The organism is Terasakiella sp. (assembly GCF_048267425.1).
Taxonomy (GTDB): domain Bacteria; phylum Pseudomonadota; class Alphaproteobacteria; order Rhodospirillales; family Terasakiellaceae; genus Terasakiella.
In genome coordinates this window covers 344,671-402,341 of the sequence record NZ_JBLWXN010000002.1, presented here as the reverse complement: position 1 = coordinate 402,341, position 57,671 = coordinate 344,671, and the positions used below count along the sequence as shown (strand labels likewise).

Sequence of the window (57,671 nt, the reverse complement as noted above, 5' to 3'; positions counted from 1 at the left end):
TCAGAATAATCCGACAGACCTTCAGGTTGATGTCAAAGATGCGATTGTGACCATCAACGGCTACGTTGATACCGGTGCACAAAAGTATGTTTTGGAAATGATCGTTCGCAGAAATTCAGATGTTCGAAACTTCAACAACCAAATCCGTATTCGCGGTGTGAAAGAAAAAACAGACTATACGTGGGATTAAGGCGCATCTTCGATTTACGTATCGACCAGTTCTTCCGCTTTTCGTAAATCAACAGAAACCAGCTGAGAAACACCGCGTTCTGTCATGGTGACACCAAATAGACGGTGCATGCGCGCCATTGTCATGCGGTGATGGGTGATAATTAGAAAACGGGTTTGTCCGCTTTTGGACATTTCTTCCAACATTGTGCAGAAACGGTCAACGTTGGCATCATCCAGCGGGGCGTCAACTTCGTCCAGTACACAAATTGGTGCCGGGTTAGTCAAAAAGACCCCAAACAGCAAAGCCAAAGCTGTCAAGGCTTGTTCCCCGCCAGATAACAGAGACAGGATTTGCATGCGTTTGCCAGGTGGAGAGGCCAAAATTTCCAGCCCGGCTTGAAGGGGGTCGTCATCTTCAATCAGTTCCAGATGTGCCTGACCGCCGCCAAATAATCGGATAAAGAGTTCCTGAAAATGGCGGTTTACTTCGTTAAAAGAGGTCAGGAGACGGTCACGCCCTTCGCGATTTAACTCCGCAATGCCTTGGCGTAGCTTGTCGATCGCCTTAAGAAGATCATCGCGTTCGCTGGTCATCGTGCTGACCTGTTCGTTCAGTTCGTTCAGTTCAGTTTCTGCGCGCAGGTTTACCGGCCCCATTGTATCGCGTTCACGATGTAGGCGGTCCACACGTTTTTCGGCGGCATCCAGATCCGGCAGTTCGGACCCTTCCTCAATCTCGGCAATACTTTCCAGTTCTTCGGCCTTGCAATCCAGACGGTCACGAATGCGTTCGGCCAAGGCCATGCACAGTTGTTTGCCTTGTTCGACATGGCTTTCAAAACGTACGCGTTCTTCGCGGCATTTGGCCAGTTCGGCTTCGGCCATACGGGCATGTCCGTCCACTTCACGCAAATGGGTTTCAGCTTCGACCAGTTTGTCGGCGCAGAGTTTTCTTTTTTCGTTTGAACGCTCAATACCGTCCAAAAGCGCATGGCGTTTTTCTTCAATCTCTTGTGGACGTTCGGCAAGGATTTCCAGTTCTTCGACCAATCCTTCGCGGCGCATTTTCAGTTCGTCCATGTGATGGAGGGCGCGTTCGGATCGTTTTTTCCACGTTTCGATCTCTTCGCCAATTTCACTGAGGCGACGGGCACGGTTTTGTGCATCTTGATTTATGCGTTCATAAGCACTTTGATGATCGAGTAATAAATTGCGTTTATCGGCCAATTCTTCGCGCAATAGGGCAAGCTGTTCGCGTCCTTCGTTATCGGCGGGAAGTTCGCCTAAGGCGTCTTGCGCTTCGATCAGACTTGCTTGGATATCTTCGCCTTCTTCGCGGCTGCGTTCCAGTGTTTCGATCAGGTTTTCCAGTTTGGCTTCGAAACTGGCGAGTTTGTTATTCAGATTTGAAAACTCGTTTTGGGCTTCGTTCAATCGGCTGTTGGTTTGTCGCAGTTGTTCACGGAAGATCTTTTCCTGTTCGCTACAGTTGGCTTCGGCTTCTTTGGCGATATCAAGACGTTCCTGCGCTTCGTCGCTTTTTTGTCGGGCTTCTTCCCACGCAATGCGAATTTCGGCCAATCTGTTTTTCTGTTTTAAACGTTGTGCCGCCGCACTGGGGGCACCGGGCAAGGTGACAAATCCATCCCAACGCCACATGCCACCGACTTTAGAGACAAGACGTTGGCCTTGTTGTAGTTCAGATTGAAGGCGGGTGGCATCATTGGGGGTTTCAACAATGCCGACTTGAATAAAGCGACGTTGCAACGCGCTTGGACCTTGTGCGACATCAGATAGTGGGATGACATTTTCAGGTAACGAAAGGGCCGTATTCAAGGGGGGCAAGCCTTGCCAGTGTAAGCTGGCATCCGGGTCACAAGGTGCGGATAGATCGTCACCAAGGGCGGATCCCAAGGCGGCTTCAAATCCCGGTTGCACACTGATGTCGTCCAAAACAGGTTTGCCGGCTTCGCGTTCTTTGGGATCCAGCAATTCAGCCAGTGCATCTTCTTCGGCCTCGAGTTTGGCAACGGCGCTTTCGCAGGTTCGCAACGCTTCCAAGGCGGCTTGGACATGTTGTTGCGCGGTGCTGCGTTTGTCTTCGGCTTGTTCGATGGCCTCTTCCTGTTCGAGACGACGCTCGCTTAATTCTTCCAGTTTTGCTTCGGCATGGGCGAGATCATCGGGTGAAATTCGGGTGGCTTCCAATTCGGTTTTTTGGTGCAGGATATCGTCCTGACGAGCCTTGTTTTTTTGAAGTTGTACCTCGATCTCACCCAGGCGGCGTTGCAGGCCCGTGCGTTTTGCTTCGGCTTGGGCGACATCCTGTGTCAGTTGATTGAGGCGTTCTTCGCGCTGGCTGACCTCTTCTTTAATAATTTCCAGTCGTTCCAAGGCTTCTTCGCGCAGCATGTCATCATCTTCACCCTGAAGCTGGATGGTTTCGCGTTCATTTTCCAAACGGCGGTGCGCAGCTTCGGCATCTTTGGAAAAATCACTTTCGCGTTCCAAATCCTGCGCGCTTTGTTGAATACGGCGCGTCAGTTCAGCTTTTGCTTCTTCAAGGCGTTTTTCTTCACCATCTAATTGTTCACGCGCGATGGATAAACGGTGCAGTTCAGCCGCCGCTGCGGCTTCGGCTTCGCGCAAGGCAGGCAGATGGAGTGAGGCTTCCGCCTGTACTTTGGAGGCTTCGCCAGCACGCGAGCTAAGTTCATTAACCCGTTTTTCAGCTTCTTTGTAGGCACTGCGTGCTTTGTCCAAGTCGTCCAGTGCATTGCCCCAGCGCATATAGAACAAAAGCGCTTCGGCCTTTCGGATGCGATCAGAAATGGTGCGATAACGACTGGCTTGGCGGGCTTGTTTCTCAAGGTTTTTTTGTTGGGTTTCCAACGTGATGAGGACATCATCAAGGCGTGATAAGTTGTTTTCGGCGCCGCGCAGGCGAAGTTCGGCTTCGTGGCGGCGTGAATGCAGGCCTGTAATCCCGGCGGCTTCTTCTAGAATGGTGCGTCGGGCTTGGGGTTTTGCACTGATAATAGCGCCGATTTTACCTTGTGAAACCATTGCGGTGGAACGTGCCCCGGTGGCAGCATCGGCAAACAGTAATTGGACGTCGCGGGCCCGGACATCCTGCCCGTTGACCTTATAAAGGGATCCTTTTTGGCGTTCGATGCGGCGTGTGACTTGCAGTTCAACATCATCGTTAAACAGGGCTGGTGCGGTTCGATCGGAATTGTCCAGCAAGATACCGACTTCGGCAACGTTACGTGCGGGGCGTTTGTCGCTACCGGCAAAGATAACGTCATCCATTTCGCCGCCGCGCATTTGTTTTGCACTGGTTTCGCCCATGACCCAGCGCAGGGCTTCGACCAGATTGGATTTGCCACAGCCGTTCGGCCCGACCACGCCGGTCAAGCCGGTATTGATCAGGAGTTCGGAATGATCGACAAAAGATTTAAACCCGGTTAAGCGGAGTTTCTTGAACTGGATCAAAGTGTGGAATTACCCGTAAAAGCCCATTACAAAAAAGAAAGACGCACCGGATATTAGTGGCGCGTCTTTCCAAAGGCAATTTTAAACTGAACGGAAGATTAGTCCAGCTTACTTTCGATAATCTCTTTAAAGCGGTCATATTCACCGCTGCCGACTACTTTTTCGCCATTAATCAAAAAGCTGGGGGTGGAGTTGAACCCATGTGTATCCATGGCTTCTTTGCGAACAGCAATGATCTTATCCAGCAGTTTCTCATCGGCAAGGCACGAATCGATTTTTTCCTGGGAAAGGCCAGCCAGTTTTGCCAGTTTAAACAGGGCTTCTATCGGGTTTTTGGATGATACCCAGTTGGCTTGTTGTTGCATCAAAAGGCTGTTGAAGCCATCAAAACGGCTGGGTTCAACGCAACGTGACAGCATCGCAGCGGTGGCACCGATCTGTTCAAACGGGAAGTCACGGAAAATGACTTTTACTTTTCCTGTATCGACAAAATCTTTTTTGATTTGCGGTAAAATATCATTGTGGAAGTCAGCACAGTGCGGACAGGTATAGGACGCGTATTCAATAAGGGTGACCGGTGCGTCAGCATTGCCGACGACATGTTCTTTATATTCAGTTTCTGCATTGGCATTAAAACCTGCGAACAGAACAACCGCAGCAACGGCAATAAAACGGGCAATTTTTTTCACGAGGGAGACTCCGCACATAAACAATTTATCTAGCTTATGGAGAAGCTAGAGCCCGATTGTGGCAAAAAAAGGATGATTTTGTAACTCAACGATTTCTGGCTTCGATGACTTTGCCTAATTCTTCAAAGGCTTGGCGCATTTCGGGGTCTTTGATAGAATGAATTAATTCTGCCATGCGTGGGGAAAGCTGGGCGACAGGTTGCACCCGTTGGGCAAGAACTTTGCGACTGACCTGACTGCCGGTGGTTTCATTTTCATCAAACGGGCGTTTGGAAATGCGAACCTCACTGACGGCACGAAATCCGAAATGACCGTTAATACGAAAAATAATTTGTGGGCTGTGATGCTGCACAATGGTGTTAAAACCGGCGCGCACCTTTAAAAATAAAGTGGCGTTCGCGCGTTCTTTCGGCGGGAAGGTAATCCGTTCAGGGCGTGTGTTTTGGGCAAGTGCCTGTCCGACGATTTTGTCCCAACTGCGCAAAATATCGGCACCGACCAGTCCCATCTGGTTTAATCCCGGTTCGATTACGCCAAAGGTCAGGTCGTCCACCTCTTTCATATAACCGTTTCGAACGGGGCGAATACGGGTTTTTGAGGCATCTTTGTAGTCATCGGGGAGAAGATGCGGATTGGCGCGGGCAAAGGCTCTTTCTGCATCTGATCTGGCCAGTTCACGGCCCATATCATCTTTGGCATTCAACATTTCTTCGCGGTACGGTGTGCCGGGTTTACCGTTTAACCAATCTTCAAAGACTTTTTGGAATTGTTTGAGGGACCGTTTGCGTTTGGCGTCCTGTTTTTTGTAAACATCGTCGGCTTTGTAGGCCTCTTCTGCTTTCTTTAACAACTGAACAGCCATATTCTCACTGCCGGGTTTGGCAAGCGTCCGTTCCAGATGTTTGGCGGTTTTTTCGCCTTTATCCGCATTTAACCAAGCGATAAAACGCTTGGGCAGGCTACGATTGCGCCGTCGTTCTTCACGAATAATAAAGTCGTCCAGCAGGGGATACATGAAAGGTCCTTGTCTTTTGATGGAACAGAGAATACTCCTATCTTTCAAAAATTCACAGTGGGATATTGCATGACAGACAGAGCAACGCAATTGCTGGATTGGTATGATCGCGAACGCCGTGATTTACCGTGGCGGATGGAGCCCGGTCAAAACGCCGATCCTTATAAAGTTTGGATGAGCGAAATTATGCTTCAGCAAACGACAGTGGCAAGTGTGAAATCCTACTATAAGGCCTTTCTGGAAAAATGGCCCACCGTGCAGGATTTGGCAGGGGCAGAATTGGATGAGGTGCTCCATCTTTGGCAGGGGCTTGGGTATTATGCGCGTGCGCGCAATCTGCATAAGTGTGCCGGTGTGGTAACACGACAATATAATGGTCGTTTCCCGGAAGATGAAAAACGATTGCTGGATTTACCCGGTATCGGCCCTTATACGGCAGCGGCCATTGCCTCAATCGCGTTTGGGAATAAGGCAACCCCGGTGGATGGGAATGTGGAACGTGTGGTTTCGCGGCTGTTCAAAGTTGAGGAAAAATTACCAAAAGCGAAAAAGAAACTTGCAGAACTGGCTCAAACCCTGACGCCGGACACACGTGCGGGCGATTTTGCCCAAGCAATGATGGATTTGGGCGCAACCATTTGCACCCCGAAAAAGGCGGCCTGCGGTTTGTGCCCGTGGATGAAAGCATGCGAAGCGCGATTGAATGCCGATCCCACTGACTATCCAAGGAAAGAAGCAAAAAAGCCAAAGCCGACGCGCACAGGTTATGTGTTTTGGCTGACGCGCAAGGATGGGGCTGTTTTAATTCGTCGTCGCGCGGAAAAAGGATTGTTGGGGGGCATGATGGAATTTCCGTCAAGTGATTGGCAGGAAAAGGCAGTGAGCCGACAAGATGCACAACGCAAAGCCCCTGCACCGGCTCTTTGGTCGGAACTGGAGGGAACTGTGCGACATACTTTTACGCATTTTCATCTTGAATTGAAGGTGTTGAAGGGGCGCATAAGCGGCAATCCACCGACAACAGGCCTGTGGGTTTTGCCTGAAAATTTGCAGGATTATGCCCTGCCGACATTAATGAAAAAAGTTGCAAAGAAAGTTTTTGATAGTCATTAAACTCTTGTAAGTTGTCTTTTCTTGAGATTATGATGCGAATTATATTCATGCCTAGAGGGGAATATGGTTCGTTTGTTCTGCTTTTTCTTGAGCATCCTTATCCTTGCAGGATGTCAAACCAGTCGATTGACCCATGTCCCTTCCGGATCATTAATTGCGCATGATCTTTCGGATTTCAGTGTGATTGAAGGGCAGGCAAACCGTTATAGTTCTATGCCGGGCCAAGTGTTGGATGTGACAAAATATCCGTTTTTCAGTGAAAATAGTTTTGGCAAAGATTGGTTGAATAAACCGAAACATCGCGCGATTGCGATCGGACATCCTGCCCAATGTGCAACTTATAACGGACGTTGGCGGCATGCCAAGGCCAGTACGGCGGTGAGACGTACATTGCAAGATTGTATGCAACGAATGGCGGAGTTAAGCCGTCATTTGGGGAAGAAATGTGAATGTCGGCTGGCGGCATTGGATGATCGGATTTTTGTGCCCCCCAAAGAACTACCTTTTAGAAAGCAATTACCGGCAATTGCCTTGGTAAAGGATACGAAAGGGCGCAAGGAAATTTTGGGATATGCTCTGACGACAGGGCGAACAGGGATGAAACAGCCTTTTGATTTTTATACGCAAAATAATCAAAAAGTATGTGAGGGACAGTATAATCTGGGCGGTATGGCTATGAAAGGGGATGCTTTCCTAAATTGTTTTGGGGGCAAGATAAAGGGACCCGCAGTTTTTAAAGTGGCGGGCTTTCGGGAAGGTCAGGCTTACGGAACGGCCTTGGTAAAGGCGGGTGATAACGAATTGGTTCTGGTCTATGGTTTACCCAGCGATGAATTTGAAACACGTCGGGCGGAGTTCTTGGAGGAATGATAAGGCGGGGTTTCTTTTTTATTCTTATAACGTTATGTGTTTTGCCCTCTTCCCCTGATGCGCAGACAACTTTTATGGATTTATGGTGTGAATATGGGGGAAAAGGTTGTGAGGAACAGGTGAAAAAGCCGGTTCAACAGCCTGAAACGCAAAAAGCCAAACCCGTTGTTGTAAAACCCTCACCAACTATTCCCTTGATCAAGAGAAATGCTGTTTTAGCTAAATCAGGAAATGTCAGTTTTGGGCGCTATTATGCTTTGGTTATCGGCAATAACGATTATCCCAATCTGGATAAATTAAAAACAGCTGTCACGGATGCCAAGGAAGTTGCCGCCCTTTTGCGCAAATCTTATGGGTTTTCCGTGACGCTTTTGCTGAATGGGACGCGCGATCAGATTATTGCCGCCTTGGATGAATATCGAAAAATCTTAAAAAAAGACGATAATCTTTTGATCTATTATGCCGGGCATGGCTGGATGGATAAAGAAAGTGAACGCGGCTATTGGCTGCCAGTTGATGCCAGTCGTCAGACACGCGCGCGCTGGGTATCCAATGCGGATGTCACCGATACGTTGAAAGCATTGAAAGCGCGCCATGTGATGATTGTCGCTGATAGCTGTTATGCGGGCACATTAACCCGATCAGCGGGTGAACTTGATCAAACGCGCGGTTTGAAACTGACAGAACAACCCAGCGCGTATCTGGAAACGCTTGCCGGGCGAAAATCGCGCACAGTTTTGGCGTCCGGGGCGCTGGAACCTGTCAGTGATCTGGGCGGGGGGCAACATTCGGTTTTCGCCTATGCCTTTTTAAAAAGCCTGCGCGACAATACCAAAATGTTGGATGGCACCCAGTTGTTTGGCGAAGTGCGGCGCCAAGTTTTATTGAATGCACGCCAAACGCCGCAATATTCCAATATTCGATTTGCCGGGCATGATGTGGGCGGTGATTTTATTTTTTTGCGCCGCGATCAGTAACAAGGCTGTGAGGTGGGCCTTGTATTGCGTGACCCCTCTTTCCATTTAAGTTACTGTTTGGAAAAACAGAAGAAATGGAATGTTGTGATGAGTGATAAAATAAAAAAAACCGATGAAGAATGGCGTGATCAACTCAATCCCGATGAATACGCGGTCTGTCGCCAGCATGGAACGGAACGCGCCTTTACCGGGCGATATTGGGATACAAAAACACCCGGTGTGTATCATTGTGCGGGCTGTGGGGAGGCGTTATTTGATTCTGATACCAAATATGATTCCGGCAGCGGTTGGCCAAGTTTTTATCAACCCCTTGATCCCGACAGTGTAGAAGAAAATCGCGATACGACTCACGGTATGATACGAACCGAAGTCCATTGTGCAAAATGTGACAGTCATTTGGGCCATGTGTTTGAAGATGGTCCACAACCGACCGGATTGCGTTATTGCATTAATTCGTTGTCCTTGAAGTTACACGAAAAGTAGATTTTATGCGTCATTCGCCTGCGATTTGGGCACTGGTCCTGCCGATTATTTTGTCCAATATCACGGTGCCCCTGATCGGTGCGATGGATACGGCTGTTATGGGGCACATGGAGACGGCGGCCTATCTTGGGGCCGTTGCGGTCGGCAGCTTAATCTTTGATTATATCTATTGGGGATTTGGGTTTCTCAGGCTGTCAACCACCGGATTGACCGCGCAAGCCTTGGGTCGTGAAGACGGGGAAGAAGTGCGTGCCTTGTCTGCCCGTGCCCTGATTCTGGCGTTGTTGGCGAGTGCCCTGTTATGGGGGGCGCAATCTTATATTTTTCAGGTGTCCGCTTATTTGATTGACGCCAGCGCAGAGGTGGAAGCCTTGGCCAAAACCTATTTCCATGTGCGGATCTGGTCAGCCCCGGCGGCCTTGATCAATTATATCCTGATCGGTTGGATGCTGGCCTGTAAGGATACAAAGTCTGTCCTGATACAACAGGTTGCCACGAATGTTGCCAATGTGGTGCTGGACCTGTGGTTTGTTATGGGATTGGGCTTTGGGGTGGAAGGGGTCGCTCTTGCAACCGTTTTGGCCCAATATTGCGGTCTGGGTATCGGGTTGATCTTGATGCGGCGTAATTTGGTGAAAATTGAAGGTGCATGGCGCGCTGAGGTTATCTTTGTCACCGAAAAGTTTACAAAATTAATTTCGATGAACAGCGACTTGTTCATTCGTACCGTGTGCCTGTTATCTGCCTTTGCCTGGTTGACGGCACAAGGCGCGAAAATGGGCGATGTGGTATTGGCCGCCAATGCGATTTTATTGCAATTTTTGATGTTTGCTTCGTATGGGCTAGACGGGTTTGCCCATGCGGTCGAAGTATTGTGTGGGCATGGGGTCGGTAAAAAAGACCGTCTCGCCTTTCAAGGGGCCGTTCGGGCGACGACCAAGGCAGCGTTTTTAACCGCGATTGGTCTGTCGGCATGTTATTTTCTGTTTGGGGATATGTTGATTAACCTGTTTAGCAATCTCCCGGCTGTGTTGGATACGGCAAAACAATATCTGATCTGGGCGGCGGTTTTGCCGGTGATTGCGGTCGGGGCGTTTCAAATGGATGGTATATATCTCGGCCTGACGCAAACGCGCATGTTGCGCAATATGATGGTGTTATCGTTGGGGGTATATATTCCCTTAAGTTTGATGTTGCAGTCGGTCTGGGGAAATCATGGTTTGTGGGCGGCGTTTACCTTTTTTATGGGAATGCGCGCTATAACATTGGGGATGACTTACACCCGTGTTGAACAAAAGGTCTTTGCATGATTTCTCGGCGTACATTTTTAATGGGCTGCTTACCAGCGGCGCTGACGGCGTGTTCTACATCTGAAATTGTACGGACAATCAGTACGGCTGCACGTGGTGGATCCCTAAGCGGGGCTGTGCGTTCCGTTGCAACGTCCAAGGCAACAGGTTGGGCAAGCAATCCAAAAACACTTGTGCGCGATATTGAACGTCTAGATAAATTTGCCCAACAGTTTTTGAAGGATGTGATCACCGTTTGGGGGCAGGACAATGCGACCACGCCATCCAAAAAAGTATTTGTAAAATATAGTGATAATTATAAGAGCCGGGGCGTTATTGATTTTGATAAATCACTGGTTCGGGTGGAAACATTGGAACCGGATCATTTGAAACGCGCCATTGTGACAACCCTTCTGTCACCGATTGACCCGCGTGAGGTTGACTTGTTTTCCGCCGATCCTGTCAAATTGGGGAAAGAACCGTTTTTGTATGGTCAGGTGATGGATCAGGATGGCAAATATGTCCGATGGGAATGGCGCGCAAACCGGTTTGCGGATTATTTGCTCAAGCATAAAAAACAGTCGCGAACTGTGGTGCTGGAAAACGGGGTCTCCAAGGTGGAAACCTTTGTTGAGTTCCCCCTGGTGCGTAATCACACCACTACCCGCCAAAACCGATATGCCGCTCTGGTGAATAAATATGCGGGTCATTATCGCCTTGAACGCTCATTGGTCTATGCGATTATTCAGACGGAAAGTAATTTTAATCCTTACGCGGTCAGTTGGGTACCTGCGTACGGTTTAATGCAGATTGTGCCGACAACGGCAGGGCGCGATGCCTATGAAGTGGTGCATGGGCGGGCGGGGACGCCAACACGTAGCTATTTATTTGATCCCGAAAATAATATTCGGATGGGGTGTGCCTATCTCTATATCCTGCAATCAAGATATCTTAAACAGATTAAGAATCCGACCACGCGGGAATATTGCGTGATTGCTGCTTATAACGGCGGGGCAGGCAATGTCTTGCGCAGTTTCCATAAAAACAGAAGCCAAGCCTTTGCTCTGATTAATAAATCTTCACCACGCGCAGTGTATCAACGTTTGCAAACCAAGATGCCCAAGGAAAGCCAACGCTATCTTGAAAAGGTCACTGCGGCAAAACGAAAATTCTGATATGCAGGATAAATCATGGGCTTAAAAAATTATTACAAATACACTTGACACCTGTATGGATAAAGATTATATATGGCGCTCAATATTTCGCACGGTTATGCGATTCTGTTATTTTCAGCTCCGGCTGACGTACTACGTTTCTCTATACATTGTGATTTCAATTGAACGTATCTCCACGCGTTGTGGGATGCGTATATTCTCATTCCAATTAAAGGACAATGTTATGGCTATTGGAAGTGTAAAGTGGTTTAACCCGACTAAAGGTTTTGGTTTTATTGAGCCGGAAGATGGCGGACAAGATGCGTTCGTTCATATTTCTGCTGTTGAACAAGCTGGTCTTTCCGGTTTGAACGAAGGCCAGAAAGTTGAGTATGAACTCGAAACAGGTCGCAACGGTAAGAAGTCGGTAACGAACCTCTCTATCGTATAACGCTGTGTTGAAACTGTCCTCCCAAACATTCGGTTTGGGGGGCAGTTCCACAAGCGAACGAAAGAGGAACGACCATGAAGAAACCCACTATGTCGAGGGCGGAAGAACTGGCGTTAAAAAGCCAATTAGACAGCGATAAATTTCTCGAAGAAAAACAAGATGCCGAGCGCCTCCGCACCGAGCGGATTGCAGATCTCAAGGCATTGAGACTTGAAAAAGAAGAAAAACAAAGAAACGCCACCCGAAAACTGGCTAGAGCGGTTCCAAAAAAATAATAATAAGGAATAATAAAATGAACCAAGGACAAGATTTTTTAATCAGGTATGGCATTCATAATTTTGTGAGTTACAACGAGCAGGGCAATAACCCCAGCTTTTTGATCCAAAAAACGGCCCATCATAAGATGGTGCAGCATGCACAAAAACTGATTCAAGGGATGTATGGCGAAACGACTGATATTCGTCTCGCCTAATTACAATCCCCGATAAAAAATGAAAAGCGTGGCTCGATTTGAGTCCACGCTTTTTTTGGTTTTAACCTAACGATTTGCTGGCCATTTCGAAGGTGTCCCCGGACAAGCCATCTGTGTCGATGATGCGTTGGAGCTGGGCTTTCATCAAGTCCTGACGTTTTTCATCAAAGCGACGCCATTTGCCAAGGGGCGCAACCATACGCGCAGCAATTTGTGGGTTGATTTTATCCAGTTCCAAGATGCGATCGGTGTGGAAGGCGTATCCGGATCCGTCTTCATTATGATAATGTAATGGGTTGGCATGGGCAAAAACGCCGATTAAGGAGCGGACCTTGTTGGGGTTTTTAATCGAGAAGGCCTCATGCGACATCAGGTTTTGCACGGTGTCTAGTGTGCCGGGCAGGCTGGACATGGCTTGAACGCTCAGCCATTTATCCACGACCAAGGCATCGTCTTTAAAGCGGGTGTAGAAATCTTCGAGGGCTTCAAGGCGGGCGTCAGCTTCTTTGTTAGAGAGAATGGATAAAGCGGCCATACGGTCCGTCATATTGTTGGCATTGTGATATTGTGCTGTAATCAACGCAAGACAGGCCGGGTCATCGCCTTCAGCAAGGTAGGAGAGGCAGGTGTTTTTCAAAGCGCGTTGCCCGCAGGAAGCCGCATCCGGGCTATAGGGTTTGTCACTGCGTAAATCCCGGAATATCCGCAGGAAGTCTTTTTGCAAGTCTTCTGCGATATAACGTCGCAAGGCCTCGCGGGCTTGATGAATGGCAACCACATCAATGGTTTCCATCTGTTCTGCCAAATAACCTTCTGTCGGTAATTGCAGGCACAGGGCAATAAAATCCAGATCCAGTTGATCGTTTAACAAGGTTTGGCGGAGGGCTTGGATGAAGTCATTATCTTTTTCAAAGGGTTGACCCTTTTGATAAGCTTTGACCATATCCAGCAACAGGTCTGTACCATAAGTCTGTGCGGCTTCCCATCGGGCGAAATCATCACTGTCGTTTGCCATCAAAAACGCCAATTCCGCACGGCTGTACGCGGCTTTTAATTTAATCGGTGCACTGAAGTCCCGATTGAGCGAGATAACCGGTTCGCTTTCGATATTTTCAAAACTAAAGGTTTCCCGCGCTTTGGAGAACGAGAGAACATCACTTAAAATCTCCATACCTTCAAGATCAAGCAGGCCAACGGAAATTGGCATATGCATCGGCGGTTTGTCATTTTGACCCGGTGTCGGGGCAAGATGTTGGGCCAATGTCAGGTCAAATCTTTGGGCTTCATGGTCATAGGACCAATGGGCGGTGACTTCGGGTGTTCCGGCCTGAGAATACCAAAGTTTAAATTGTGTCAGGTCAATATCGGAGGCATCCATCATGGCCGCAGCAAAATCGTCACAGGTGACGGCTTGTCCATCGTGGCGTTCAAAATAAAGGTCGATACCTTTGCGGAAATTGTCTTCCCCCAAAAGCGTATGCATCATGCGGATGACTTCGGACCCTTTGTTATAGACGGTTGCGGTGTAAAAATTATCAATTGCCATATATTGTTCGGGTCGCACCGGATGGGCCAACGGACCTGCATCTTCGGGGAATTGTGCGGCGCGCAGAACTTTGACATTTGAGATACGTTCACAGGGGCGCGAGCGCATGTCGGAGGAAAATTCCTGATCCCGGAAAACGGTCAATCCTTCTTTCAAGGATAGTTGGAACCAGTCGCGGCACGTTACCCGGTTGCCGGTCCAGTTGTGGAAGTATTCATGGGCAATGACACCTTCGATCCCGGCATAATCCGCATCGGTTGCCGTATCGGATTTCGCAAGGACATATTTGGTGTTAAAAACATTCAGCGATTTATTTTCCATTGCCCCCATATTGAAATCACTGACGGCAACGATGTTGTAAAGATCAAGGTCATATTCCAGACCAAAGCGGTCTTCATCCCATTTCATGGCGGCCTTGAGGCTTGCCATCGCCCAGTCGACCCGGTCTTCATTGCCATGTTCGACAAAGATATGCAGATCGACAGTTCGCCCGGTGCAGGTGACAAAAGTATCACTGGCTTGTGCAAGATCACCTGCCACAAGGGCAAACAGGTAGGATGGTTTAGGGAATGGGTCTTGCCAAACGGCAATGTGTTGATCGTTTTCAACATCGTTTTGTTCAATTAAATTCCCGTTGGATAACAGGACAGGACAGCTTGCCTTATCAGCAATGACAGTCACATTGTAGGTCGCCATCACATCCGGGCGGTCCTGAAAATAAGTAATTCGGCGGAAACCTTGTGCTTCACATTGGGTGCAATAAGTCCCGTTGGATTGGTAAAGACCGCTGAGTTGGGTGTTCCCCTTGGGGTCAATTTCGGTTTCGATGACCAGTTCAAAGCGTTCGGGCAGGTCGGGAATGGTCAGGCTTTTGTCATCGCGGCTATATTCATTTTCGCCAAGCTCCCGACCATCCAAAGAAATATGGAGAAGTTTTAAATCTTCACCATCCAGAACCAAGGGCGCATTGTCCGTATTATTGGCGTAGTAGGTTGTCGCGCAGACAACACGTGTGCTCTCACTTTCAAGATCGAAAACAAGTTCGACATTTTCTACCAGATAGGCCGGTTCACGGTAATCTTCCAGACGGATGGTTTGGGGTTGTTCAGTTTTCATGGGGGAAACTTTCTTATTATAGGGGGCCTATCGGGTAATATGGGCGCGGATTAATTCTTTACCATCTGTTGTCGCAAGTAAAACACTGCTGTCTTTTTCGCTGACCTGTTGGACCATTGCCTGTACGCTGTCTTCCAGTCGGCATTCGTTACGAAAGATGATATCCAAAGCTCGTGGCTGGAAGGGATGACGTACATTATGTGCAGAGGCGCTTAAGGCCCATTGGATCAGTTTGGTGTTGTTTACATGGTTATAAAGATCAATATCACCTAAACGGGGTTTGAACGGAGGTTGTGGAATACCCAGAAGGGGCTTCTCCACGGTGCGACGTTGAAATTCAATCGGACGTTCACCGGCTTCGGGCATGCGGGCAAGGACAAATTCCGGCCAGTCGGCAATGCTGCGTGTTTTCAGGTCAAACAGGGCAAAGGTTGATAGGGCGGTGGCGATCACCATGTTGTTTTCATCACGCAATCTGTAAAAACGATTGCCAAAACGTCCTTGTTGACCCGCATACCAAGTTTGTACGGCAATTGCGTCGCCCTTGCGGGGGTAGTGGCGCACATGGATAGACAAGCGGGCCAGAACCCATGCCAAGTTGGTTCCTTGCAAAGCCTCCATCCCCAAGTTTAATAAGGTGGAGTTCCGAAAGGCACTTTCTTGCAGGTATTCTGCGACATTACAGACGGAAAATAACCCGTTCGGGGTGATCTCGGAAACCCGGACGTGAAATATTTCTTGGCCCAATGTCGCCGGCGCCTTGGCTTTATCGACTTTTGCCCAATCAATCATATGGCTTTCCTTTTAGAAACATACCGTTTATGTAGGAGCCATATCTCTTTTAAGTCAAGGACCAAGCAATGATCACACGTGTTAAATGGGTTGAAGATCGCGTATTTATCGGTACAAGCGGCAGTGGCCACGGTGTTGTGATGGAAGCAAAAGGCCCCGGGCAAGGCAGCGTCGGCCCGAGTCCCATGGAAATGTTACTTTTGGGAATGGGGGGTTGCACGACATTTGATGTTGTTCATATTCTGGGCCGTATGCGCGAAGATGTGACCGATTGTGAAGTTGAAATCGACGGTGTGCGCGCCGATGAAGACCCGAAGGTCTATACAAAAATTCACGCCCATTTCAAAGTGTCGGGCCGCAATTTAAAAGAAAAGAAAGTGGCCCAGGCGATTGAAATGTCGGCGGAGAAATACTGTTCTGCCTCCATTATGCTGGGAGCAACGGCTGAGATTACGCACGATTTTGAACTGATTGACGTGGAATAAACCAGCGTCAGTTCAGGGTTTTTCGCCTTTTTGCCTCACATTGTGGATCGGCGGCGCATATGTTGGTTAATTCCAGTGCGATGCGTTGCCATTCACGGCGCTGCGTGATGTCTTCTGCTTCACGAATATAGTCAGAAACACGTGATAAAGCGTTCTCGAATCCTTGTGCGTTATATAATGCAGTGGCGATGAGGCACGCGTCATCATCATCGCCGATGTTTTCCATCCCAGTGCGATCGGCATTCATCACATATCATCCCTCTATATTTATGCCTTATGGTAGAAATATAGAATCATTCTATTTTGATAAGCCACCCCCATTTGGGTGAGGGTTTGTATTATTTGGTTAAATTGTGCCAGCCTTCTTCACTTAAGACTTGTACGCCGAGTTCTTCTGCTTTTTTCAACTTGGCTCCAGCACTTTCCCCGGCAACCACATAATCGGTTTTTTTCGAAACAGAACCGGATACTTTTGCCCCGAGGCTTTCTGCTTTGGCTTTGGCTTCGGATCGGGTCATGGTGACGAGTGTGCCGGTAAAGACAACGGTTTTGCCGGCAACCGGGCTACCGTCCGTTTTGGGGGCTGCGAAATCTTCGATCTGTAACTGGGCTTTCAGGTCTTCCATGACGTCACGGTTATGGGGTTCATGGACAAATTCAACGATATCCTGCGCCATTGAACTTCCGATTCCGTCAATATCAATCAGGTCGGAAAATTCACTGCTTTGTGGATCGCAGGCCTTGGTCATAGCCTGATACCAATTATCAAAACTCAGGTAGTTTTTGGCCAATGTACGCGCGGTTGCCTGACCCACCTGGCGAATACCCAAGGCATAAATAAAGCGATCCAGTCCAATTGTCCGGCGTTCGTCGATAGATTTTTTTAAATTGGAAACGGATTTCTCTTTCCAACCATCCCATTTGGCAATGGTGTCACTATGCTCGCCCAGACGGAAGATATCACCGGGGGTTTTGATTAATCCTTCTTGCCAGAATCGTTCAATGTTTTTGGCCCCCAGACCATCCATGTCAAAGGCGTTGCGCGAGACAAAATGTTTTAATCGTTCCACGGCTTGGGCTGGGCAAATCAATCCACCGGTGCAGCGCGTGGCAACCTCACCATCCTCGCGCATGGCATGACTGCCGCATTCCGGGCATTCGCTCGGAAATATAAATTCGGCAGTTCCTTCGGGGCGTTTTTCAAGGACAACTTCAACCACCTGCGGGATCACGTCCCCGGCGCGTTGGATAATGACACTATCACCGACACGGACGTCTTTGCGTTTGATCTCGTCTGCATTATGTAGGGTTGCGTTGGATACCACCACCCCGCCAACAGTAATGGGTTTTAGCCGTGCAACCGGGGTGAGAACCCCTGTGCGGCCAACTTGAATGTCGATGGCTTCCAACACGGTCTGGGCTTTTTTCGCCGGAAATTTATGCGCAATCGCCCATCGTGGGGACCGCGATACGAAACCGAGGCGTTGCTGCCAATCTAGTCGGTTGACCTTATAGACCACCCCGTCAATATCATAGGGCAGCTCGGCGCGTTGATCGTTGATATCTTGATAAAGCGCCATGACATCGGCAATGTTGGTACAGACTTTGGTCAGGGGATTAACGGGCAATCCCCAATTTTTGAACGTTTCAATGGTCCCCATTTGGGTGTTGCTGAGGGGGGCGGACATTTCCCCCCACGCGTAGGCAAACATGCGCAAGGGCCGTTTTGCCGTGATGTTGGGGTCAAGCTGGCGTAACGATCCGGCGGCGGCGTTGCGGGGATTGGCAAAGGTTTTGGCACCGGCGGCTTCTTGTAGGTGGTTCAATTGTGCAAATTCATCTTTTGCCATATAGACTTCGCCCCGGATTTCAACCACATCAGGGGCGTTATCCGGCAGGTTCAACGGCAATTCTTTCATGGTGAGAATGTTTTGGGTGACGTCTTCACCGACGGCCCCATCACCACGGGTGGCGGCTTGTTTAAAGCGTCTGTTTTCATATCGGAGTGAAATGGACAAGCCGTCAATTTTCGGTTCTGCGACAATTTCAACGGCTTCATCGACTGATAACCCAAGAAAGCGCCGGATACGGTCCAGAAAATCCTGCACGTCTTCTTCGGAAAAAGCATTGCCAAGTGACAGCATGGGAACGGCATGGGTTATTTTTGAAAAACCGGATTGCAGCGGTGCGCCGACTTTATCCGTTGGGCTGTCCTTGCGTTTTAAATGAGGGAACTTTTCCTCAATAGCCATGTTACGTTGACGCAGCGCATCGTAGTCCGCATCCGAAATACTTGGTTCGTCTTTTTGATAGTATGCCTTGTCATGCGCGTGAATTTCATCTGCGAGTGCTTTCAGCTCCGCATAGGCGTCAAATTCTGTCAGTTGGTCAACTGAAATGGTGCGTAAGCTTTGGATCGCCATTTTTTAGTCTCTGTTATGTGTGTGATGCCTAAACGGCATTGAGCAAGGTATCGGCCGCTGCACGGGCTTCGATTGTGATTTGTTCGCCGGAAATCATGCGCGCAATTTCTTCGGTGCGTTCTTCATCGCTAAGCGGGCGAATGGTGGAAACAACCTGTCCGTTGTTTTCAGCCTTGGATACGCGCAAATGATGGTTGCCGCGTGCGCCCACTTGCGGGGAATGTGTGACGACCAGAACTTGCACATCTTGGGCTAACTGACCTAAACGCTCCCCAACGGCTGCAGCTGTGGCCCCGCCAATACCGGCATCGACTTCATCAAAAACAAGGGTCGGGATGGGGTCGGCTTGTGCCAGAACGACCTTGAGAGCCAGCATGAAACGCGAGAGTTCCCCACCGGACGCAACCTTGGCAATCGGGCCAAGAGGGGCGCCGGGGTTGGTGGAAATTTCAAAGGCGATTTTGTCACAACCCGTTTCATTCCAGTCTGCGGCATCCAGTTTTTGAATGGTGGTCGCAAAGGTGGCACCGCCTAATTTTAACGGTGTGAGTTCATCATTAACCGCTTTATCCAGTTTTTGCGCGGTTGCCCGGCGTTTTTGACCCAAATCTTCGGCGATTTCGATAAAGGCGGTGCGCAGGGCCGTTTCTTTTTGACGGAGCGCCTGCAAAGCTGTGTCGCCCGCCTCAACCGCATTAAGCTGAGCCTCGAAACGATCTTTCAGGTTGGGTAGTTCTGTGACCTGAACATCGTGTTTCCGTGCAGCAGCACGCAAGGCAAATAGGCGTTCTTCCACGGCTTCGAGGTGGCGAGGGTCGAGATCGACTTCATTGCTGGCGCGTTCCAATTCCTGAATGCCAAGGGACGTATATTCAGACGCTTTATCTAATGTTTCAATGACACTGTCCAGGCGTCCTTCCGCTTTTTCTGCGATACGTTCAAGGTGACGCAAGGCGTTGCGCAGATTGACCTCAACCCCTTTATGCGATGTCAGTTCACCGTGGGCCTGCTTCATGCCTTCAATCAATTTTTCGCCATGCATCATACGTTGACGTTGGGCGGAAAGATCTTCTTCTTCGCCTTCTTGCGGGGCAAGCTGTGTGAGTTCTTCGACCATATGGCGTAGGTATTCTTCGTCGGCACGCGCTTTTTCAAGGGCGGCTTCGGCTTCCTTGCGTTCGCGTTCCACCTGTTTCCAACTGCGAAAGGCGGTCCGTGTTTGTTTGGCTTGATTGCCTAAAGTACCAAAGGCATCCAGAAGGCCGCGATGTGTCATGGGGTTAAGCAGGCCTTGGGTATCAAACTGCCCATGAATTTCAACAAGGGCGGCACCGGCCTGTTTCAGCAGGGCGACGGAAACAGGCTGATCATTGATATAGGCACGTGATCGACCGTCTGCATTGACGACGCGGCGCAAGACAAGACTGTCATCGCGTTCAATGTCCTGTTCATCCAGTATTTGCCAGAAAGGATGATCTGCGGATAAGTCAAATTCCGCGCTGACGCTGCCTTTCTCACAGCCGTGGCGCACAAGCGCACTATCGGCGCGTGCGCCAAGGGCAAGACCGAGACTGTCCAGCAAGATGGACTTACCCGCACCGGTTTCCCCTGTCAGGACACACAGGCCGTTTTTGAAATCCACATTCAGTTTGTCGATGAGGACGATATCGCGAATGGATAGTCTATGCAGCATGGCAGGGTCACCAGAATTTCCACCAAGATTCTTCTTCGGTATTTTCAGGCTGTTCTTGCCGGGCACGCAGGTCTTCAGCCTTTTTGCCGTCTTGTTCTTCCAAAGCTTCCAGTGCGTCTTTTTCTTCAAACGGCCAATACCATGCGGGGTCTTCTTTATCGCGCAGGCGTTTACGTTCCACGATTTGATAGGTATCGACATACCATTCCGATCCCGGGAAGTTATGACCGAGAACGGCTGCCGTTCGTTTGGCTTCGTCATCCAGTCCCAATTGCATATAGCATTCGATCATGCGGTGCAGGGCTTCGGGGACATGGGTGGTGGTATCGTATTTTTGAACAACGGTTTTAAAACGCGCGAGTGCTGCAATACATTGGTTCCGCGATGTATAATAACGCCCGATTTCCATTTCCTTACCTGCCAAGTGGTCAAAGGTCAGGTCCAGTTTCAAACGGGCATCACGGGCATATTTACTTGTCGGATATTTTTTGATCAATTCGCGGAAGGTTTTTTGTGCCTGATCCGTCATCAACTGGTCACGTCCAACATCTGAAATTTGTTCGTAATAGGACAGACCTTTTAAATACGTGGCGTAAGGCACATCCTTGTTGGAGGGGTGCAATTGAATGAAACGGTCCAACGCAATCACAGCATCATCATATTTTTCATGTTCGTAATGGGCATAAGCCGCCATAAGCTGCGCCTTGGTTGCCCATATGGAATAAGGATGCTGACGTTCGACTTCATCGAATTTCTTTGCCGCTTCTTTATACTTGCCACCCAGTAAGTCATTGTGTGCATCGTTGTAAAGCTGTTCGACAGGCTGTTCAACGTAGGGCGTCTCGTCTTTGTTTGAAGAACAGGCACCAAGAAGGGCAACGATTGCGATCGGTGCGGCCAGCTTAAGAATGGACTTGAATTTGATCTGTTTCATAGAAGTCTTGTCATTATCATCGGATTGATCAGGATTAGCGAGACTATACCAAGAAAGCCCCGTTTGTCTCTATTCAAATAAGATAAAAATGGACTTCCTTTACATGACGACAAAAAGAGCCCCGCGAAAAGGGTGCGGGGCGGGAAAACTTCTTGTAGGAGAGGTTACGTTTTAGGCCGATTTGGCTGCGTTGCGTTGTTCAACATAGGCACCGTCCAGATCGTCTTGTGTCATCGGGACGATGGACCATGCATCCTGATCAGCCATCAGCGCATGCAAAAGTTGGTTATTCAGGTAATGACCAGAACAAATCCCGGTATAACGACCAATAATCGGCAGGCCAGCCAAGGCGAGATCGCCAACGGCGTCTAAAATTTTGTGGCGAACGAATTCGTTTTCAAACCGCAAACCTTCTTCGTTCATAATCCCGTCCGCACTGACAACAACGGCGTTGTCAAGGGATCCGCCACGGGCCAGACCGTTGGCGCGCATATATTCGACTTCATGCAGGAAGCCGAAAGTCCGCGCGCGGGATAATTCGTCTTTAAAGACGCCGCGGCCCATATGGACGCTGTGTTCTTGACGGGCAATGGCGGGGTTGTCGAAATCAATAGTGAAATCCAGAATGCTGCCTTTGCAGGGTTGGAAACCGGCGAAACGGTCTTTTTCATCAATGCTGACGTTCTTTTCGATGCGAATGGCTTTGCGCGGGGCGTCTTGTTCAAGGGTGCCGGCACATTCGATTAAAAAGACAAACGGGGCAGCACTGCCATCCATGACCGGCATTTCCGGTCCGTTGATTTCGATTAAAAGATTGTCAATCGCACAGCCGGAAATTGCAGCCATCAGATGTTCGATTGTGGCAATGGTTACACCATCGCTATTGCCGATTTTTGTGCAAAGGGTCGTTTCAACAACATTGTCGTAGGTCGCTTTAATTTCAGCGCCGCCACCGGCAATGTCGATCCGTTTAAAAATAATGCCGCTGTCTGCGGGGGCAGGTTTCAGGGTTATGGAAACTTTTTCACCAGAATGCAGGGCGATACCGGAGCAATTGATAGCTGTCTTCAATGTCTTTTGGCGAAGAACTTTGCTTGCTTTCTGATTTTTAATATTGGTCATAACGCCTCTTCGCTGTTGGTTCGGGAAGATCCCGTACTTTTTTCGAATTTCCTAGGTTGAATTATTACGAGGTTGAGGGCGAGAACTCAAATCAAGCTTTGTTACGTTTTGTTACAACGCAATATGTATGTAAGTTATTGAAATAAAAGCCGATCCCAATTGTGCATACGCATATGCAATAACCGGGACCGGCATCAAGTCACGTTGTGTGAAAATAACCAACGGTTATTTTCGTTGATCGATCAGGCAGGATCGATTCTGTTTAGTTTGCCTGACGACGCAGGAAGGCCGGAATATCCAGCAAATCATCTTCGGCCTGCTGAGAGGTAACCGGACGATCAGCCGGGGAAATGTCCAGACTCGGTTGGGACATTTCATGGATTTCGGCGCTTTCTTTGGTACGTGTCGGGCGTGATGTACGACCCGTTACGCGATCAAACAAGGAGCGTGCGGCACTCGGGGCTTCAGCTTTTCCTTCCTGTACCGGTGTACTGGCATGGAAGGGGTTATGAGCCTGAACCGGTTCGTCCACGCTGTTGGCTTGTGCGGCTGCAGGCGGAATAAACGGCGCGCGTTGTTCCACAGGTGCAGTTTCAACAGCGGCTTGTTGCGGTTGGCGCAGTGTATTCTGGATACGCATAGCCACTTGTTCTGCATTCATCGCAACGTTTTCTTCGGTAACTGTATTTTCTTTTTGCTCTGTCATGGTCGGTTGGGCAACCGATTGCATGGACAGAACTTTAGAAGCGGCAGCTTGTGCCACAGTCGCATTACGTTCTTCTGCGGAAGGGGCCGGTTGCGTTTGTTGCGGGGCCGGTGTGTTTTCCACAACTTCCAGAACACGGGGTTTTGGGTTTTCTGCTTCCATTGCATCAATGCCAGTGGAAACAACAGAAACGCGCATTCTGCCTTCGAGGCTTTCGTCCAGCGTGGTCCCGAAAATGATATTGGCGTTCGGGTCGACTTCTTCGCGAATACGGTTGGCGGCTTCGTCCACTTCGAACAGGGAGATATCCAAACCACCTGTGATATTGATCAGGACGCCTTTTGCCCCTTTCATGGTGCTGTCGTCCAGCAACGGGTTGGAAATCGCGGCTTCGGCGGCTTCGACGGCACGGCGTTCGCCTTCGGCTTCGCCTGTCCCCATCATCGCTTTGCCCATCTCGCTCATAACGGTCTTGATGTCAGAGAAATCAAGGTTGATCATGCCGGGGCGAACCATCAAATCGGTTACGCCGCGGACACCTGAATGCAACACTTCGTCCGCCATTTGGAAAGCTTCGGCAAAGGTTGTTTTTTCTGTTGCGATACGGAACAGGTTCTGGTTCGGGATGACGATCAGTGTATCGACATATTTTTGCATTTCTTCGATACCGGAATCCGCCAAACGCATGCGGTGCACGCCTTCAAACTGGAACGGTTTTGTCACCACGCCAACGGTCAGGATACCGGCTTCGCGTGCAGCATGTGCAATCACGGGGGCCGCGCCTGTGCCTGTGCCACCGCCCATACCGGCGGTGATGAAGACCATGTTGGAGCCTGCAATTTGCTGCATGATATCGTCGATGGATTCTAGGGCGGCGTCGCGCCCGACATCGGGTTTGGAACCTGCACCCAGACCGGATGTCAGTTGCGCACCCAATTGAATGCGGTGATCGGATTTGGATTGTGCAAGTGCTTGTGCGTCCGTATTGGCAACAACAAATTCCACACCTTCCAAAGAAGACTGGATCATATTGTTGACAGCGTTACCGCCGGCACCGCCGACGCCGATGACTGTGATACGGGGGCCTGTTTGCACAGGGGCCGGATGATGTTCCGGTGCTTGAAAATTAATGGCCATTTTTGTCTGCCCTTTCGATTTACAACGTGTATTACTGTTTTGTTATCGCTCTTGCCAGTTCCAACTTTATTTTTTTGCGTTGGTTTGTGGCTGTTTGAGTAGTTTAAGGTCCAAATCTAAAAATTTTGTTTAAACCAGACCCCTAATTTTCCAAAAAGATGATTAGGGGCCGGTCCGGCTTGTGGAGATGACGACGGCCATGCTCCCTGTTTCTCGTGTGCATGTTTTAAAAGACCGACGCATGTTGAAAACTCCGGTCCGCTTGTTGCGTCCGCCAACCCCTTTAAACGTTGGGGGCGGGCGATCCGAATTCGTTTACTGAGAATGCGGGACGCCAGTTCCGGCACCCCGCGCAATTGGGCCGCGCCACCTGTCAGGACAATCTGACGACCAATGACTTTATCAAGGCCAGAATTTTCCAGACGTTCGCGTACCAGCTCGAATGTTTCTTCCAGACGGGGTTGAATAATGCTGACCAACGTGGAACGTGATTCCGTTGTGCCTTCGGCTTCGTCCTCTTCGCCTAAAACAGGGACCCGTAAAATTTCGTGATCGTCGCTGGGCGCGGGCAGGCAACTGCCGAATTTTGTTTTCATACGCTCTGCATGGGCAACCGGTGTGTTCAGCCCACGTGAAATATCGTTGGTGACCTGAATACCGCCCACGGGAATGCTGTCCACATGGATCAAGTTGCCTTCGATAAAGACGGCGATGTCTGTTGTGCCACCGCCCATATCAACCACGCAGACACCTAAATTCATTTCATCGTCGACCAGACAGCCCAAGCCACTGGCATAGGCACTGATGACTTCTTCTTCCACATCCAGATGGCAACGTTCCAGACAGGTTTTTAAATTACGCACGGTGCTGGAGTTAGCTGAAATCAGGTTCATGCGGGCGCTCAGGCGTTCCCCGGCCATGCCGCGTGGGTCGCGGATGCCGGCTTCACCATTTACGGTAAAGTCGGTTGGCATGGTGTGCAAAAGAACGTGATCTTGCGGCAATTGGCCTTGAACACGGGCTTGGGTAAACAGGCGTTGGATATCAAGGTTGCCAACCTGTGCGGTGTGCACATTTGTTTCTACATCCTTGATTTGAGCCTTGGGCTGTCCGCCGGAAAGCGAAACGATGACCCGGTCGATGGTATCGTCCGCCATTTCTTCAGCAACATGCACGGCTGATCGGATAGAGCGTTCGGCGGCTTCCATATCGACGATAACGCCGCGGCGCAGGCCGTTTGCAATTTGATGAGACAGGCCGACGATTTCCAGTTCTTGCCCCTTGTGGGCACGCGCAACAAAGCACGACACCTTTGTAGTGCCGATATCCAGAGCCGCAATCAGGCCGTTTCTGGTTTTCTTTGTCACGTTGCTCATATCCATAATTTCAAACACAGGTCGGTTTCAAAACACCAACTTATGTATCTTGCCCCCCAACTGGTTTACGAATCGTTTCCAAATCGTCGATTTTCACCATAATTCTGTCCGGCAAGCGCATGTCGATACTGGCGAGTTTTTTGTCAAACAGCAGATTTTCCTTGTTGTAGACAGCAAGGCGCGACCATGCTTTTTCCGGGTTGTCTTCGGGCAGGCGAATAAAGGCGCCATTTTCCATTGCGATATCCCAACGACGATCAGAGACCCGCACCGCTGCTTTCACTTTTTTGTTCAGATCCGGTTCTGAGCGCAAAATCGCCAGAACTTGTGCGCTATGTTCCGGCGCTCCTTCCCCGACGACCAATGGTAAATGGGCAAAAACTTTAATGTCGTCCCCGCCAGTAAGGATGACGTCGCCTTCCTTATTGATCAAAGAGAAGGTTCCGTCATGTTGCCACATGGCAATGGGGCGGTGTTCGTTTAGGCGGATATGTAAAATATCAGGAAGCTGACGTTCAACCGATGCAGTTGCCACCCACGGCAAGGCCTCGATCCGTTGGCGCAAACCGTGGGGGTCGATATCCAGAATGGGTTGATCCAGTTCCAGATTAACGACAGCGCGCAAATCTTTTAACGGGGTGTTTTCACGACCTTCAACCATGACATCACGCAGGATCAGGCCTGTTTTCGCCGTTGCGCTTAGGGTTGCACGTTCCAAGCGCATGGAGGCAAGATCGGTCAAACCCGTTTTGGCGGCATAGGTCAAAAGGGCGGCAACAATCCCCATAACAGCGCTGAAGATCAGTGGGCGGACGGTGGCCCGTTTCCACCAGACTTGTGTCCGTTTGCGTTTGTTTTGTGATGTCACGCTTAGTTGTCGCATCGCGCTTCCTCAATCATCCATGCAACCAGTTTGGGGAAGGAAATTCCAACAGCGCCAGCTTGTTCCGGCACCAATGATGTCGGCGTCATGCCCGGCTGAGTGTTAATCTCCAGAATGTAAATCTCGCCTTTATCTTCGTCATAACGGAAATCGGCGCGACTGACGCCGCGACATCCCAATGTTTCATGGGCTTTTTCCGCCAAACGTTTGGCTTTTTCTTCGATATCTGCCGGAATATTGGCCGGAACCTCGTGCCAGGATCCCCCTTCCACATATTTGGCGTCGTAGTCATAAAATTTATGATCGGTGCAAATTTCGGTTACAGCGAGTGCCCCGCGCGAGCCCATGACGGTGACGGTCAATTCGCGCCCCGGTACAAATTGTTCGATCATAACTTCATCACCATAAGGCCAGTCATCGTGGCTGAACGGTGGTTCGTCCCCATCCATGACAACCTTAACGCCAACGCTTGATCCTTCGTTGGTCGGTTTGATGACATAGGGGCCATCCATGACGTTTCCAGCCAGAACATCATCACGCTTGACGATTTCGTGTTTGGCACATGGGATGCCGACTTGTTCAAACAGGCGTTTGGACATGGGCTTATCCATCGCAAGGGCAGAGGCCATGACACCGGAATGGGTATAGGGAATATTGATGATATTCAGAAACCCCTGAATGCAGCCATCTTCGCCGTAAGGACCGTGTAGGGCGTTAAAAATCACATCCGGTTTGGGGTACAATCGGGTCAGTAGTGATCCCATATCGCGCTGGATATCAATTGTGGTCACGCTATAGCCGGCTTCTTGCAAAGCCTTGGCACAAGCGGCCCCGCTGACGAGAGAAACTTCGCGTTCCGAGGACCATCCGCCCATCAGGACAGCAACATGTGTCGTCATTGGTCTTCTCCTTTTTCCAAGCCGATGCGCTTGATTTCCCAACGCAGTTCAATTCCGCTTTGTTTTAAAACACGGGCGCGCACTTCTTCGCCCAATCCTTCCAGATCTGCGGCTGTCGCGTCCCCGGTATTGAGCAGGAAATTGCAATGTTGTTCGGATACTTGCGCACCACCGTGTTTTAATCCACGACATCTGGCCGCATCGATTAATTGCCATGCCTTGTGACCATCGGGGTTTGCAAAAGTTGACCCACCTGTGCGCGAACGAACGGGTTGGCTATCCCCACGTGCCTGTTGGATTTCTTTCATCCGTGCGGCGATTTCAGTTTGGTCTGCCGGGTGTGCACGCAGTCGCGCGGACAGGAAAATCCAATCCCCGGATAAATCACAATGGCGATAGCTATATCCCATTTCGTTCAGGCTTAAGGTTTTGATCTCGGCATTCGGTGACAAGGCGGTGGCTTCCATCAACACATCTTTCATTTCACGACCATAGGCACCTGCGTTCATACGCAAGGCACCACCTATTGTGCCGGGAATACCACTAAGAAATTCTAAACCACCTAAAGAATTATCCAGCGCAACCTTGGCGACATTGCCATCCAATGCGCCCGCACCGCAGATAATATCCTGATTTTCCACACGGATTTGTGCGAAATTGCGCCCCAATCGCACCACAACGCCGGGGATGCCACCATCACGTACCAGCAGGTTTGACCCCACCCCGATAAAGGTAACCGGGACATCCGCGGGTTTGTTTTGCATAAAATCGCGCAAATCGTCGCTGTCTTCGGGACGGAACATGACTTCAGCCGGTCCGCCCACGCGGAACCATGTAATCTTATCCAAAGGCGCGTTGGCGTTTAATCGTCCGCGCACGGCGGGCAATCTGTCCAGCAATCCTTCTTTGAATAAAACGTCCGAGGTCACGAAAATTATCCTTCTTTTACTTTGCTCAGTTGATCCGGTAAGTCATAGGCCCAGGCTGAAATACTGCCCGCGCCACAACAAACGACATAGTCACCGGGGCCCGCGATTTCGTTGATGACACTGGCCAGCTTGTCCTGACTTTCCAACGAGATCACATGACGGTGACCGTGACCGATCAGACTTTCTACCAGATGGTCTCTGTCGATCCCTTCGATCGGTTGTTCGCCTGCAGGATAGACATCGGCGACGATGACGCTGTCAGCATCGTTGAAACAGGTGGAAAATTCTTCAAACAGGTCGCGCAAACGGGTGTAGCGATGAGGTTGCACAACGGCGTGGACTTTGCCCCGTCCCGCACTGCGTGCCGCCTTTAAGACGGAAGAGATTTCAACCGGGTGATGGGCATAATCGTCAATAATGGCAATGCCATCGATTTCGCCGGTTTTGGTGAAACGACGTTTGACCCCCTCAAAGGCGGATAAACCCTTGCGAATGGTGGCATCCGACATGCCTAATTCCAGACCAACACAAACGGCGGCAAGACTGTTTTGTACGTTATGTGCTCCCAACATGGGAAAATGCAACCCTTCGATGGTGCGTGCCTCTTCACCACGTTTGTTGATCACCACATCAAAACGTGCCCCGTCCGGTCCCATATCCACATTGGTGGCACGCACATCGGCTTGGGGTGAAAATCCATAAGTGACAATTTTGCGGTCCGGCACACGCGGGATCATGGCCTGAACTTCGGCATGATCAATGCACAGGGCAGCAAAACCATAAAACGGAATGTTTTGGATGAAGGTATCGAAAGCCGCGCGCAATTTATCAAAGCTGCCGTAATGATCCAGATGTTCCGGGTCGATATTGGTAACAACGGCACAGGAGGCGGGCAGCTTGATAAAGGTCCCATCAGACTCGTCGGCTTCGGCAACCAGCCAATCGCCTGTACCCAGACGGGCGTTTGTGCCGTACGTATTGATGATCCCACCATTGATGACGGTTGGGTCCAGACCTGCGGCATCCAGCAAGGTTGCAACGATGGTTGTCGTTGTGGTTTTGCCATGTGTGCCGCCAATGGCAATGGCTGCTTTCAGGCGCATCAGTTCTGCCAGCATTTCTGCACGGCGCACAACGGGAATATGATTGTGACGGGCGTGCACGACTTCGGGGTTATCCGGTTTGACGGCGGATGAAATCACAACGACCTGTGCGTCTTTGGCATTTTCAGCTTGATGACCGACAAAAACTTTGATGCCAAGGTCGCGCAGACGTTTAACGTTTGCGTTGTCGCTTAAATCGCTACCTTGAACGGTATAGCCGAGGTTATGCAGAATTTCTGCAATGCCGCTCATACCGATGCCGCCGATACCGACGAAATGAAGGGTGCCAATGGATAAAGGTAAGGATTTCATGGTTTATTCTTTCACCTTGATTAAATCTTCGACCGCGTCGGCCAAACGGGTGGCGGCGTCGGGTTGACCCGCGTTATATGCCGCGTCAGCCATTTGAGTCAGGATTTGCGGGTTGTCCAGTAGACTTTTCAACTCTTTCCCCAAATATTCGGAAGTTAGCTTATCTTGTGCGATCAATTTGCATGCACCCGCGGTTTCCAGATTTTGTGCGTTTCTGGTTTGGTGGTCGTCGGTTGCATGCGGGTAGGGAACCAAAATGGACGGGCGACCAATGGTCGTAACCTCTGCACAGGTGGAAGCCCCGGCACGTGCGATAAGCAAGTGACAGTTTGCCAACATTTTAGGTACGTCTTCAAAGAAGATTTCTAAATAAACAGGCTGAATTGATTTTGTCGCATAAGCTTCTTTTGTTTGGGGCAGAAGTTCTTTGCGACATTGTTGCGTGATGGAAAGATGCGCTTTGTCCATTGGGCTTAGTTCATCAATTGCATCGGGTAGAATATCGCTGAAAACTTGCGCACCTTGGGATCCGCCTAAAACGAAGATGCGAATGTTGTCGTCGTCTGTCTTTTCCTGATAAGGGGTTTGGCGTTTATCCAAAATAGCTTGTCGGACAGGGTTACCAGTGAAAATGACTTTCCCCTCATTTTCAGAACCAATGTGATCCACCGTGGCGAAAGACGTGCAAATTCGTTTGACCTTGCCAGCCAACAAACGGTTTGCCCGACCTAAGACGGCATTTTGTTCATGGATAACGGTTGCATATCCCCCGAGGGAGGCTGCAATCATGGTTGGCACAGACGGATAGCCGCCAAAACCGACCACCACGCAGGGCTCCATTTTGGCAAGCAGACGTTTGGCTTGAAAGACGCCAAGCCCCAAGGATAGAGCTGAACGAATTTTGCCGAAAAGACCGCGCCCTGCGACACTGCCCGCACTGATATGTTGGGTTTCCAGTTGACCGAGGACACCACTGTATTTCGCACCGCGTTTGTCGGTGAAAAGGGCAAGACGATAACCGCGCGCAAGCAATTGTTCCGCAAGGCTTTCCGCCGGGAAAACATGCCCGCCCGTGCCACCGGCTGCCAGAATGATCAAGGGTTTTTTATCGCTCATAACTCCCCCCCGACGCGGCGGCGCGTCAGTGATAACAACATACCCATGCCCAAAGCCAATGACAGCAAGGATGACCCGCCATAAGAAATGAACGGCAGAGTCATGCCTTTGGTCGGCATCAAGTGTGTGGTCGAGGCCATATTAATGACAGCCTGCAAGCCAAATTGAGTGACAAGCCCCCCGACAGCCAACAAAACAAACAGGTTGGTTTCGTGAAACATCTTGGAAAAACCGCGCAAAACAATGGTGGCAAACAGGCCGATAATGAATAGACAGGCAATCAGGCCGAATTCTTCACCCGCAACAGCAAAGATGAAATCGGTGTGGGCATCGGGCAACAGGTGCTTGATATCGCCTTCACCGGGGCCCGTGCCAAACAAACCGCCGTTCTGAAACGCTTCGAGGGAGCGTGAAATTTGGTAGTTGTCCCCGCTGGCCGGATCAAGGAAACGATCTACACGGCTTTTGACGTGATCAACCATCATATAGGCGGCCATAGAACCGGTCATAAAGACGACGGCAACCAGAACAACAAAGAATACAGGCAATCCAGCCAAGAAGAACTGCACACCCCAAACCGCTGAGATGACAGCCGTCATCCCGAAGTCGGGTTGTGTCACCAATAAACCGGCAACCAAGGCAAACAGGGCAATGGAAATGAAATGACCGGGGAAGGCCGTATCCTTGCGCCATTCACTGAACATCCATGCGGCAACCACTGCAAAGGTAGGTTTCAGGAATTCAGACGGTTGAATGGTGAAGCCGGCAAAAGAAATCCAGCGTGCCGCCCCCTTGACTTCGGCGCCTAGGAAATGGGTGCTAGCGGTCAGGATCAGGAAAACAGCAAAAAGAACCGCAGCCAATCGACGCACCATGACAGGTTCCAGCAAGGAAACAAAGATCATGGTTAATAACGCCAAGGGAAGATAGGCAAACTGACGAATGGCAAAATGGTACGTATCCAGACCGATGCGGGCCGCGACAGGCGGGCTGGCAGCCAAGGTTAAAATCGCCCCGACTGCAACAATTAATAAAATAGCGGAGAGCAACCAGCGATCAATCGTCCACCACCAACGCCCCAAAACACTTGTATCGACACGAGAGAAGCTGATCATCTAGGCGGCCTCCTCTTGTAATTTTTGAACAAGGGCGCGAAAGGCATCGCCGCGCGCTTCAAAACTGCTGAATTGATCCCACGAGGCACAGGCCGGGGATAATAAGACAACACCGCCTTTTTCTTTTGCATCCTGAAAGGCTTGTGTAAGCGCGCGCTCCAATGTTTGACAGCGTTGATAAGGCAGGGCGCCGTCTAAGGTCTGAGCAAAGGCATCTTCGGCCTCACCGATCAGGTAGGCTTTTTCAACGGAACTTAATTGGCCCAACAACGAGGTTATGCCGCCTTCTTTGGCCTGCCCACCCGCAATCCAGTAGATGTCGTCATAAGCACCGAGTGCTTTGGCTGTGGCGTCGGCGTTGGTGGCTTTGCTGTCATTGATGAATAAGACACCGTCAACCGTGGCAATGATTTCCTGACGATGGGCCAGGCCGGGAAAACCCGCAATGCCGCGCACAATCCATGCGGGATCCGCGCCCAAGGCAATGGCGGTTGCGTAAGCAGCCAGTGCGTTTTGTTGGTTATGTTTACCTTGCAGGGTTTTGACAGAAGACAAATCCACGACCTGAATACCTTCAGGATCAAAGGCTTCGTCAATCAGGATATCCTCATCAACGAAAATTGCATCTTCAACGGGGCCATTGGCTGTTATGGCGATCCGCTTTGCCTGTGTCAGGTCGTTTTCTGCAAAGACTTTGCGGCTATGATCGTCATCGATACCGATAACGGCAAACTGTTCGGTCCCTTGATTGGCGAAAATATTCTTTTTGGCCGCGATATATCCATCCAATCCACCGTGACGATCCAGATGATCAGGGCTGATGTTTAACCAGACCGCTACATCCGCACAAAGTGAAGGCGTGCGTTCCAATTGATAAGACGATAGTTCCAGCACATAAACGCCGTCTTCATCCAGTTGGTCGAGATCAAGGGCAGGTGTACCCAGATTGCCACCAACCGCGACATCAAAGCCTGCGACTTCCAAGACATGGGCGATTAGAGATGTGGTCGTGGATTTCCCATTGGTTCCGGTAATAGCCACATATTTGGCGTTTGGGCAGGTTTGCACCAACAATTCCACATCACAAACGATGGGGCAGTTATGTGCACGCGCCAATTCCGCCACAGGATGTGGGGTCGGGAAGGTATGCGGGATACCGGGACTCATAACCAGTAGGTCAATTTGGGTCCAATCCGCTTTGGTTAAATCAACCAGATCATCACGCGTTGACTTATCATCCCACGCCCAGACGCGTGCACCTGCATCTTGCAAGGCGCGTTCAACCGATGCACCGGATTTACCGAGCCCGAGAACGGCGACTGTTTTGTCTTTATAAGCAGTAGGAATGATCACGTCCGGTATGCTCCTATTAACGCAGTTTCAATGTAGCCAAGCCGATGAGGGCGAGGATCAAGGCAATAATCCAGAAACGGATAACGATGGTGGGTTCGGCCCAACCCTTTTTTTCGTAATGGTGATGCAGCGGTGCCATTTTAAAGACGCGCTTGCCTGTCAGTTTAAACGAGGCCACCTGTACGATGACGGACACGGTTTCTAGAACAAACAGGCCGCCAACAATGGCCAAAACCAGTTCGTGTTTGGTGACAACCGCAATGGACCCCAAGGTGCCGCCAAGGGCCAATGATCCGGTATCCCCCATAAAGACCATCGCGGGCGGGGCGTTAAACCATAAAAATCCGATGCAGGCCCCGATAACGGCGGCGCAAATAACAGCCAGTTCGCCCGCGCCGGGGACGTAATGGATTTGCAGATAATCGGCAAAGACGAAGTTGCCGACCAGATAGGAAAAAATCGCAAACACACCGACGGCAATAATCACCGGAACAGTCGCAAGACCGTCCAGTCCGTCCGTCAGGTTGACCGCATTGGAAGACCCGATCATTACCAAAACGGCAAAGATCGGGAAGAAAATACCCAAATTGAGCAAAACATCCTTGAAGAACGGCAAGGCGAGATGGGTGTTTAGGCTTTCGGGTTGAACGCTGGCGACGATAAAGGCCGCAATCCCTGCAAACAGAAGTTGCCCGAGTAATTTCAGCTTACCTGACAAACCCTTGGTGTTTTTCTTGGAAACTTTCAGATAATCATCGGTGAAACCAATGAAACCATAGCCCAATGTCACCAGCATAACCGCCCAGATATAAGGGTTTGATAAATCGGCCCATAACAGAACGGAAATGGTCATGGAAGTCAAAATCATGATACCGCCCATTGTCGGGGTACCCTGTTTTTTCAAATGGCTTTCCGGCCCATCGTCGCGGATCGGCTGGCCTTGACCTTGCCACTGGCGCAACCAACGGATCAGACGCGGGCCGATGATAAAAGCAATGACCATAGCTGTCATAACCGCGCCGCCTGTTCTGAATGTCAGATAGCGAAACAGGTTGAAGACCGCAAATTGATCGGCCAAAGGAAAGAGGAGGTGATATAGCATGTGTCGGTTTCTCTTTCGTCTTTACGTCCCGTTGGATTGCAATTCAAGAAGGGCGTCCAGCACCAGATCGGTGCGTGACCCCCGCGAACTTTTAATACTGATAACGTCGCCCGGTTGAACCGCCTGTACCACCAACGGCGCCAGATGTTCGGCGCTGGAGGCATGGGCACCGCGTTGTGGGGCGGGCAACGCCTTGAATAGATGTTTCATTAACGGGCCACAGGCAAAGACCAAATGGATATGCTTGCAGGCATCCGCCAAATTTTTGTGAATATCGATTTCATCGGGGCCGAGTTCCAGCATATCGCCCAGAACCGCAATGCGTCGGCCAGACTGGTGTGATAGCACGTCAAGGGCTGCGCGCATGGAAGCATCATTGGCATTATAGCTTTCGTCGATGACGCGAAGGTTGCCCCCGGACAATTCAATTGTATGGACCGCCCCGCGTCCTTTTAACTGTGATAAATGCGCCAAATCGCTTGCAGCCTGTTTTACGTCTGCGCCTAAAGCCTCGATGCAGGCAAGAACCGCTAAACTGTTGGCAACCCAATGGCGGCCATCGTGCGCAATTTTATAGTCAAGGGGCTGACCGTGGATGTTTGCCGAGATAAAAGTACCGTTTTCTGTTTCATCATTTTCAAATGATGTTGCGCTAAACATGGCGTCTTGTTCACTTGCAAAGGTGATGATGTTATCAATGCCTTGTGTCAGGCAGGCTTGTTTCATGCGTTCGAAATAAGGGGTATCGACATTTAAAACCGCGGCACCGCCCTTTTTCAGGCCTGCAAAAATTTCGCACTTGGCATCGGCAATGGCCGCTTCGTCCTCAAAATATTCCAAATGGGCGGCGGCGACCGTTGTGATGACGGCAACATCAGGCTGGGCCATTTGCGACAATTCAATCAATTCGCCCGCATGGTTCATCCCCAGTTCAAGCACCGCAAAGGTGCAGTCACGCGGCATACGGGCCAAGGTTAAAGGCAGGCCGAAATGATTGTTGAGATTACCAAGGGTGGCGTGCGTTTTTCCTTGTTTGGATAAAACACTGGCGAGGGCCTCTTTCACCCCGGTTTTCCCCACACTGCCGGTAACGGCGACGATTTTTGCGTTTGAGCGCGCGCGTGCGGCACGTCCCAAATCTTCCAGTGCACGCGTTGTGTTTTTCACCAGAAGCAGTTTGTCATCTTGACGGCAATTTTGCGGAATATGAGAGACAACAGCAGCGGCTGCGCCGGCCTTTAAGGCAGCGTGAACAAATTGATGCCCATCGAAGCTGGGGCCTTTGATGGCAATAAACAGATCCCCTTTTTCCACATTGCGGCTGTCAATGGAAATGCCTGTGCATTCCCATTGCCCGAATGGGGTTCCGTCTACGACCTTCGCCGCTTCGTCGGTTGTCCATAAAATATCAGTCATGGATCAACTCCCGTGCAAGGGCGCGGTCATCAAAAGGCAACACACGATCACCAACAATTTGACCTGTTTCATGGCCTTTTCCGGCGATAAGAAGAACATCGCCTTCTTCCAATTCGGAAATGGCGGCTTCAATAGCAGTTTTACGATCACCGATTTCGGTGGCATCCGGGCAGGCCGCCATGATTTCGGAGCGGATAATTGTGGCATCTTCGCTGCGTGGATTATCATCACTGACATAAACGCGATCAGCAAACTGGGCGGCAATATTCCCCATTTGCGGACGTTTGCCTTTGTCACGGTCCCCGCCGCAACCAAACAAGACCGCCAACTGCCCTTGTGTATGGGGGCGAAGTGCGCACAGAACGGTTTTTAAGGCATCCGGTGTATGGGCGTAATCGACGTAAACGCCGTGGCCCATTGCCTCCATACGACCCGGGACCCCTTCCAGTTTGGACAGCAAGGGGATCACGTCTTCTGGGTTATGTCCGCTGGCGATCACGATCATGGTCGCGCACATAATGTTTTCGGCTTGAAAATAACCCGCCAAGGGCAAGGCGATTTGATAGTCTTTTCCACCGGCGCGCAGAACAAGGTCTTGACCGTGCGGTGTCGGTCGGGCTGTGATCAACTGAATATCATGCCCCATTTTCCCATAGCTCAGGACTTTACGGCCGGTTTGTTCCAGAAGGCTGCGTAAGGCTTCAAATTCTGGAATATCGGCGTTTAAAACACCGATGCCGGATGGGCTGAGTAAATCACTGAAGAGCCGTTTCTTTGCGCGCAGATAATCTGCCATATCGACATGATAATCCAGATGGTCCCGGCTCAGGTTTGTAAAGGCTGCGATCTGAACCTTTACCCCGTCCATACGATATTGGTCCAACCCGTGACTGGACGCTTCCATTGCAAGATGGGTGACGCCTGATTGTGCAATTTCTGCAAGACGTTGGTGCAAACCTGCCGGGTCTGGTGTGGTCAAGCCACCTGCAATATTCAATCCCGGTGCCGTGATGCCCAAGGTGCCGACACTGGCTGCTGAATGACCGAGCATGGACCAGAGTTGACGAACAAAGGTGACAACTGAGCTTTTACCGTTGGTGCCGGTAACGGCGGCGCATAGACCAGGTTGCACGCCATAAAAAGCGGCCGCGGCCTTGGCAAAACGCAGACGCGGGCTGTCATCATAAATGAAAACGGTATTCGGATAGATATCGAGGCCTTCGGTTTTACTGGGGACCAAAACGGCACTGGCCCCATTTTTGACGGCCTGCTCAATAAAGGCGCGCCCATCTACGCGATTGCCGGGCAGGGCGGCAAACAGATAGCCGGGTTTAACAGCGCGACTGTCGACGCTCAGGCCTGTGATGTCCAATTCGGATGCGCAATCGGGGAAAAGAATGTTTAATTGAACCATGATTTACCCCTTCACCTTGATGAAAAGAGGGTCGCCCGGTTGATAGGCTTGTTCTTCACCGGTTGATGGGGCAAGGCCAAGCATGGGGCCAACGCGATCAACGACCCTTTTGGCAATGGGGGCCGCAACCCAGCCCGCAGTCGCGTATCCAAATGTCTTTTTGTTGCCGACCGGTTCATCGACCATTGCAAGGATGGCATATTTTGGGTTTTCAATCGGGAAAACACCGGCAAAAGACGAAATACGGGCGCGACGGTTATAAGATCCACCTTCCTGTTTGTCCGCTGTTCCGGTCTTGCCACCCACACGGTAAAAGGCAGAATTGGCTTTTTTGCCGGATCCTTGCAAAACCACCAGACGCATGAGTTTGCGCATCTGTGCGGAGACTTCTTCGGAAATAACGCGGCGCGGGGGGAGGCGGTCTTTGGAATTGCCTTTTAATAATGTCGGGTTCGGCAAAAGTCCACCATTGGCCATTGCGCCCACGGCACTGGTCAATTGTAACGGCGTAATGGCAATGCCGTGTCCGTAAGAAATCGTCATGGTGCTGGCCTTGCGCCAACGTGTGGGATAAAGCGGTGTGCCGACTTCGGGGATTTCCAATGAGACGGTGTTCAGCAGGCCAAGACGGCCCATATATTCACGTTGCAAATCGGTTCCGGCTTCCAAGGCAATTTGGGCAGATCCGATGTTTGAAGAAAAAACTAAAATTTCTGGAACACTGAGAACCCGGTTTTTTCCGTGAAAATCGTTAATGAGAAAACGTCCGATTTTTAAAGGTTTGCTCGCATCGAACGTGTCATTGAGTGTGACCGTCTTACTGTCCAGTGCCATTGCCGTGTTGAACAGTTTGAAAATGGACCCCATTTCATAGACGCCTTTGGTCGCGCGGTTGAAGCCGGCATCACCCACAAGGGTATCTGTGTTATTGGGATCAAAATCGGGCAGGGATACCAAAGAGAGAAGTTCACCGGATTGAATGTCCATAATGATCCCCGCCCCGCCGATAGCCTTGAATTCATCAATGGCATCTTGCAAGGCGCTGCGCATAATGGATTGAATGCGAACATCGATGGAAAGTTCAAGCTTTCCACCCGGTGTGGTTAATTGATGATTGAAGCTTTGTTCAAGCCCGGCGATGCCGCGCCCATCAATATCGGTGTACCCAAGCACATGGGCGAGCAAGGGGCCTTGCGGATAGGTTCTACGTTCGTCACTTTGATAGTCCAGCCCCGGAATGCCGAGCAAATTGACCTGATATTTCTGATTGGGCGTTAAGGTGCGAACCAGATACTCAAAGCGTTTGCCCGAAGATAGTTTCTTAACGGTGTCATCAATCGCAAGTTCGGGCAAGATGCGCGCAAGTTTCAAGGCCGCCTGTGTCGGATCTTCCCCGGCTTCGAGAAAGGCTTTTGAATCCACAAATAACGAGTCTGCAGGCAGTGATGTCGCCACCAAGACACCATTGCGATCCACAATATCGGCGCGCACCGCTTCAACCACATCACCGGTGCTGGGGCTATCGACAAGGGATGGTTCCCGACTGCCGTGCAGAAGGGAAAGGTCAACCACGCGTCCGGCAAGAACGATGAACAAAATGGCAAAAACGGCCCCTGTCACCACGGCACGGTTGTGCCCGGTTTCAATGGCTCGGCGGTTTTTAAGTTGTTTTTCGCGGGCCCCCCGAAGTTCCATGATTAACGCTCCAGTTTTACAGGTTGGGCGTTGGGATCATCGGGCAGCAATTGCTTGTCAAACATATCCAAATTGATCAACTGATTGCCATTCATCGGCTTGAGACCCAAATGGCGACGGGCCAGATCTTCCAGACGATTGGGATCGTTCAGATAGCTCCATTCCGCTTTCAGGATATGGATGGTTTCCTGTTCTTCCAGAATTTGCTTGTTCAGTTCGCTCAGTTCTTTTTCCAGTTCGTCCACCTGATAGGTGATGCGAAAGACGCCAATTGACAGGGCAATGGCCAGAAAAACAGTCAGAGCAAGGGTCAGGCGGGTCATACGTTCCCTCCTGTCCAGCTTGGTGCATCGGTGCGAACGGCGGCGCGCAATTTTGAAGAACGTGCACGCGGGTTTTCTTTTAATTCTTCTTCACTGGGGGCAACGGGTTTACGTGTCACCAGTTTGAATGTCGGTTGGGGCCCGTCTGTCGCCGCATCAGGCATATAACGATTGGTCCGCGCGTTTGCTCCGCTGCGTTCTTTGAAAAACTTTTTAACGATGCGGTCTTCCAGTGAATGGAAGGTGACAACGACAAGACGACCGCCGGGCAGCAGCAATTCTTCCGCAGCGGCAAGGCCACGTTCCAGTTCGCCCAGTTCGTCATTGACGTAGATACGTAAACCTTGAAATGTACGGGTTGCCGGATCGATCTTGTCCTTGGCCTGCCAAACGACAGAACGCACGATTTTGGCAAGTTGTGCGGTTGTCGTGATTTCTTCTTCTTTGCGTGCTTCGACGATGGCGCGCGCCACACGACGTGAATGACGTTCTTCGCCGTATTTGTAGATAATATCGGCAAGATCTTTTTCGTCGTAAGTATTGACCACGTCCGCCGCACTTTCACCGGATTGTGCCATGCGCATGTCCAGTGGACCATCCTCGCGGAAGGAAAAACCACGATCGGCTTCATCAATCTGGAAGGAAGAGACTCCTATATCCAGAACCACCGCGTTCACCTTTTGATTCACAAGGGCCGCCATGTCCCCATAGCAGCCCTCAAACATTGTCAGCCGGTTATCCAAGGATTTGGATAGGGTGTTGCCCCGTTTGATTGCGTCCGGGTCACGGTCTATGGCAAAGACCCGACAATTGGCGGCATCCAGTATGGCTTTGGTATAGCCCCCTCCACCGAAGGTACCATCAATAACGATGTCACCTTCTTCAGGTGCAATGGCTTGAACGATTTCATTTAATAGAACGGGGATATGTCCACTCATTGTACATCCTCCGGACTGACGCGCAGTTTCAAGGTCCGCTTGGCGGCCTTGGCGCGGCTGAAAGCCTGCTTCGCATGCGCTTCATAAGCACGGGGCTCCCAGATTAAAATCTCGCGTCCGCGCCCGACAAATAAGGCTTGATCGGTAATCCCAGCGTGTTCCAGCAATTCTTGCGGTAAAATGACACGTCCTTCGGTGTCAAAGCTCAGTTGGCTTGCACTTTCCAAAATGACAGCTGCCAGATCGTCCTGATCATCAGAGAAAAAATCGGTTTCGGCGGTGAGGCTATCGGCCAAAACGGTCATAAAGGTTTCGTCGCAAGCGGCAATCGCGGGGAATTTAAAGGAAGGATAAGCATACATCCCGCGGAAATTTTGCGTTTCAAAGGACGCGCGGAAAGGCTTGGGGACACTGGTGCGCCCCTTTTTATCTATCTTATTTAGATGCTTTCCGACAAAAAGTGCCATGATGGCGATGCCTGCCTGCTAAATTGTTCGAACCTCACCCATTGAAGAACAGTGAAAAGACCGGCATAACCGATCCCAATTTCCAGACAGTCCATTGTTAACGGATGGGCTGTCCCTATTATTCGATGGGATAGTATGGGATATCATGGGATTTAATGGGAGGTCAATGTAAAAACATGGGAAAAGCGGCAGGAAACAAGGCTTGAACAAAAGTTTTAATGGCTATATGTGGGGTGTTTGTTTTGCAGTAGCCCTACATATAGGTATGGATAAGTTGAGGACTTGTCGGTAGATTTATAAAAAGTAAAGAAGATCAAAGGCTTTCTTCAAAAATGAAGATTGAGAGAATAAAGTTATTTATTCGGTATCAAAAAATATCTGTAAATGAGTTTTGGCAATTTAAAAAGAAGGGGGAAGGGCTTCTAACCTCTCTATGAGACGCCCGATTCATCCGTGAATCTTGGCTTAGAAGAACGGGTTTTCTGAATCTTAAAGCAGGTTGTTGAGTGGGTAGCTTATAATTGGATGCTAGGCTTTACTCGCACTCTCAAGTTACAGATAGAGCAGGCATCATCATATTGATAGAGAGCTAAACCGTTTTTGTCGAAGATATATTCGTATGTACCAATTGGTTTGAGTTCTTCAGTGTCTGGGGCCATAGGTTCAGTGCTATTTCTTACCCCACCTTTGAAGAGCGTCTGTGTCCAAACACCACTTTCATATTTTGTGAGGGACTTATGGGTTCGGTATTCATCACTCCCCACGATATTGCTCTCGAAAGCTGATTCTCCTAGAACAAAACGGCAATCGTCAGGAGTATAGCATTGCATTACCCCAAAGCTATTACTTGCAACGGCATTTACAAGCCTTCCCTTCTTATTTAGTTGGAAAAATTTATGTGTTTCTGTTGCTGTTCCTTCTTTTATATTTTCTTCTTCAAAATGAAAGAACTCCCCTTCCTTGTGGGTGTATTTGTATTCAGACATATGGCCTGTAAGCTTATCTTCAATCCAATAACTGAATCCGAGAGCAAGTGTAGATAGGTCAATATAATCTATGGCATCAGGGGTGAGAATGTGATCTCTATATTCTTCCAGTATTTCCACTTTGCTGGGTTCTTTAAACTGAGCCATGCGTACCATTCGTTCATCAAGTTTGTTTGACATTAGATTTAGTATATCTTGCATCTTGGCGAATTTCTTTGACACGTTTGCACCTAGGGGATCAATTTCTGAAAGCGGCTAGAGGTTAGCATTTGATTACTTTATTACAAGTATAAGTTTGAGGTGTGCTCTCATCGCTAGAACCGTCAATGATTTTTTTAGCTCGGAATGTTTAATCAAGAGGTTTGTCTTTTTAACTGAATGCTATTGTTAAGGTATTAATTATTTGCGGATTGTTTTCCCTGAAGTTCATCCTTCAGACGTAAGATTTGGAGGTTCAATTGGTAAACAACAAGCCATGTGCGCCAAGAACAGCCCCGGCAATGGTGATGACACTTACGGTCAAAAGTACCCAATGCATGATTTGTATGATGCGAAAGGTGCGGTCCGGATTTTTCTGGGCCTGAGTGTGGAACAGCTTATGTAAAACAAGGGGTTCCAGCACAAAAAGGATCAAGGTAAAGACCGCCCATACCCCTGTCATGGCATGTAGCCACCAATATCCAGGGGTCGCGAAAAGGGACCAGCCATCCATTTTATAAAGCATGTAAAAACCGCTAAGCCCGGTCAGAAGCGTGGTCAGGCGGGCTTGCAAGGCAAAGCGACGTTCCACTGTTTCAAAGAACATAATTCGTTCGTCCGGCTGTTTCATTTTACGCACAGCCGGTAACAAAACAGTCGTGACCATCGCAACACCACCGATCCAGAAAACAACAGACAGGACATGCAGTCCACGTGCGAGTGTTAATGTATCAAAGTTCATCGTTTAGCAGTTCCTAGATATCGGGATAAGGGAGGGATGATCTCGATTAGCAAATCACTTTTGAGAATTATTCGCAATACTTTTATAAGTTTTTCTTAATTTAAACGGAAGCCATTTTTGAATTCAGGTTTCTATCCAATAAAAGCAGATAACGCCTCTTAAGGTGCGTTTAAGGTAAGAAAGCCATTTTCTTTTTGGAACGAAATTCCCCTACAGGAAAAGAAAATGAGGATTTACCCAATGTTTACGAAAACGAAGATCGCTTCAGCCCTTTTAGCAGTTGGTTTGTTTTTTGGTGTCACAAATTTAAGTTTTGCAGCCGATCGTCATTCACATGGCGAGCAGACAATGGTTGAGGCAAAGCTCAATGCAGGGCAAAAATGGAAAGGTGACAAACACTTACGCAAAAGTATGGGGGCAATTCGGACTTCTATTCATACCCGGCTGGGAGAGATCCATGAGAACCGCTTACCTTCAGATGAATATAAGAAGCTGGCAAATGAAATTCAGACCCAAATTGATTACATGGTCGAAAATTGTCATCTTCCTGAAGCAGAGGATGAGCAACTCCACATCATTTTGAATCCGATCTTCGAGGGTGTCAGTGAAATGGGAAGTGGAAAAAATGAACGGGCAGGTGCAGTAAAGGTCGTTAAAGTCTACAATACGTATGGCAAGTATTTTGAAGATTCCAATTGGTCGCCCTTGGGGAAATAAAGTGATGTACGCTCTCAGGGTGTTGAATAAACAATAGCTTGAGAGCGTTCCGGCAGGATGCAGGGAAAATGTATGCGCATACTTCTTATTGAAGACGATATTTTGTTGGGGCAAGGGATCGTAACAGGACTATCACAAGGTGGTTTTGCTCTCGATTGGGTGCAAGATGGGGAAGATGCTGAAACGGCGATAAGAGGAACAGCATATGACGCTCTTGTGCTAGATCTCGGCTTGCCTAAGGTGGATGGTCTTACTTTATTGCGGGATATGAGAAAGTCAGACAATAGCATGCCTGTCTTAATTTTAACTGCACGTGATGCGATAGAAGACCGCGTTGCAGGCTTGGATGCAGGGGCGGATGATTATTTAATTAAGCCATTTGATCTTACAGAATTACAAGCGAGATTAAGGGCGTTAGTACGCAGAGCAAACGGGATATCGGATTCAACCCTGTACCATAACCGGGTGGCTTTGATGATATCCAGCCGAACAGTGACACTAGACGATAAGCCGGTCACTCTTTCTGACCGGGAGTTTGTCACTTTGCAGGAATTAATGTTGAATACAGGGCGTGTTCTTTCCAAAAATCAATTGGAAGAAAAACTCTACGGTTGGGGGGAAGAAATCGAAAGCAATACCATTGAGGTTTATATCCATCACATAAGACGAAAGCTGTATCCAGAACTGATTAAAACAATACGCGGTGTTGGCTACATGATCCCAAGGAAGACCCATGAGACGATCCTTGCGCCAAAGATTATTTTTTATTCTTGCCGGAAGTGTCGTATGTGCATGGTTAGCGACCGCACTCTTTTCATATTTTGACACAAAAAAACAAATAGATGAGATGCTGGACGCGAGCTTAGTTCAGGCGGCGGAATTAATACTTGTTTTGATGGCTGAATTGGAAACCGGTGAGGTGAGGGCCAAAACCGTATTTGAGCTTCCAACGAACCATGCGCAGATGATTGCATATCGTGTATGGACGGCTGACAAACATTTGCTTGTTGCCTCACCAAACATGCCGCGCATTACAACGGGTTCTTGGCAAAAAGGTTTTTCCAACAAAGTCATTGAAAATGAAAACTGGCGCTTTTACGGTATAAAAAATAATCATGGTGTCCATGTCGAGGTTGGCCAACGATACGATTTTCGATCGACCTTTGCAAAAAATGTCGCGACCCATTTATTTCACCCCGTATGGTTTGCCATCCCTTTGTTGGCGATCTTGATTTGGCTATCTGTATCTTGGGGGGTGGCGCCTTTAAAAGTTGTTACGAAAAATGTGATCAAGCGGTCGGCGGATGATCTGGCACCTTTAAATACAAGGAATGTTCCTTCAGAGATTATGCCGTTGATTGAAGCCCTGAACGGTCTTTTTTCCAAAATAGGAAAGCTACTTGAGAAAGAACGCCGATTTACGGCTGATGCGTCTCATGAACTGCGCACCCCCCTTGCTGCTATTCGAACCCATACTCAAGTCGCACAACATGCACGCAATGAAAAAGAGAGGACGGATGCGCTTGATCGTATCAAGGAAGGTACAGATCGCGCTGTGCGGCTTATTGAACAGTTATTGGTTTTAGCTAGACTTGATCATCAAAACACCTTTGGGGCTCAGGAAAAAGTCAATCTGAGTGATGTTGTTATTCAAGCTGTCCTGAGTGAAAATACACATTCAATGGAGAAGAATATCGACTTGGGTTTTTCAAAGAGAACAGATGAAGATGCGCTTGTCGTAGGCAATGCTGATCTTTTAATGATTTTAGTCCGAAATATTCTCAATAATGCAATTTGTTATACACCAGAGGGTGGGACAGTAGATGTAAGTATCGAAAAATCTGACGAATGTATCAATTTACGCATATTGGACACGGGGCCGGGCATCCCTGAAGAGCGTCGAAAACGTGTGTTTGACAGATTTTATCGTATTGAAGGCAGCGGTGAAAACGGTTGTGGCTTAGGTTTATCAATTGTTTTAAGAATTGCAGAAATGCACGGCGCATCGGTCCATTTAACAGATAACCCAACGGGGCAGGGTCTTTGTCTTGTCGTCGCTTTTCCTTCTTAGATTGGCCCGCTTTTGGTCGTCTCTATCCACGTCGTTTCTGATGTTTGTCGAGCCAGGCTTCCAGCATGAGAACGGTCCATAAAGGATAGGTCCACGCGCGTTTGCCGCTGCGATGATCTTGCCAACGGGCCATGACGACTTTGGCGTTATAATAGGGTGAGTTTTTGATGCGATCCGCACTGAGAAGGTCGTCTGCCCAATCTTTGAGGGGGCCACGTAACCAGTCGATCAAGGGGGGTTCAAACCCTTGTTTGGGGCGATCAACAATGTCTTGTGGGACATATCGATAAAGAACATCGCGTAAAATCCCCTTTTTATGATCATCCACGGTGTAGGCATCGGGTAGGGACCAGATAAATTCGATTAAGTTGTGATCCAGAAGCGGGGCGCGAATTTCCAATCCGCAAGACATGCTGGCCCGATCCGTTTTAACCAAAAGGTTGCTGGGCAGATAGGCTTGGGTATCACGATGCATCAAGGCCCGTTCAAGAGAGATGTCACCGTTTAAGGCAAGATCATCATCATAAATATTCGGGCTGAGGCGTTCAGGGGGATAAAGCCCCTCGTCCACGCGCCAGCGGCTCATGTGATTGGCGTAATATTGTGCGGCGTTATCATGGTGCAGGCGATTGAATTTCTTGCGCACGTTGCGGGCAAGCCGGGAGGGGCTGCCGGACAAGCCCATCAATATTTTTTTGTTTAACGCTTTGCGCCATGCGGGCAGATTGTGGACTTTGCGCCAATGGGCACTGGCGTCCCAGTATCGACCATAACCTCCAAATAATTCATCCCCGCCATCACCAGCCATACTGACGGTGACATGTTGGCGGGCAAGGCGACAGAGCAGGGTTGTCGGTACCTGTGAAGGATCGGCAAAGGGTTCGTCATAGACATCCTGTAAATCAGGGATCACGTCGAGGCAGTCGCGTTCACTCATTTTAAATGTGGTGTGCTCGGTATTTAAATGGCGGGCAACGGCTTCGGCATGGGGACTTTCATCAAAGCGCGGATTGTCAAAACCGATGGCGAAACTGCGCACCCGATCCGGGGCAACGGCCTTCATCAAGGCGACAACGGTGGAACTGTCGATCCCGCCGGATAAAAAGGCACCAAGGGGAACATCGGCGACAATGCGTTGTTTGATGCCAGAAAGCAGGCGGTCGTTTAATTCGTTTGCGGCCTCGTCGCGACTGCCCTGAAACGGGGTGCTTCGTGCGTGAACAAACATATCACGCGGCGACCAGAAGGATTTGTTTGTCACCTGCCCGGAAGACTCTATACGTACGAAATGCCCCGGTTCCAGTTTGGTTATGTTTTTAAAAACGGATAACGGGTCAGGGACATAGGCAAAACGCAGGTAAGCAGCAACCGCACCATCATTGATTGTGGCACTAAAATCAGGATGAGGGTAAAGGGCTTTGACTTCTGAGGTAAAGAATAAGGTTCCGTTTTCCCGCCCGAAATAAAGCGGCTTTTCACCCATGCGATCGCGCGCAAGGGTGAGTGATTTTTCCTGTTTGTCCCAAAGGGCAATGGCAAACATACCGCTGAGTTTGCCCAAGGTTTCTTCAATTCCAAAACGACTGATAAGGGCGAGAATAACTTCGCTATCGGAATGTCCGCGCCATGTGATTTTTTCAACTTGGTTCAGGTCTTGGCGCAGGTCTTGGAAGTTATAAATCTCACCATTAAACACCATGATGTAACGTCCGCAGGCGGATGTCATCGGTTGATGTCCGGCTTGGGACAAATCTTGAATGGAAAGCCTTCGAAATCCTAATGCAATCCCATGTTCCGAATCGCACCATAGGCCATGATCATCGGGGCCACGGGATGTGATTTGGATGGTCATTTCTGTGAGGATACGGTGTTGATCCTCTTGGTTAAATTTGTTGTTATTGAGTGAAAAGAAACCGACCAAACCACACATAAGTAAGCGTAACCCCTTGTTTTTTGCAGTGATAAGACAGTGATATACGCTTTTATCTGAAGATGCTACCAAGGATATGACATTCGCCAGAGCACGTGTACTGCAAATGTATTATTTTTAGTTTGAGGTGAACGTCTCCTCCCGTATAGTGCCATAGGTTGTTGCGTGGTAGGAGGGGCACTATGCGCGTTCGTTTTAAGTTAAGTCTGACACTTGTAAGTTTGGCTGTGATCTGTTCGCTATCGATCGCCACGCTATTCAGCATTTGGGTTTTGGGAACCCGGACGGCAAAAGAAGTTGCTGGAAATTTGTTTACAGCCGTTTCAAATAATGTTGAGAATCAGATTGTCAATTTGCTGGATCAATCGGTTGCCAATGCGTCGTTATTGGCCAGTCGCAAATCCGATGAAGCCGTTTTCGGTGATGGATTGAACGCCAGTATCCTGCCCTTGTACTTTAGTGTTTTAGAACAACGCAAAACCATTTATTCGGTCTATTGCGGGCATTTGGATGGATCCTTTTTGCAGGTGATTGCGACACGAGGGCGGGAAGCCGTGATTGCAAGTCACAAAGCCCCGGCAAATACGGTCTGGATCGTACGCACGATTTATTCAAAAGAGGGGGAACGTCTGCAAAACTGGTCGTTTCTGGATGAGCAGAAAAACGTGATTTCTCAACGTGAAGAAGTCAATCCGAATTATGATCCGCGCGAACGCCCTTGGTTTACCAATGCAATTGAAAATGGTGACCCGCATTTATCGGATGTTTATGTCTATAATTCGTTTAAAACGCCGGGGATTACCGCCTCAAGGCGCATGGCAAGCGGGCATGGCGTTGTTGGTGTCGATCTGACCTTAACCGAGCTCAGCGAGTTCGTCTCCAGACAATTTGTTTCCGAAAATGGAACGGCGTGGATTTACGACGATAAAAAACGGATTATTGCTTTTCCCAAGAGCTTCAAGAGTGTTCATCATTTAGGGGACCTGACACATATTGATGATCCGAGCGTGGATGTCATCCTTGGGAAAACAAAAGCAAAAACACAGGATTATTTTAAAAGTGTCGAAAAACTCAGCAAGTATGGGGCTCAGTTTAACATTGCGGTCGCAGCTCCGCTGGACGATTTTCGTCAAAGTTTCATAACGATGGAACACCGCGTTCTGAATGCGAGTATTTTTTGTATTATCCTGTTCATTCCAATCATATACGTTTTCAGTGCCCGTTTAACCCGACGTGTTTCGCAGTTGGTTGAAGATGCAAAACGGATAGAACATCTTGAATTTGATATGAAGTCCCGAAAACCATCGCATATTATTGAATTTTACGAGCTGGAAAATACATTTGATGAAATGCGCGGATCTCTTGCACTTAAGACGCAAGATCTGGCGACCAGTCAGGAAAAACTGAATAGATTGGTCGAGTTGGGTATTGCGATGTCGGCAGAACGCGATACGGAAAAAGTAATGGAAATGGTGCTGCTTGGTGCCAAGGAACTTGCCAATGCCGATGGTGGGACATTGTATAAAATTGAAGATCGGGCGCTGAGCTTTAAGATTTTACGCAATGACACGCTTAATGTTGCGATGGGGGGCACCAGCGGTGTAAAGCCCTCGTTTAATCCTGTTGCTCTGTTCAATGAGATGGGAGAGGAAAATCATAAGAATGTCGTAAGCCATACGGTTCACGCGTCAGAGTCTGTCAATATCATTGATGCATACAATAACGAGGATTTTGATTTTTCAGGGACCAAGACCTTTGATGATATGAACGGCTATCGTTCTCAATCTTTCTTGACGGTTCCTTTAAAACCGCGCGGTGGTGATGTCATCGGTGCGTTGCAAATTCTGAATGCACAGGATGAAGCGGGCGAGATTGTTCCGTTCAGTCCGGAGATCCAACGTTTTGTCGAGGCTTTGGCGGCGCAGGCTGCAACAATCCTGTATAATCGTGAATTGTTGGATGCACAGGAAAAATTGATGGATTCTATGATCCAATTGATTGCCGGTGCGATTGATGCGAAAAGCCCTTATACGGGCGGACATTGTGAACGCGTCCCTGAATTGGCAACCATGCTGGCCCGTAAGGCATGTGAGAGCAATGACGGCGTGCTGGCAGAGTTTCAGTTTAAAACAGAAGAAGAATGGCGCGAGTTTTCCATGGGGGCATGGCTGCATGATTGCGGGAAAGTGATTACGCCGGAATATGTGGTCGATAAAGCAACCAAGCTGGAAACAATTTACAACCGAATTCACGAAATCAGAACGCGGTTTGAGGTTTTGTTGCGTGACGCGGAACTGGTCTACTACCAAGGGCTTTTAGAAGGTGGTGAACCGGATGAATTAAAAGCCGCACTGGAAAAACGCAAAGCCAAGTTGATTGACGACTATGCCTTTGTTGCAGAATGCAATGTAGGTGGTGAATTTATGGCGCAAGAAAAGCTGGAGCGACTAAAAACAATTTCGGAAGAAACCTGGGTACGTCATTTTGATATAAAATTGGGTTTGTCTCATCAAGAAGAGCCTTTATATGCAGGCCTGCCGGATGCACCGGCAAAAGAGCAATTACTGGAAGATAAACCGTATCATTTAATTGAACGTGAACGTGATGTCCGGCAGCAATACGAAGCTTTGGAATTTAAAACTCCGGTTCCGGAATATTTATATAATCGGGGTGAAATTTATAATCTGAGCATTATGCGCGGAACCTTGACGGAAGAAGAACGATTCAAAATTACCGAACATGTGATGCAAACGATTGCGATGTTGGAAAATCTTCCATTCCCGGCCCATATGAAACGCATTCCTGAATATGCCGGAACCCACCACGAAACCATGATTGGAACAGGCTATCCGCGCGGGTTAAGTGCAGAAGATCTGTCGATTCCAGCACGTATCATGGCGCTGGCGGATATTTTTGAGGCTTTGACAGCATCTGATCGACCCTATAAAAAAGCGAAAACCCTGTCAGAAGCCGTCAAAATTCTCAGCTTCTTTAAGAAAGACAAGCATATTGATGGGGAAGTCTTTGATCTTTTCCTCACCTCGGGGGTGTATAGGGAATATGCGGAACGTTTCTTGTTGCCTGATCAAATCGATGAGGTCGATATTTCGCAATATCTTTCCTGACGTCCTGTTTTCCTGAGTTTGCAGGTCAACATGTTGTTGTAATAATATTTCATTTTTAAGTTGTAAATTTTACAAAAATGTTGCAATGCCGAAAAACTTCCCTTACTAATTTAGTCCATAAAAAAGACGCATAAAAAAATATCGCAAGAGGATATAACGTCTAGGAGAGCGAAATGGACCCCCAAATGGTATGGGACATGATGGATGAGTGCGATGGTCAGGTGGAAACACCGGGGACTATGAGTGCTGCGTCTGAGGTCGAGGATAAAGCGCAATCGAAACCCGAACCCTCGCATAAGGTATCATCCGGTTTTATGGGCTTTCCCGTGTTTGGCTTTCATCGTTGAACGCTGTAATTTGAATTGTGTGTATGATGACCGTTTCGCCTTGGATTGATCGGTTTTCCTCCTGTGTGCCGTCAGATGATGTTGTTCTGGATTTGGCCTGCGGGAAAGGGCGTCATGGACGTTTTTTTCTGGATCACGGGCATAAAGTGCTGTTTGTTGACCAAAATGTTGACGGGTTGAGCGACTTAAGCACTGTTGAAGCGGCTGAAATTTTACAATGCGATCTGGAAGATGGACGTGACTGGCCCTTTGAACACGAACAGTTCGGTGCGATTGTGGTCACAAATTATCTTTACCGCCCCCATTTGTCTTTTCTGGCCCCCACGTTGAAACAAGGTGGCGTGCTGTTGTACGAAACGTTTGCACTGGGCAATGAAAAATTCGGTCGTCCGCGCAATCCTGATTTCCTTCTGCACCCAGATGAGTTGCTTGAGGTCGCCCAAAAAGGCGGACTGAACGTCGTTGCCTTTGAACAAGGTCAGGACGGGGACAAAGTTATTCAACGCCTTTGTGCTGTCAAAGGGCGCGATACGGTTATAGAGGTGGGGTTAACGCAAGAACGGGTTGCTGCGTTTCTCATCACCGATGGTGGACAAGGGGCCGTGACCGGGGATAAAGACCACATCATCACCTAACGGGAATAGTTTGGTTTTAATGGCATGGATCAGGTCTTCGTGATTGCCCTTTGGAAAATCTGTGCGTCCAATGGACCCTTGAAACAAGACGTCGCCAACAATGGCAACGCGGCTTTTCTTTTCAAAAAAGACAACATGACCCGGTGTATGTCCCGGGCAGTGCAAGACATCCAATGTAACGTTGCCGAAAGTAACAGTGTCGCCGTCGTTTAACCAACGTGTCGGGGTAAAGCTTTCAGTTGGAGGGAAGCCAAATTGAACGGTTTGTTCCGGTAAACCTTCAATCCAGAAATTATCATCCTTATGCGGGCCTTCGATCGGCAGGTTTTCTTTGGCTGAAATTTCTGCAACGCCGCCGACATGATCAAGGTGCCCGTGTGTACAAAGGATTTTTTCAAGCGTAATGCCTTCTTCTTTGACTTCATGCATTAACTTGTCAATATCCCCGCCGGGATCGACAAGGCAGCCTTTCATCGTATCCTCGCACCAGATTAAGGAACAATTTTGCGCAAAGGCGGTAACGGGGATAATCTTGGCTTTCATGGCGTTTACTTTTTGTCCGGGAAATATTGAGAAACGTTGCACAGTATGGGTGTCAGGTTGACGAAAGTCAACGCACTGCGATTATAAAAAGGGTAATAACCAACTAGAATACTCAGTTTTATGAAGGAAGTCATGGCTCGCGTTTTTTTGGATATCGGTGAACCCGTTCAGCCCTACAATGGTCCGGTTCTGTTTTCATCCGGTCACCGCGTTTTTTTCCTGTTTACAGCTCTCAGCGGCGTTGCCTTTTTGCTCGCTTGGGTGTTGGGTTATATGGGAATGATTGACCTGAGCCTGACATGGCATGGGCACGAGATGGTCTTTGGATTTTCCAGTGCGGCCATTGGTGGCTTCTTGATGGCGGCTGTCCCCAAATGGACATCCAGCAAGAATTTTGTCGGACGGCCTGTTGTCATTATGGCGATTTTCTGGCTATTGGGTCGGATCGGTATTCTCGCCGCAGAAATGAACGAAGCTTTCGTCTATCTGGCGTGGCTGGATTTACTGTATCTGCCGATGCTGTCTTATGAAATTGCCAGCCGTATTATCGGTGCGCAGAACAAGCGTAACTTTATTGTCCCGCTTGTTCTTGTATTGTGGTGTCTGGCGAATGTGGCGTGGCACTTTTGGGACACGGCAAATGCGGCGCGTGCGGGCGTTTATATGATTATCGCGATTGCATCGTTGATTAGTGCGCGCGTCATTCCCGCCTTTACACAAAATGCGCTCCGCATGAAATTGCAAACCAACATTACGTGTACCACACCACAATGGACGCATCTTGTAACCGTTATTTTGGTGCTGTTACTGGCGTTATCCACGCTGTTTGAGGCACCAGATGTGATCAAGGGCGTGATTGCCAGTGTGACGGCAATCGTTCTGGTTTATCGTATGGCGCGTTGGCATTCCTTTAAAACGCTGGATAACCCGATTGTGTGGGTTTTACATGCCGCCTATGTCTGGTTGCCGATCGGGTTTGCCCTGACGGGTGTGGCTCATTTGACCGATTATCTTAATGCCAACCAAGCCTTGCATGCGTTGACAACAGGCGGGATCGGTATGTTGATTTTGGCGGTTGCTTCGCGCGCGGCATTGGGCCATTCAGGTCGTCCGTTAAAAGCCTCCGGTTTGACGGTAGCGGCATATGTGATCGTTACGGCGGCAACCTTTGTTCGGGTCATTGAATTGAATTCAAACTGGGTAATTGCGTCCGGTCTGTTGTGGGTGATCGGTTATGGCCTGTTTGCTGCGGTTTACGCCCCGATTCTGATCCGTCCACGTATTGACGGTCTACCTGGATAAAATCGTTTAAGTATTTCTTGCGATTGCAACTTTGATGGGTTGTGGGCATAGTTCTTCGAAATTCGTTTCAGGAGAAAACAATGTCACACAGCCCAACTGCAATGGTGTTCCGGGTGTTTATCCCCTTCGCCTTCGGTTATTTTCTGTCCTACCTTTATCGGGTGGTCAATGCGGTGATTGCACCGGATTTGATTGGGGATCTGGGTTTGGGGGCAGATATTTTGGGGCTGTTGACGGCGTCTTATTTTCTGACGTTTGCCGCGTTTCAAATTCCGTTAGGGGTGTTGCTGGATAAATACGGCCCCCGTCAGGTTGAAGCGGCCCTTTTGATCTTTGCGGCCCTCGGGGCAGCCGTTTTTGCGATGGCTGAAGACAGCGCCAGTCTGATTGCAGGCCGGGCCTTGATCGGCTTTGGCGTTTCAGCCTGTTTGATGGCTTCTTTCAAGGCATTTACCGTTTTTTACGATACGAGCAAACTACCTTTGGTCAATGGCTTTATTATGGCGGCAGGCGGCATGGGGGCGTTGGCCGGTACGGCCCCAACCGAGCTGGTTGTTCAGGAAATTGGCTGGCGGGGCGGATTTTGGGGCTTGGCGGCCTTGACGCTGGTCTGTGCGTTATTTGTTTATCTGCTGGTTCCCTCGACCAAGCGCCCGGAACATAAAACCACAATTTCCGAACAAATGAATGGTGTGAAAGAGGTTTTTACCAGTCGGTTTTTCTGGCGGATCGCGCCGATTACCATGATGTCACAAGCCAGTTTTATTTCCGTTCAAAGCCTGTGGGCGGGACCGTGGCACCATGATATTGGTGGTTTAGACCGTGGGGATGTCGCAGGCAGTCTGTTTTGGGTTGCTGCGGCAATGGTTGCCGGTTTTCTGGGGCTCGGGGCGCTCAGTGAGCGATTGGGACGAATGGGCATCAAGACGATTTATGTAGCAGGAACGGGGATGTTCTTTTTTATGCTCTGTCAAATCGGGATCATTATGGAATGGGCCGTTGATTGGCACTGGATCTGGATTTGTTTCGGCTTTTTCGGGACATCGGGCATTTTGCAATATGCGGTTTTGTCGCAACATTTCCCCACGCATTTGGCTGGGCGGGTCAATACAGCGATAAACCTGATGGTTTTCATTACCATTTTTATTTTGCAGTCTCTCAGCGGACAGGTCATCAATCTGTGGGAAGCCACGGCAAGCGGTGGTTATGACCCGGTGGCCTATCAGGCGGCTTTCGGGATGTTTTTAGCTTTGCAGGTTGTTTGTTACATCTGGTTTATTCTACCGCGAAAGGGGGCCTAAACCCCCTTTCAGGTCAGCGTGGTTGTTTATTTCAGGGCTTGTGTCGCTTGGGCTGTGGTTAAAACGCCATTGGCGATCATACCATAATTGACAAGGGCAGCGTTGTAGGCTTCTTCGCCCGGTGCGGCGACCGCATCTTTGACGACGTAGACTTTAAAGCCGTTTTCCATCAGCGCGCGCATGTGTGAATCGACACATAGGTTAGCAACCAGTCCCCCTAGGACAACGGTATCAATACCATGGGCACGCAGTTGATAGATTAAATCATTGCTTTCCGGTCCGTACATTTTATGGGGGGCAACCACGATGGTTTTGCCGTCGTTAATATATTTTTTAAAAGGTTCGTAAAAATCGGCCCCTGTGCCAACCAGTTCCGCCGGATCCAACGTATCACTATAAAGGGCTTTCATTTCCAGCAATTGCGCTTGCAAGGCTCCGGCCTGATCCCAGTTAATATCCAGTTTGGTATAAACCAGTGGATCGACCGCCAAAGTTAAACCTTGAGATTTTGCTGTTTTCATCAATGTTTCGATGTTTTTGATGGTGCCGAGCTTTTCCATATTCGGGGCGACGAGGCCGTAAAGCTTACCGCTTTTGTCCAGAAAATCTTTTTGTGGGTCGGTGATGACAATTGCGGTGCGGGTTTTGTCGAATGTGGGCAACGGTGTTTCGTTGGCAGAGGCGTTGAATGCGCCAAATGTCACACAGAGGCCGGTCAGAAGGCCGAAAAGAAATTTTTTCATAACGAATTGCCTTTTCCAAGTTGAATGATTTTTTACAACTAGGCCATTCGATGACTGCGTTATGTATCCTAGGATATATAACGTGATATTTTTTGGCGCTTGAGGCAGCGGAAATGGAAAAGAGTCACAATCCCCCTTCCAAAAATGACTCTTTTCTGCCATAAACCGCGCAAGTTTTTCCGTGTTGCAACATCGTTTGAAAAGAGAGTGCCATGATCCCGCGCTATTCCCGCAAGGAAATGACAGATATCTGGGAACCCGCCAACAAGTTCCGTATCTGGTTTGAAATTGAAGCCCACGCCGCCACAAAGATGGAAGAATTGGGTGTGATCCCCGCCGGTACATCCAAAGTGATTTGGGAAAAAGGCCAGAAAGAATATACGCCGGAACGGATTGCGCGTATCGACGAGATCGAGATGGAAGTCAAACATGACGTTATCGCGTTTTTGACCGAACTGTCTGAAAATGTTGGTTCTGAAGCACGCTTTGTGCATCAGGGCATGACTTCTTCCGATGTTTTGGACACCTGTCTTGGTGTTCAAATGATGCAGGCGGCAGATTTGCTGTTGAAAGATCTGGACCGTTTGTTGGCGGCGCTGAAAACACGCGCTGAAGAAACAAAATATATGGTCTGCATTGGTCGCTCACACGGTATCCATGCCGAGCCTGTGACAATGGGTCTGAAATTTGCCCGTTTCTATGCGGAAATGAGCCGCAACCGCGAACGCTTGGTTCGTGCCCGCGAAGAAATTGCAACTTGTGCCATTTCCGGTGCGGTTGGTACATTTGCCAACGTTGACCCGCGTGTTGAAGAATATGTAGCCGAACAAATGGGCCTGACACCGGAACCGATTTCAACGCAGGTTATTCCACGTGATCGTCATGCCAATTATTTCTGCGTGCTGGGGATGATTGCTTCTTCGATGGAAAATATCGCCATTGAAATCCGTCACATGCAGCGCACCGAAGTCCGCGAAGCACAGGAATATTTTGCACCGGGTCAAAAAGGTTCCAGTGCCATGCCACACAAACGTAACCCGATCTTGACAGAAAACCTGACAGGTCTGGCGCGTGCCGTTCGTATGGCGGTCACACCGGCGTTGGAAAACGTGGCGCTTTGGCATGAACGCGATATTTCGCATTCCTCTGTTGAACGTATGATCGGCCCGGATGCAACCGTGACACTTGATTTTGCGTTGGGCCGCTTGGCAGGCACAATTGAAAAATTGGTTGTTTATCCGCAAAATATGCTGGACCATATGAATAATTTCGGTGGTGTGCATGATGCGCAGCGTGTTCTGTTGTTCTTGACGCAAAATGGTGTGTCACGCGAAGACAGCTACCGCATTGTACAACGTAACGCCATGCGCGTCTGGAAATCCTATGGCATTGATCCCGATAACCCGGATGGTCAGGTTGAACTGGATGCGACGGAAAAAGAAGCGCAAGAATATGACAACCGCTTGTTCTTCTTCCTGTCCAAAGACGAAGGCTTGACGGAACATTTGACGGTTGAACAGCTCAAAACCCTGTTGGATGAAGATTCCATTTCTTATCACACCAAACGTGTGGATGTGATCTTCAATCGCGTATTCGGGTAATGTGATAAATTGAAATCTTCGTCTTGGCGAAGGTTCGATTTCTCTATAAACAAGGGCTGGTCTCTCATAAGGATTGAGAGAACGGCCCTTTTTTACTTTTAAGGCAAAGCCATGACCAAACCTGTATTGAAACCTGCCAATCCCAATTTTTCTTCCGGTCCCTGTTCCAAACGTCCCGGCTTTACGCTGGATGCGTTGAAAGGGGCGGCGCTGGGTCGATCGCATCGGGCCAAAATCGGTAAAGATAAGTTGGCGGAAGTTATTGACCGGACCAAGGCTGTGTTAAACATTCCGTCTGATTATCGTGTCGGGATTGTGCCAGCATCTGATACGGGGGCGGTGGAAATGGCGCTCTGGTCCATGTTGGGTGCGCGTGGTGTCGATATGCTGCAATGGGAAAGCTTCGGCAAGGGCTGGGTTGGGGACGTTAAAACTCAACTGGGTCTTGAAGATGTGCGCGTTTTTGGTGCCGATTATGGGCAACTGCCTGATCTGGATGCTGTTGATTTCTCGCGCGATGTTGTCTTTACATGGAATGGCACGACGTCAGGTGTACGTGTTCCTAATGGGGACTGGATTGCGGATGAGCGTGCTGGCTTGACTTTCTGCGATGCAACTTCAGCCGTTTTTGCGATGGAAATCCCGTGGGATAAAATCGATGTTTTGACCTATTCCTGGCAGAAAGTCATGGGCGGCGAGGGGGCACACGGTATGTTGGTGCTGTCACCGCGTGCGGTGGAACGTTTGGAAAGCTATAAACCGGCGTGGCCTTTGCCAAAAATCTTCCGCATGACAAAAGATGGAAAATTGATGGAAGGCATCTTTACTGGGGCAACGATCAATACACCGTCCATGT

52 protein-coding genes (2 of these 52 only partly in view) are annotated in these 57,671 nt (G+C 49.3%); 21 read left to right on the top strand and 31 right to left on the bottom strand.

Annotated elements, in window-relative coordinates; all coding sequences use genetic code 11:
• Window positions 1-190 carry the 3' portion of a BON domain-containing protein gene (locus tag ACN0VA_RS05030; RefSeq protein ID WP_417820092.1) on the top strand. 131 nt of this gene lie to the left of the window's left edge, so 190 of the gene's 321 nt are visible here — the last part of the coding sequence; the start codon falls outside the window, past its left edge; the stop codon is at window positions 188-190.
• Window positions 191-204: 14 nt separating this feature from the next.
• On the opposite strand, the gene smc is transcribed toward ACN0VA_RS05030, so the two are convergent.
• From smc to ACN0VA_RS05015, 3 genes are all read right to left on the bottom strand, one after another.
• A complete protein-coding gene (gene smc / locus ACN0VA_RS05025; protein WP_417820091.1) occupies window positions 205-3,666 on the bottom strand; it encodes a chromosome segregation protein SMC in 3,462 nt (1,153 codons plus the stop codon).
• Between the two features lie 98 nt (window positions 3,667-3,764).
• Window positions 3,765-4,355: a DsbA family protein gene (locus ACN0VA_RS05020; RefSeq protein ID WP_417820090.1), complete on the bottom strand. Its 591-nt coding sequence runs from the start codon at window positions 4,353-4,355 to the stop codon at window positions 3,765-3,767.
• Between the two features lie 85 nt (window positions 4,356-4,440).
• Window positions 4,441-5,370: a DUF721 domain-containing protein gene (locus tag ACN0VA_RS05015; RefSeq protein WP_417820089.1), complete on the bottom strand. Its 930-nt coding sequence runs from the start codon at window positions 5,368-5,370 to the stop codon at window positions 4,441-4,443.
• A 69-nt stretch (window positions 5,371-5,439) separates the two neighbouring features.
• Between ACN0VA_RS05015 and mutY the strand changes: the two genes are divergently transcribed.
• The 9 genes from mutY to ACN0VA_RS04970 all read left to right on the top strand — a co-directional run bounded on the left by mutY (window position 5,440) and on the right by ACN0VA_RS04970 (window position 12,179).
• The gene (mutY, locus tag ACN0VA_RS05010) at window positions 5,440-6,483 is read left to right on the top strand and encodes an A/G-specific adenine glycosylase (protein WP_417820088.1); all 1,044 of its coding nucleotides are present in this window, start codon (window positions 5,440-5,442) and stop codon (window positions 6,481-6,483) included.
• Between the two features lie 63 nt (window positions 6,484-6,546).
• Complete coding sequence (locus tag ACN0VA_RS05005) at window positions 6,547-7,353, top strand: hypothetical protein (protein ID WP_417820087.1); 807 nt, start codon at window positions 6,547-6,549, stop codon at window positions 7,351-7,353.
• A gap of 119 nt (window positions 7,354-7,472) precedes the next feature.
• On the top strand, window positions 7,473-8,330 hold the full coding sequence (locus tag ACN0VA_RS05000) for a caspase family protein (protein ID WP_417820086.1): 858 nt from the start codon (window positions 7,473-7,475) through the stop codon (window positions 8,328-8,330).
• Between the two features lie 87 nt (window positions 8,331-8,417).
• Window positions 8,418-8,813 (top strand): peptide-methionine (R)-S-oxide reductase MsrB, encoded by a 396-nt coding sequence (msrB, locus tag ACN0VA_RS04995; protein ID WP_417820085.1) that lies wholly within the window; start codon window positions 8,418-8,420, stop codon window positions 8,811-8,813.
• A 5-nt stretch (window positions 8,814-8,818) separates the two neighbouring features.
• Window positions 8,819-10,123 carry an MATE family efflux transporter gene (locus tag ACN0VA_RS04990; protein ID WP_417820084.1) on the top strand — a complete coding sequence of 435 codons (1,305 nt, stop codon included), beginning with the start codon at window positions 8,819-8,821 and terminating at the stop codon, window positions 10,121-10,123.
• Window positions 10,120-11,277: a murein transglycosylase domain-containing protein gene (locus tag ACN0VA_RS04985; RefSeq protein WP_417820083.1), complete on the top strand. Its 1,158-nt coding sequence runs from the start codon at window positions 10,120-10,122 to the stop codon at window positions 11,275-11,277. The genes ACN0VA_RS04990 and ACN0VA_RS04985 overlap by 4 nt, the downstream gene beginning before the upstream one ends.
• A gap of 223 nt (window positions 11,278-11,500) precedes the next feature.
• On the top strand, window positions 11,501-11,707 hold the full coding sequence (locus ACN0VA_RS04980) for a cold-shock protein (protein WP_417820082.1): 207 nt from the start codon (window positions 11,501-11,503) through the stop codon (window positions 11,705-11,707).
• 74 nt (window positions 11,708-11,781) lie between these two features.
• Window positions 11,782-11,982 carry a hypothetical protein gene (locus tag ACN0VA_RS04975; RefSeq protein ID WP_188663324.1) on the top strand — a complete coding sequence of 67 codons (201 nt, stop codon included), beginning with the start codon at window positions 11,782-11,784 and terminating at the stop codon, window positions 11,980-11,982.
• A gap of 17 nt (window positions 11,983-11,999) precedes the next feature.
• Entirely contained in the window at window positions 12,000-12,179 is a 180-nt protein-coding gene (locus tag ACN0VA_RS04970) for a hypothetical protein (protein ID WP_188663327.1), read from the top strand.
• 61 nt (window positions 12,180-12,240) lie between these two features.
• On the opposite strand, the gene pepN is transcribed toward ACN0VA_RS04970, so the two are convergent.
• Window positions 12,241-14,841, bottom strand: coding sequence for an aminopeptidase N (pepN, locus tag ACN0VA_RS04965; RefSeq protein WP_417820081.1), 2,601 nt, complete (start codon window positions 14,839-14,841; stop codon window positions 12,241-12,243).
• Between the two features lie 27 nt (window positions 14,842-14,868).
• Entirely contained in the window at window positions 14,869-15,633 is a 765-nt protein-coding gene (locus tag ACN0VA_RS04960; protein ID WP_417820080.1) for an acyl-[acyl-carrier-protein] thioesterase, read from the bottom strand.
• Window positions 15,634-15,701: 68 nt separating this feature from the next.
• On the opposite strand from ACN0VA_RS04960, the gene ACN0VA_RS04955 reads away from it, so the two are divergent.
• Window positions 15,702-16,118 carry an OsmC family protein gene (locus ACN0VA_RS04955; protein WP_417820079.1) on the top strand — a complete coding sequence of 139 codons (417 nt, stop codon included), beginning with the start codon at window positions 15,702-15,704 and terminating at the stop codon, window positions 16,116-16,118.
• Window positions 16,119-16,125: 7 nt separating this feature from the next.
• Here ACN0VA_RS04955 and ACN0VA_RS04950 read toward each other — a convergent pair whose 3' ends face one another.
• From ACN0VA_RS04950 to ACN0VA_RS04840, 23 genes are all read right to left on the bottom strand, one after another.
• On the bottom strand, window positions 16,126-16,365 hold the full coding sequence (locus tag ACN0VA_RS04950; protein WP_417820078.1) for a hypothetical protein: 240 nt from the start codon (window positions 16,363-16,365) through the stop codon (window positions 16,126-16,128).
• Window positions 16,366-16,456: 91 nt separating this feature from the next.
• A complete protein-coding gene (ligA, locus tag ACN0VA_RS04945) occupies window positions 16,457-18,541 on the bottom strand; it encodes an NAD-dependent DNA ligase LigA (RefSeq protein WP_417820077.1) in 2,085 nt (694 codons plus the stop codon).
• Between the two features lie 28 nt (window positions 18,542-18,569).
• On the bottom strand, window positions 18,570-20,300 hold the full coding sequence (gene recN / locus ACN0VA_RS04940) for a DNA repair protein RecN (protein WP_417820076.1): 1,731 nt from the start codon (window positions 20,298-20,300) through the stop codon (window positions 18,570-18,572).
• Window positions 20,242-21,168 (bottom strand): outer membrane protein assembly factor BamD, encoded by a 927-nt coding sequence (locus tag ACN0VA_RS04935; protein WP_417820075.1) that lies wholly within the window; start codon window positions 21,166-21,168, stop codon window positions 20,242-20,244. The genes recN and ACN0VA_RS04935 overlap by 59 nt, the downstream gene beginning before the upstream one ends.
• A gap of 171 nt (window positions 21,169-21,339) precedes the next feature.
• Window positions 21,340-22,290: a UDP-3-O-acyl-N-acetylglucosamine deacetylase gene (gene lpxC, locus ACN0VA_RS04930; protein ID WP_188663343.1), complete on the bottom strand. Its 951-nt coding sequence runs from the start codon at window positions 22,288-22,290 to the stop codon at window positions 21,340-21,342.
• A 262-nt stretch (window positions 22,291-22,552) separates the two neighbouring features.
• On the bottom strand, window positions 22,553-24,133 hold the full coding sequence (ftsZ, locus tag ACN0VA_RS04925; RefSeq protein WP_417820074.1) for a cell division protein FtsZ: 1,581 nt from the start codon (window positions 24,131-24,133) through the stop codon (window positions 22,553-22,555).
• Between the two features lie 116 nt (window positions 24,134-24,249).
• A complete protein-coding gene (gene ftsA / locus ACN0VA_RS04920) occupies window positions 24,250-25,509 on the bottom strand; it encodes a cell division protein FtsA (protein WP_417820073.1) in 1,260 nt (419 codons plus the stop codon).
• Between the two features lie 40 nt (window positions 25,510-25,549).
• Window positions 25,550-26,392, bottom strand: coding sequence for a cell division protein FtsQ/DivIB (locus tag ACN0VA_RS04915; RefSeq protein WP_417820072.1), 843 nt, complete (start codon window positions 26,390-26,392; stop codon window positions 25,550-25,552).
• On the bottom strand, window positions 26,380-27,291 hold the full coding sequence (locus ACN0VA_RS04910; RefSeq protein ID WP_417820071.1) for a D-alanine--D-alanine ligase: 912 nt from the start codon (window positions 27,289-27,291) through the stop codon (window positions 26,380-26,382). Before ACN0VA_RS04910 ends, ACN0VA_RS04915 begins: the two co-directional genes overlap by 13 nt.
• Complete coding sequence (murB, locus tag ACN0VA_RS04905) at window positions 27,288-28,220, bottom strand: UDP-N-acetylmuramate dehydrogenase (RefSeq protein ID WP_417820070.1); 933 nt, start codon at window positions 28,218-28,220, stop codon at window positions 27,288-27,290. The genes ACN0VA_RS04910 and murB overlap by 4 nt, the downstream gene beginning before the upstream one ends.
• A gap of 5 nt (window positions 28,221-28,225) precedes the next feature.
• Complete coding sequence (gene murC / locus ACN0VA_RS04900) at window positions 28,226-29,635, bottom strand: UDP-N-acetylmuramate--L-alanine ligase (RefSeq protein WP_417820069.1); 1,410 nt, start codon at window positions 29,633-29,635, stop codon at window positions 28,226-28,228.
• A 3-nt stretch (window positions 29,636-29,638) separates the two neighbouring features.
• Window positions 29,639-30,751, bottom strand: coding sequence for an undecaprenyldiphospho-muramoylpentapeptide beta-N-acetylglucosaminyltransferase (gene murG / locus ACN0VA_RS04895; RefSeq protein ID WP_417820068.1), 1,113 nt, complete (start codon window positions 30,749-30,751; stop codon window positions 29,639-29,641).
• Window positions 30,748-31,866, bottom strand: coding sequence for a putative lipid II flippase FtsW (ftsW, locus tag ACN0VA_RS04890; RefSeq protein ID WP_417820067.1), 1,119 nt, complete (start codon window positions 31,864-31,866; stop codon window positions 30,748-30,750). The genes murG and ftsW overlap by 4 nt, the downstream gene beginning before the upstream one ends.
• Window positions 31,867-33,219, bottom strand: coding sequence for a UDP-N-acetylmuramoyl-L-alanine--D-glutamate ligase (gene murD / locus ACN0VA_RS04885; RefSeq protein ID WP_417820066.1), 1,353 nt, complete (start codon window positions 33,217-33,219; stop codon window positions 31,867-31,869).
• Between the two features lie 16 nt (window positions 33,220-33,235).
• Window positions 33,236-34,321, bottom strand: coding sequence for a phospho-N-acetylmuramoyl-pentapeptide-transferase (mraY, locus tag ACN0VA_RS04880; protein ID WP_417820065.1), 1,086 nt, complete (start codon window positions 34,319-34,321; stop codon window positions 33,236-33,238).
• A gap of 21 nt (window positions 34,322-34,342) precedes the next feature.
• The gene (locus tag ACN0VA_RS04875; protein WP_417820064.1) at window positions 34,343-35,737 is read right to left on the bottom strand and encodes a UDP-N-acetylmuramoyl-tripeptide--D-alanyl-D-alanine ligase; all 1,395 of its coding nucleotides are present in this window, start codon (window positions 35,735-35,737) and stop codon (window positions 34,343-34,345) included.
• Window positions 35,730-37,151 (bottom strand): UDP-N-acetylmuramoyl-L-alanyl-D-glutamate--2,6-diaminopimelate ligase, encoded by a 1,422-nt coding sequence (locus tag ACN0VA_RS04870; protein WP_417820063.1) that lies wholly within the window; start codon window positions 37,149-37,151, stop codon window positions 35,730-35,732. Before ACN0VA_RS04870 ends, ACN0VA_RS04875 begins: the two co-directional genes overlap by 8 nt.
• Window positions 37,152-37,154: 3 nt before the next feature.
• Window positions 37,155-38,846 carry a peptidoglycan D,D-transpeptidase FtsI family protein gene (locus tag ACN0VA_RS04865; RefSeq protein WP_417820062.1) on the bottom strand — a complete coding sequence of 564 codons (1,692 nt, stop codon included), beginning with the start codon at window positions 38,844-38,846 and terminating at the stop codon, window positions 37,155-37,157.
• A 2-nt stretch (window positions 38,847-38,848) separates the two neighbouring features.
• Complete coding sequence (ftsL, locus tag ACN0VA_RS04860) at window positions 38,849-39,169, bottom strand: cell division protein FtsL (RefSeq protein ID WP_417820061.1); 321 nt, start codon at window positions 39,167-39,169, stop codon at window positions 38,849-38,851.
• Window positions 39,166-40,107, bottom strand: coding sequence for a 16S rRNA (cytosine(1402)-N(4))-methyltransferase RsmH (gene rsmH, locus ACN0VA_RS04855; protein WP_417820060.1), 942 nt, complete (start codon window positions 40,105-40,107; stop codon window positions 39,166-39,168). Before rsmH ends, ftsL begins: the two co-directional genes overlap by 4 nt.
• Window positions 40,104-40,574, bottom strand: coding sequence for a division/cell wall cluster transcriptional repressor MraZ (locus ACN0VA_RS04850; protein WP_417820059.1), 471 nt, complete (start codon window positions 40,572-40,574; stop codon window positions 40,104-40,106). Before ACN0VA_RS04850 ends, rsmH begins: the two co-directional genes overlap by 4 nt.
• Window positions 40,575-41,089: 515 nt before the next feature.
• Window positions 41,090-41,782: a hypothetical protein gene (locus ACN0VA_RS04845; protein WP_417820058.1), complete on the bottom strand. Its 693-nt coding sequence runs from the start codon at window positions 41,780-41,782 to the stop codon at window positions 41,090-41,092.
• Between the two features lie 232 nt (window positions 41,783-42,014).
• Window positions 42,015-42,500, bottom strand: a complete 486-nt coding sequence (locus ACN0VA_RS04840) for a hypothetical protein (RefSeq protein WP_417820057.1) — start codon at window positions 42,498-42,500, stop codon at window positions 42,015-42,017.
• Window positions 42,501-42,740: 240 nt separating this feature from the next.
• Here ACN0VA_RS04840 and ACN0VA_RS04835 point away from each other — a divergent pair, with 240 nt between their 5' ends.
• From ACN0VA_RS04835 to ACN0VA_RS04825, 3 genes are all read left to right on the top strand, one after another.
• Entirely contained in the window at window positions 42,741-43,217 is a 477-nt protein-coding gene (locus tag ACN0VA_RS04835) for a hypothetical protein (protein WP_417820056.1), read from the top strand.
• Window positions 43,218-43,289: 72 nt separating this feature from the next.
• A complete protein-coding gene (locus tag ACN0VA_RS04830; protein WP_417820055.1) occupies window positions 43,290-44,042 on the top strand; it encodes a response regulator in 753 nt (250 codons plus the stop codon).
• Window positions 43,951-45,288: an ATP-binding protein gene (locus ACN0VA_RS04825; protein ID WP_417820054.1), complete on the top strand. Its 1,338-nt coding sequence runs from the start codon at window positions 43,951-43,953 to the stop codon at window positions 45,286-45,288. The genes ACN0VA_RS04830 and ACN0VA_RS04825 overlap by 92 nt, the downstream gene beginning before the upstream one ends.
• Before the next feature lie 22 nt (window positions 45,289-45,310).
• On the opposite strand, the gene asnB is transcribed toward ACN0VA_RS04825, so the two are convergent.
• Complete coding sequence (gene asnB / locus ACN0VA_RS04820) at window positions 45,311-47,218, bottom strand: asparagine synthase (glutamine-hydrolyzing) (protein WP_417820053.1); 1,908 nt, start codon at window positions 47,216-47,218, stop codon at window positions 45,311-45,313.
• A gap of 182 nt (window positions 47,219-47,400) precedes the next feature.
• Between asnB and ACN0VA_RS04815 the strand changes: the two genes are divergently transcribed.
• From ACN0VA_RS04815 to ACN0VA_RS04805, 3 genes are all read left to right on the top strand, one after another.
• The gene (locus tag ACN0VA_RS04815) at window positions 47,401-50,343 is read left to right on the top strand and encodes an HD domain-containing phosphohydrolase (protein WP_417820052.1); all 2,943 of its coding nucleotides are present in this window, start codon (window positions 47,401-47,403) and stop codon (window positions 50,341-50,343) included.
• Between the two features lie 173 nt (window positions 50,344-50,516).
• A complete protein-coding gene (locus ACN0VA_RS04810) occupies window positions 50,517-50,690 on the top strand; it encodes a hypothetical protein (RefSeq protein ID WP_417820051.1) in 174 nt (57 codons plus the stop codon).
• 23 nt (window positions 50,691-50,713) lie between these two features.
• The gene (locus ACN0VA_RS04805) at window positions 50,714-51,325 is read left to right on the top strand and encodes a class I SAM-dependent methyltransferase (protein WP_417820050.1); all 612 of its coding nucleotides are present in this window, start codon (window positions 50,714-50,716) and stop codon (window positions 51,323-51,325) included.
• Here the strand turns inward: ACN0VA_RS04805 and ACN0VA_RS04800 are convergent.
• A complete protein-coding gene (locus ACN0VA_RS04800; RefSeq protein WP_417820049.1) occupies window positions 51,239-51,868 on the bottom strand; it encodes an MBL fold metallo-hydrolase in 630 nt (209 codons plus the stop codon). The genes ACN0VA_RS04805 and ACN0VA_RS04800 overlap by 87 nt on opposite strands.
• A gap of 132 nt (window positions 51,869-52,000) precedes the next feature.
• Between ACN0VA_RS04800 and ACN0VA_RS04795 the strand changes: the two genes are divergently transcribed.
• Window positions 52,001-53,170 (top strand): NnrS family protein, encoded by a 1,170-nt coding sequence (locus ACN0VA_RS04795; RefSeq protein WP_417820048.1) that lies wholly within the window; start codon window positions 52,001-52,003, stop codon window positions 53,168-53,170.
• 80 nt (window positions 53,171-53,250) lie between these two features.
• Window positions 53,251-54,471, top strand: coding sequence for an MFS transporter (locus ACN0VA_RS04790; RefSeq protein ID WP_417820047.1), 1,221 nt, complete (start codon window positions 53,251-53,253; stop codon window positions 54,469-54,471).
• Between the two features lie 26 nt (window positions 54,472-54,497).
• Here the strand turns inward: ACN0VA_RS04790 and ACN0VA_RS04785 are convergent, their stop codons facing one another.
• Window positions 54,498-55,214 carry an isochorismatase family cysteine hydrolase gene (locus ACN0VA_RS04785; protein ID WP_417820046.1) on the bottom strand — a complete coding sequence of 239 codons (717 nt, stop codon included), beginning with the start codon at window positions 55,212-55,214 and terminating at the stop codon, window positions 54,498-54,500.
• A gap of 212 nt (window positions 55,215-55,426) precedes the next feature.
• Between ACN0VA_RS04785 and purB the strand changes: the two genes are divergently transcribed.
• A complete protein-coding gene (gene purB / locus ACN0VA_RS04780) occupies window positions 55,427-56,815 on the top strand; it encodes an adenylosuccinate lyase (protein WP_417820045.1) in 1,389 nt (462 codons plus the stop codon).
• Window positions 56,816-56,926: 111 nt separating this feature from the next.
• Window positions 56,927-57,671 carry the 5' portion of a phosphoserine transaminase gene (locus tag ACN0VA_RS04775; RefSeq protein ID WP_417820044.1) on the top strand. The gene runs 413 nt beyond the window's last position, so the window shows 745 of its 1,158 coding nt (coding positions 1-745); the start codon lies at window positions 56,927-56,929; its stop codon lies off the right edge, out of view.

Bases quoted from the DNA above. Each gene is read 5' to 3' on its own strand.
- ACN0VA_RS04805 (WP_417820050.1), top strand. From the start codon at position 50,714: ATGATGACCGTTTCGCCTTGGATTGATCGGTTTTCCTCCTGTGTGCCG.
- ACN0VA_RS04870 (WP_417820063.1), bottom strand. From the start codon at position 37,151: ATGGTTCAATTAAACATTCTTTTCCCCGATTGCGCATCCGAATTGGAC.
- ACN0VA_RS04810 (WP_417820051.1), top strand. From the start codon at position 50,517: ATGGACCCCCAAATGGTATGGGACATGATGGATGAGTGCGATGGTCAG.
- ftsA (WP_417820073.1), bottom strand. From the start codon at position 25,509: ATGAGCAACGTGACAAAGAAAACCAGAAACGGCCTGATTGCGGCTCTG.
- ACN0VA_RS04975 (WP_188663324.1), top strand. From the start codon at position 11,782: ATGAAGAAACCCACTATGTCGAGGGCGGAAGAACTGGCGTTAAAAAGC.
- murG (WP_417820068.1), bottom strand. From the start codon at position 30,751: ATGAGCGATAAAAAACCCTTGATCATTCTGGCAGCCGGTGGCACGGGC.
- ACN0VA_RS04800 (WP_417820049.1), bottom strand. From the start codon at position 51,868: ATGAAAGCCAAGATTATCCCCGTTACCGCCTTTGCGCAAAATTGTTCC.
- ACN0VA_RS04970 (WP_188663327.1), top strand. From the start codon at position 12,000: ATGAACCAAGGACAAGATTTTTTAATCAGGTATGGCATTCATAATTTT.
- ftsZ (WP_417820074.1), bottom strand. From the start codon at position 24,133: ATGGCCATTAATTTTCAAGCACCGGAACATCATCCGGCCCCTGTGCAA.
- ftsW (WP_417820067.1), bottom strand. From the start codon at position 31,866: ATGATCAGCTTCTCTCGTGTCGATACAAGTGTTTTGGGGCGTTGGTGG.
- rsmH (WP_417820060.1), bottom strand. From the start codon at position 40,107: ATGAGTGGACATATCCCCGTTCTATTAAATGAAATCGTTCAAGCCATT.
- ACN0VA_RS04980 (WP_417820082.1), top strand. From the start codon at position 11,501: ATGGCTATTGGAAGTGTAAAGTGGTTTAACCCGACTAAAGGTTTTGGT.
- lpxC (WP_188663343.1), bottom strand. From the start codon at position 22,290: ATGACCAATATTAAAAATCAGAAAGCAAGCAAAGTTCTTCGCCAAAAG.
- ACN0VA_RS04785 (WP_417820046.1), bottom strand. From the start codon at position 55,214: ATGAAAAAATTTCTTTTCGGCCTTCTGACCGGCCTCTGTGTGACATTT.
- ACN0VA_RS04990 (WP_417820084.1), top strand. From the start codon at position 8,819: ATGCGTCATTCGCCTGCGATTTGGGCACTGGTCCTGCCGATTATTTTG.
- ACN0VA_RS05015 (WP_417820089.1), bottom strand. From the start codon at position 5,370: ATGTATCCCCTGCTGGACGACTTTATTATTCGTGAAGAACGACGGCGC.
- ACN0VA_RS04915 (WP_417820072.1), bottom strand. From the start codon at position 26,392: ATGCGACAACTAAGCGTGACATCACAAAACAAACGCAAACGGACACAA.
- ACN0VA_RS04955 (WP_417820079.1), top strand. From the start codon at position 15,702: ATGATCACACGTGTTAAATGGGTTGAAGATCGCGTATTTATCGGTACA.
- pepN (WP_417820081.1), bottom strand. From the start codon at position 14,841: ATGAAAACTGAACAACCCCAAACCATCCGTCTGGAAGATTACCGTGAA.
- ACN0VA_RS04835 (WP_417820056.1), top strand. From the start codon at position 42,741: ATGTTTACGAAAACGAAGATCGCTTCAGCCCTTTTAGCAGTTGGTTTG.
- ACN0VA_RS04830 (WP_417820055.1), top strand. From the start codon at position 43,290: ATGCGCATACTTCTTATTGAAGACGATATTTTGTTGGGGCAAGGGATC.
- ACN0VA_RS05005 (WP_417820087.1), top strand. From the start codon at position 6,547: ATGGTTCGTTTGTTCTGCTTTTTCTTGAGCATCCTTATCCTTGCAGGA.
- asnB (WP_417820053.1), bottom strand. From the start codon at position 47,218: ATGTGTGGTTTGGTCGGTTTCTTTTCACTCAATAACAACAAATTTAAC.
- ACN0VA_RS04960 (WP_417820080.1), bottom strand. From the start codon at position 15,633: ATGATTGATTGGGCAAAAGTCGATAAAGCCAAGGCGCCGGCGACATTG.
- ACN0VA_RS04950 (WP_417820078.1), bottom strand. From the start codon at position 16,365: ATGAATGCCGATCGCACTGGGATGGAAAACATCGGCGATGATGATGAC.
- ACN0VA_RS04850 (WP_417820059.1), bottom strand. From the start codon at position 40,574: ATGGCACTTTTTGTCGGAAAGCATCTAAATAAGATAGATAAAAAGGGG.
- ACN0VA_RS04935 (WP_417820075.1), bottom strand. From the start codon at position 21,168: ATGAAACAGATCAAATTCAAGTCCATTCTTAAGCTGGCCGCACCGATC.
- murC (WP_417820069.1), bottom strand. From the start codon at position 29,635: ATGAAATCCTTACCTTTATCCATTGGCACCCTTCATTTCGTCGGTATC.
- ACN0VA_RS04875 (WP_417820064.1), bottom strand. From the start codon at position 35,737: ATGACTGATATTTTATGGACAACCGACGAAGCGGCGAAGGTCGTAGAC.
- ACN0VA_RS04815 (WP_417820052.1), top strand. From the start codon at position 47,401: ATGCGCGTTCGTTTTAAGTTAAGTCTGACACTTGTAAGTTTGGCTGTG.
- ACN0VA_RS04910 (WP_417820071.1), bottom strand. From the start codon at position 27,291: ATGACGACACATGTTGCTGTCCTGATGGGCGGATGGTCCTCGGAACGC.
- msrB (WP_417820085.1), top strand. From the start codon at position 8,418: ATGAGTGATAAAATAAAAAAAACCGATGAAGAATGGCGTGATCAACTC.
- mraY (WP_417820065.1), bottom strand. From the start codon at position 34,321: ATGCTATATCACCTCCTCTTTCCTTTGGCCGATCAATTTGCGGTCTTC.
- purB (WP_417820045.1), top strand. From the start codon at position 55,427: ATGATCCCGCGCTATTCCCGCAAGGAAATGACAGATATCTGGGAACCC.
- ACN0VA_RS04865 (WP_417820062.1), bottom strand. From the start codon at position 38,846: ATGGAACTTCGGGGGGCCCGCGAAAAACAACTTAAAAACCGCCGAGCC.
- ligA (WP_417820077.1), bottom strand. From the start codon at position 18,541: ATGGCGATCCAAAGCTTACGCACCATTTCAGTTGACCAACTGACAGAA.
- mutY (WP_417820088.1), top strand. From the start codon at position 5,440: ATGACAGACAGAGCAACGCAATTGCTGGATTGGTATGATCGCGAACGC.
- ACN0VA_RS04840 (WP_417820057.1), bottom strand. From the start codon at position 42,500: ATGAACTTTGATACATTAACACTCGCACGTGGACTGCATGTCCTGTCT.
- ACN0VA_RS04790 (WP_417820047.1), top strand. From the start codon at position 53,251: ATGTCACACAGCCCAACTGCAATGGTGTTCCGGGTGTTTATCCCCTTC.
- ACN0VA_RS04985 (WP_417820083.1), top strand. From the start codon at position 10,120: ATGATTTCTCGGCGTACATTTTTAATGGGCTGCTTACCAGCGGCGCTG.
- ACN0VA_RS04825 (WP_417820054.1), top strand. From the start codon at position 43,951: ATGAGACGATCCTTGCGCCAAAGATTATTTTTTATTCTTGCCGGAAGT.
- ftsL (WP_417820061.1), bottom strand. From the start codon at position 39,169: ATGACCCGCCTGACCCTTGCTCTGACTGTTTTTCTGGCCATTGCCCTG.
- ACN0VA_RS04795 (WP_417820048.1), top strand. From the start codon at position 52,001: ATGGCTCGCGTTTTTTTGGATATCGGTGAACCCGTTCAGCCCTACAAT.